The sequence below is a fragment of the Phenylobacterium sp. GW821-FHT12F10 genome (genome assembly GCF_058806695.1).
In genome coordinates, this window is record NZ_JBXAPY010000001.1 from 1243145 (window position 1) to 1299880 (window position 56736).

Consider the following 56736-nt stretch of genomic DNA (forward strand, 5'->3'; position numbering starts at 1 on the left):
ACAGCAGCCGGGCGGCCGAGCGGCGGCGGATCGCCTCCGGCCCGGCCGCGGCCCCGGCCCACTGGCGCAGGGCGGGCTCCAGGGCGGTGAGCGCCGCCGGGCGGCCCTCGCGCCAGTCCTCCCAGGGAAAGAACCGGCTCCAGTCGGCCCAGGCGGTGTCGGGGGCGTGGGTCTCGACGGCCTGGGGGGTGAGGGCCAGATACCCCACCGAGATCACCCGGGCGGCGCCCGCGCCGGCGCCCATGTCGGCCAGGGGCGCGTCCCGGCCCTTGTCGCCGAAGGTGTAGAGCTGCTCCACATAGCCCAGCTCGAACCGCGTCTGGGCGGTCACGAAGGCGCGCAGGGCCAGCTCGAAGGTGCGATGGCCGTCCGGGTCGAAGGGGCCGAAGGGCAGGCCCGCCTGCTGGCCCTGCGGCCGCACGGTCAGGACCACGGCCTGGCCGTCGCGGATGGCGACCACCACGGCCGACAGCCCGATGACGACGGCGCGGGCCATCTAGTGGCGGGCCGGGAAGTCGAAGGGCCGGGCGCGGCCGTAGTCGTACTCGCCCATGGCCGCCACGGCGTCGGCCATCCTGCCCCCGCGGCCCATGATGTCGTCGGCCAGCGCGACGATCCGGCGGTTGGGGGAGGCGTGGCGGGCCGCCCGGCGCATCACGAGGGCCATCTGCCGCTCGTCGGCCTGCGGGTTGCGCGCGCAGGCCAGGACGAAGGCGCTGGCGGTGGAGCGGCTGATCCCGGCCCAGCAGTGGATCAGCATGGGGGCCTCGCCGCTCCACTGGCTCCCGAAGGCCAGAAGATCATGCACCAGCTGCTCGTCGGGGGGGACCATGCCGTCCATCGGTTCGGCGATGTCGTTGACCCCCAGCCGCAGGTGGTTGGCCGGCGCGATCGCCGCCGGGGTCGCGATCATGCTGGCGGGATCCAGCAGGGTGATCATGTGCGACGGCCGCCGCGCCGCGATGACGGCGGGAACCTCGGCCAGCCCGCAGATGATGAAGGTCACGCTCACTCCGTATCGAAGGCCTGGGGCGTGACGGAGAATCCCGCCGCCTCGGACAGCACATGGTAACGTTGGATGTAACGTATCTGCGCCTGTCCCGCCGACAACGGTTCGATGTGGAGGTCGTAGCCCGCCGGCGGCGGATCGAAGAACTCGATCGATTCCGCCACCCCGAAGCCCGCCAACTGGGTGGCCTCGAAATAGGCGCAGGCCCGGTCGGCCTGCTTGATCAGCTTCTTGATCGCCAGCGGAACCTTGGCCGGCAGCCCGAACCGCGTATGGATCGCAATTTCTAGTCGTTCTTCGAACAACTTGTAGTCGTATCCCAGCGCCGCCTTGAACGGGCTGATCATGTCGCCGATCACATATTCCGAGGCGTCGTGCAGCAGGGCCGCCAGCCGCCACCGCGGCTCCAGGTCCGGCTGGATGTGGGCGCAGATCTCCTCCACCACCACCGAGTGCTGGGCCACGGAGAAGGCGTGCTCCCCCACCGTCTGGCCGTTCCAGCGGGCCACCCGGGCCAGGCCGTGGGCGATGTCCTCGATCTCGATGTCCATCGGGGACGGGTCGAGCAGGTCCAGCCGGCGCCCCGACAGCATGCGCTGCCAGGCGCGGGGCTCCTTGGCGGTCTTACGCAGCCCTTTCCTCAACGACGCGTTCCTCTCACACTCAAGGTCGTGACCTGAACCAGGACTTGAGAAAGATCAATGAGCAGGTCCATCGTCCTCACCACTGTGATCATGCCAAGGGGAAACACATGAGTTGGGCTAGAATCATGACGCCGCTGTCCGGCGGCGAGGGCGACAAGGCCGCCGTGAAGGCCGCCGCCCTGCTGGCCGAGCCCTTCGGCGCCGAACTCGCCTGTGTCTATACCCCGGCCGACGTGGCCGACGTCATGCCCTGGATGGGCGAGGGCTTCCTGGGCGGCGTGCAGTCCACGGCCCTGGAGTCCCTGAAGGAAGCCGCCGCCGCCGGCGAGACCAAGGCCCGCGCCGCCGTGGAGGCCTGCGCCTATCCCAAGGCCAGCTTCATCGCCCTGCAGACCCCGGTCTGGGCCGGCCTATCGGCCGAGAGCCGGCTGTCGGACGTGGTGGTCTTCACCAACGACCCGCCGCGCGGCCGTGGCCCGCTGGCCGAGGCCTTCCAGCAGATGGTGGCCGACGAGCAGCGCCCGGTGCTGATCGCCCGCGAGGGCTTCAAGACCGGCGGCGTGGTGGCCGTGGCCTGGGACGGCGGCAAGGAAGCCTCCCGCGCCGCCCGCCTGGCCATGCCCCTGCTGGAGAAGGCCTCCCGCGTGGTCATCCTGGCCGCCCCCAAGGCCAGCTCCCGCAGCTTCGACCCCGCCCGCCTGCAGGCCTATTACGCCGCCCGGGGCATCGCCTCGGATGTCGACATCCTGCCGGACTCCGGCGACGCCGCCCCCCTGCTGCTCTACGCCACCAAGAAGGCCGACGCCGACATCCTGGTGGCCGGCGCCTTCGGGCACCCGCGGTTGCAGGAGTTCATCTTCGGCGGTACGACGCGATCGCTACTGGCGGCTGATCAGCCGTCGCTGTTCCTTTCCCACTAAGTAAAGAGGTCTCGCGCCATGAGTTTGTCGCGCATCGTGATGCGGCTCGCCCGCAATCCGGGCACTGAATTCGCCGGGGGCGACGATCACCGCGGCTATACGCTGACCGCGCCCCTCACCGCCGACGGCCACATCGACGAGGCGGCCTATTCCAAGGCCAAGGCCGAGTGCGTGGTTCGCCGCTTCGCCCCCGACGAGGAGGCCACCGACGGCCGTCTGGCCCGCAAGGGCGCCCGCTGGTACTTCGACTATGAGGCCGGCGACACCGCAGACGACGAACCGGTCCACCGCCTGGGCGACCACCGATTCGCGGTGGGCGAATACGTCACCGTCGCCGACGAGGACGGCCGTCCCCTGACCTACAAGGTGGTCGAGGTCCAAGCCGTCTAGGGCCACTCACGCCCCGGCGAACCGGATTCCGGTTCGCCGGCGGCGGGCCGTCAGACCCCGCCGTTCTTGCGGACCAGTTTCTTGACGTCCTCGTACATGTCGTTGTGCTGGTTCGACCGGGACTTCGACTTCACCACGGCCACCGTCAGCGGTCCCGTGCGCGGGCCGCCGGCCTCGTAGCCGAGGTAGCGATAGCCCCCCGACAGATCGTCCCCGGCATAGATGAAGGTGGCCCGCACGCCGCGCTTCTCCCGCGACAGGGCCTCGCCGCGCAGGCGGACCTCCCGGTACATGGTGATCGTGGCGCTGGAATTGTCGCCGTCGGCGTCGATATGGATCGGCCCCACGCTGACGTCGGCCTTGTCGCCCTCGGCCACCACGTGCAGGCCGGGCAGGTCGACGCGGGTGTGATCGTCGCCGTTCTCACCGTCCTCGACCTTGGCCTGGAAGCGCGGGCTGTCCGCCTTGTCCCCGACCGCGACATCGACGTCGGAATCCACCTTCGGGTCGATCCGGGCGTCCGCCCGGGCCTCGGCCTCGATGCGGGCGGCCTCGGCGGCCGCGCCCGGGGCGGCGGCCTTCTCGGCGGAGGAGGCGCCGGTGGGCGTTCCACCCAGGGTCTTCAGTTCGGTCTCAAGGGCGGTCAGGGTGGCGCGCGCGGTCCCCTTCACCGGCATGCGGGTCAAGGTGACCTCGGCGCCGTCGGTCTCGCGATAGACGCAGCTCTGGCCGTCGGCCGCGGCGCTGATGCGGGTCAGGCCCCCCTGGGTGGCGGGGCAGTCCAGCTTGGCGTTGAGGGTGGCCGGCCTCTGGCAGGCCGCGGTGGTGAGCGCGAGGGCCGAGGCGGCCAGCAGCGTCAGGGTCTTCATAAGAATTGGGCTCCGATCCCGTTCGCGCAGAACGGTGACCGGAGCCCTTGATTTGGTCGAGTGAATTCGTCGTAAGCGTTACTGGCCCGGACGCGAGCCCGCGCCTTCGCGGCGGGCCAGGAAGGCCAGGCGCTCGAAGAGGTGGACGTCCTGCTCGTTCTTCAGCAGGGCGCCGTGCAGCGGCGGGATCAGCTTGGTGGGATCCTTTTCCGCCAGCGAGGCGGCGTCGATGTCCTCCACCATCAGCAGCTTCAGCCAGTCGAGGAGCTCGGAGGTCGACGGCTTCTTCTTCAGGCCCGGGACCTTGCGCATGTCGTAGAAGATGCGCAGCGCCTCGGCGACCAGCTTCTGCTTGATGCCGGGATAGTGGACCTCGACGATCTCGTTCATCGTCTCGGCTTCCGGGAAGCGGATGTAGTGGAAGAAGCAGCGGCGCAGGAAGGCGTCCGGCAGCTCCTTCTCGTTGTTGGAGGTGATGATCACGATCGGCCGGACCTCGGCCTTGATCGTCTCATTGGTCTCGTAGACGTAGAATTCCATCCGATCGAGCTCCTGCAGGAGGTCGTTGGGGAACTCGATGTCGGCCTTGTCGATCTCGTCGATCAGCAGGACGGGGCGCTTGTCGGCGGTGAACGCCTCCCAGAGCTTGCCCTTCTTGATGTAGTTCTTCACGTCCTTGACGCGCTCGTCGCCGAGCTGGCTGTCGCGCAGGCGGGTGACGGCGTCGTACTCGTACAGGCCCTGGTGGGCCTTGGTGGTGGACTTGATGTGCCAGGTGATCATCTCGGCGCCGAGCGCCTTGGCGATCTCGAAGGCCAGCACGGTCTTGCCGGTGCCGGGCTCGCCCTTGATCAGCAGCGGGCGCTCCAGCGCGATGGCGGCGTTGACGGCCACCTTGAGGTCTTCGGTCGCGACGTAATTGTCGGTGCCTTCAAAACGCTGACGCTCGCTCATAATTGGGCTCCCAGGGGCGGGCGTAGAAGGACGCTCGCGCTCGAACAAATGTTTCAACCTGGGGCCAACCTAAAGGCCCAGCCGCGACATTCAAGCGGCTTGAACGTCGCGGCGGGCGCTAAGTGCGGGGTCGGCTAATCGTTGCGCGGGGTGACCGCGAGGGGGTCGGACGCCGGAAAGGTCTCCTTGAGCCCCTCGTCGAGGCGCGCTTCCAGGGCGGGTTCCGCCGCGTCGGCCTGGCCGCGCACGGGGTAGGGGCCCTCCACGTCGTCCGGGCCGGGGGTGTCGTCGTTGTCGGCCATCAGGCCGTCCTCGTCGTCGTCCTCGGGCTCGGCGGTCACGTCGAGGAGGTCGGGCAACTCCTCGAAGGTGCGCATCTCGCCCACCTCCTCGCGGTCGTCGAGATTGGTCTCGTCCTGGGTCTCGGCCTGGTCCTGGGGGTCGGCGCCGTCGTCGAACTCGGAAATGCCGGGCATGGGGAGCTCCTCGCGGGGAGGGCCCGGGGAGGGCGCTCCACCCCCAGACAAACCCTTGGCCGGCGGCTCTGTTCCGCCCCGCTCACCAGGGAATCGGCGTCCCGTCCCAGGCGAAGAGCCCACCATTGTCGTCGGGCCTCAGGCCGTCCAGGACCGCCAGCAGGGCCTGGGCCGAACGGTCCGGCGAGAAGAGAGCCTCCGGGGCCACGCCGCCTTGGAACGGCGCGCTGAGGTCGGTGTCGACCGTGCCCGGGTGCAGGGCGACGCACAGGCCGAGCGGGCGGGTGCGCCGGTGCTCGATCGCCAGGGTGCGGATCAGCATGTTGAGGGCCGCCTTGGAGGCCCGGTATCCGTACCAGCCCCCCAGCCGGTTGTCGCCGATGCTGCCCACGCGCGCCGACAGCGCGGCGAAGACGCTGGGCCGGTCGCGGGGCGTCAGGGGCAGGAAGTGCTTGGCGGCCAGGGCCGGCCCCGCGGCGTTGATGGCGAACAGGGCGGTGAGGGCCGCGAGGTCCAGGGACCGCATCGTCTTCTCCGGCGCCAGGCCCGCGCCGTGGAGCTGGCCGGTGGCCACCAGGATGCGGCTGGGGGCGCCGAGGTCGGCCGCCTGCGCCGCCGCCCGAACCAAACTGTCCTCGTCCAGGATGTCGACCTCCCGCCAGGTCCGTCGGCCATCCTCCTCCCAGTCCGGCGGCCGGCGGCGCGACAGGGCCAGGACGCGGTCATGGGCCGGATCGGCGTTCAGGCGCTCGGCCAGGGCGCGCCCGACGCCCCCCGAGGCGCCGATGACGATGGCCAGGTTGGCGGCGGCGGTGGACCGGCCGCCCGCGGTCACGACGCGGCGAACTCAGCCAACGCCTGGGCCACCTCGGCCATGACCGGCTCCCATGCGCGGAACGCCGGCGGCTGGAAGACCCGCATCTGCGGATACCAGGGATAGCGGTTGGTCCCCACCCGGGGCCAGGCGCCCGGGGTTGAGACCATCCAGCACGGGGCGCCGCAGGCCGCGGCGATGTTGGAGGTGGCGTTGGCGAAGCCCACCACGAGGTCCAGGGCGCAGGACAGGGCCGCCAGGTCGTCCAGGTCCTGCTTCAGGTCGATGCCCGGCGGCGTCCAGATGTCGACTCCGAAGTCGCGGCGGGCCTGTTCGATCTCCTCGCTGCAGTCGCCGTACTGCAGGTTGACGAAACAGACCCCCGGCGTGGCCAGGATCGGGGCCCACTGCTCGAAGGGCGAGAAATAGCGATGGCGCCCGGCGCTGGCGATGGCGCTCTTCCACAGCAGGCCGACCTTCTTGCCAGCCGGCGCGGTCTTGAGCACCTCGCGCCAGTGGGTCACCCGGACGGGATCGGCGATCATGTAGCGGTCGCGGACCGGGAAATCGTCCACCGAGCGGCGGAACTGACGCAGGGCCGAGCCGATCGGGGTCCACAGGTCGATCTCGTCCATCCGCCCGGAGAGGAACTGGACGGCCCGCACCGTGCGGCCCTCGACGCTGTAGGTGTTGTGGCGGCCCACCTCGGCCTGGGGGAAGGAGCGCTGGAACAGGCTCACCAGGCGCGGCTCGACGGCCAGGGTCAGCCTGCCCTCCGGCCCCAGGGCCTCGATGATGTCGGGCAGTTGGTTGGCGAACAGAATCTCGTCCCCCAGCCCCTGTTCCCCGATCACCAGCAGGGACTTGCCGGCCAGGTCCATCCCCGGCTCCCAGCGGGGTCGCTCCACCAGGAACTGGGTGCAGTCGGCGAACTGCGGATGCAGCCGGGCCTCGTAGTCGTCCCAGCCCTCGCCGATGCGGCCGAGATTGATCAGGATCGTGGACCGGGCCAGCCGCATCATCTGGCGTTCGGACTCCAGCACGGTCTGGGAGAGCGCGGTGTCGCAGTCCTCCAGGGCCGCGGCGATCTCGCCGATGGCCATGCGCATGTTGCCGCGGTTGTAGCGGGCCTTGGCGAAGCCCGCGTCCTGGCGCAGCGCTTCGTCGAAGAAGATCTGCGCGTTCACCGGGTCGCCCTGCTCGGCCATCACCGTGCCGAGCGTGTTCCAGACCATCGGATGGCGCGGATCCTTGGTGAGGGCGGGCTTGAGCACCTCGATGGCCTCGTCGAAGCGGCTCTGGCTGCGCAGGGCGCAGGCCAGGTTGTTGGCCCCCTCCGGATGGTCGGGGAACCGCGCCAGGAAGTGTCGGAACAGGCGCTCGGCGACCTCGGGTTGGCCGAGTCGGAAGGCCAGGCGGCCCAGGTTGTTGCCCAGCTCGGCATGATCGGGGAGGAGGGCGATGGCCGCCTCGTAGCAGGTGATCGAGCCTTTGAAGTCGCCGGCCAGCTCGCGGGCGATGGCCAGCATGTACCAGCCGAAGCCGCTGCGTTCGTCCTGCTCCAGGGCCTTGATCGCCCATTCGGCCCCGGCCTGGTGGTCATCCTTGCGCAGGGCGTTGACGGCGTTCTGTAGCAGGGGCTGGATCGCCAGGGCCTTCAGTTCGCCCACCGCGGCGTTCAGCCGGTTGAGCGTGGCCCGGTCGCCGCTGGCGCCCATGGCGTCGGTGGACAGGCGCGCCTGGGTCGGGGCGGTCCCCCGCTCGAGCGCCGCTGTCGAGGTGGCGCTTTGCTTGACCGGACGCGGCATGAGCCGGGGCTCCCTGGGGTGACGTGGGCGAAGGGCGACAGATAGATGCGATCATGGTTAATCTGTTGCTAAGCGCCACTTGTCGCGCGGCGTCGGGGCGCACCTGTCGCAGGGCGTCGCAAGGCGTCGTTAACCTACGTCCGGTTATGCCTCGCAGGTCCGGAGCCGGCGTTTTCGCGTTTCGGGCGATCCTGGTTCAGGAAGTCGCGCCGCTTTGGCGCAAGTTGTTCGGGGGAATAGCGCCTTGCCGCTGAAATTGTCGCTGAAACCCGGCGAGAAATTCGTGCTCAACGGCGCCGTCGTCCAGAACGGCGACCGCCGTGGTGTTCTGATTCTCCAGAACAAGGCTTCTGTCCTTCGCGAGAAGGACATCATGCAGCAGGAAGAGGTCAACACGCCCGCACGCCGGATCTACTTCCCGGTGATGATGATGTACCTCGATGAGACCGGCGCCGCCCGCTACTACGACGAATTCGTTCATCGCCTGACCGAGTTCATGGGTGTGATTCGGAATCCCGCGGTGCTCTCGGAGTGCGTCGCGATCTCCAAACACTGCATGGAGAAGGAATACTACAAGGCGCTGATGCTCTGCCGGAAGCTCATCGAGTACGAAGATCAGAGGTTGGGGACGAATGTCGCTTCGAGCGTACCAGCAGACCGCGGCTAGGGCCGAGACCGCCCGGGAGACGGAGTATCGTCTCTTCGGCCAGGTCACCCGCGCCCTCATGGAAGCGGCCAAGCTCGATCCGTCGGATCTGGGCGGCCGCGCCGATGCGCTGGATTGGAACCGCCGCATGTGGTCGGCCTTCGCCACCGATTGCGGCGCGTCGGAGAACGGCCTGCCGGAATCCCTGCGCGCCCAGATCATCTCCCTGGCCATCTGGGTCGGCAAGCACACCAGCCTGGTGATACGCGGCCAGGACGACATCCAGGACCTGATCGAGATCAACCGCATGATCATGCAGGGCCTCAGCGGCGGGGCGGCCGAGGCCGCCTGATTCCCCGCCCGCGGAATCGCCACAACCAGCCGTAGTGCGGCCCGCAACCAGGGTTTTCGCCGCGTGTCCCGGCGGCCGGAACGGCGATCTAAGGTAAACAGGTTTGCTGCGCTCTATGGTCGCGGCGCCGGCGCCGCGCGGCGCGATCCGGCGTCCGAGGCCAGGGTCCGCATGGGCCGGGCCGGCGCGCCGTCCCGGGGCTTCGGGAGCCGCCGGGAGCCCGTCGGCCGCCGCCTTCCGGCGTTCGGCGCCCCGAAGCCCCGCGCGCGCGCGCGGAGTCAGCTGAGGCCGCAAACCCCAGCCCTGTAACAGATCGCCGAATGTGGCGCCCGCGTGGCGGCAAGGTGTCAGACCCTCTATCGAACTCCCGGGCGCCGCGGCGGCAGGGGGAGGAGGCGGGGGCCGTGTCGAGAATAATCAGACCAGGGGCCCGGCGAGGACCTGCACGGGGGGGTTCAAACCTGTCCGTACACTTCCAGACCCAATGGATAACGGGTCCGGAGGCCAAGAATCATCGTAACAAACTGGTAAGTGATTCTGTTGTGGGTGGGGTCGGGGGACGCGTCCAGGTAGTGCGCCGCTCTCTATAATGTCTACGCGTTCGACCGACTGACCGCTGCTCAAAATATATCGACTAGGAAGCTCACATGGCGATTTCCAGCCTCTCGGCGGCTCAGATAAGCGCCCTCTCGGTCACCGTGATCCAGGGGCTCTCCCAGACAGAGATCCAGTCGCTCAGCGCCACCCAGGTCGGGGCCATCAACACCACGGGCATCGCCGCCCTCAGCACCACACAGGTCGGAGCGCTCTCCGCCTCCCAGGTGAAGGGGCTCTCGGCGACCCAGATCCCGTTCTTCGACACCTCGGTGGTCTTCGACACCGCCCAGCTCACCGTCCTTAGCGCCCCGCAGGTCAAGGCGCTCACCACCACCCAGCTCGCCGCCCTCGACACCTCCCACATCTCGGTCCTCAGCGCCTCGCAGATCGGGGCCCTGTCGGCCACCAACCTCTCCAGCCTCGACGGCACCCAGGTGGGGGCGCTGTCCTCCACCCAGATCAAGGGTGTCACCACCACCCAGATCCAGGGCCTCAGCTCCACCGACATGGCCGAGCTGTCGGCCAACCAGCTGGGGGCCATGCTCGCCGCCCAGGTCGGCGCGATCTCGGCCACCAATCTCTCCAGCCTCGACGGCACCCAGGTCGCGGCCCTGTCCACCACCCAGGTGAAGGCGCTCAGCACCGCTCAGCTGCAGGGCCTCAACACCACCGACATCGGTGAGTTCTCCACCACCCAGATCGGCGCCCTCAGCGCCAGCCAGATCGGCGCCCTGTCGGCGACGAACGTGGCGGCCCTCGACACCACCCAACTCAGCGCCCTCTCGGCCTCGCAGATCGGCGCCCTGACCGCCACGGGCCTGTCGGCCCTCGACTCCACCCAGGTGGGCTCGCTCTCCACCACCCAGGTCAGCGGCCTGACCACGACCCAGCTGAAGAGCCTGTCGACCACCGACTTCGGCGACCTCAGCTCGACCCAGATCGGCTCCCTGTCGGCCGCCCAGCTCGGCGCGCTCTCGGCCACCAACATCTCCAGCCTGGACGGCACCCAGGTCGCGGCGCTCACCACGACCCAGGTCAGCGGGCTCACCACCACCCAGCTCAAGGGCCTGAGCTCCACCGACATGGGTGAGTTCTCCACCACCCAGATCGGCGCGCTCTCCGTCAGCCAGCTCAGCTCGCTGACCGCCACCAATGTCTCGGCCCTCGACGGCACCCAGGTCGCCGCCCTGTCGACCACCCAGGTCAAGGGCCTGGCCACCACCCAGCTGGCCGGCCTGACCGCCACCGATATCAGCGAATTCACCCCCACCCAGGTGGGCGCGCTCAGCGCCAGCCAGATCGGCGCCCTGTCGGCGACGAACATCGCGGCCCTGGACGGCACCCAGGTGGCCAGCCTCTCCATCACCCAGGTCCGGGCGCTGTCGACCACCCAGGTCCGGCAGCTCGACACCACCGACGTCGGCGAGCTCTCGGCGACCCAGGTCGGGGCGATGTCCGCCGCCCAGATCGGCGCCCTGTCGGCCACCAGCCTGGCCAGCCTCGACGGCACCCAGATCGGCTCTCTGTCGGCCTCCCAGATCGGCGCCCTGTCGGCCACCAGCCTCTCGGGCCTGGACGGCACCCAGATCGCCGGCCTGACCACCACCCAGGTGGGCGGTCTCACCACCACCCAGCTCAAGAGCCTGTCGACCACCGACTTCGGCGAACTGACCTCGACCCAGATCGGCGCCCTCAGCGCCGCCCAGCTGGGCGCGCTCTCGGCAACCAACATCTCCAGCCTGGACGGGACCCAGGTCGCGGCCCTGTCGACGACCCAGGTCAAGGGCCTGGCCACGACCCAGCTCAGCGCGCTGGGCGCCGCCGATGTGCAGGAGTTCACCGCGACCCAGATCGCGGCCCTGGCCACCACCCAGATCGCCGCCCTGACCCCGACCGGCGTCTCGGCCCTGGACGGCACCCAGGTGGCCGCGCTCTCCACCACCCAGGTCAAGGCGCTCACCACCACCCAGCTGCGGGGCCTGGAGACCACCGACATCGGTGAGCTTTCGGCGACCCAGGTCGGCGCGCTTTCGACCAGCCAGATCGCGGCCCTGTCGGCCACCAACCTCGGCGCCTTGGACGTGACCCAGGTGGGCGCCCTGTCGGCGGCCCAGATCGGCGCCCTGTCCAACACAAGCCTCTCGGCCCTGGACGGCACCCAGGTCGCGGCCCTCAACGCCACCCAGGTCGGCGGCCTCACCACCACCCAGCTCAAGAGCCTGTCGACCACCGACTTCGGCGAACTGACCTCGACCCAGATCGGCGCCCTGTCGGCCGCCCAGATCGGGGCGCTCTCGGTCACCAACCTCTCCAGCCTGGACGGCACCCAGGTGGCGGCCCTGTCGACCACCCAGGTCAAGGGCCTGGCGACGACCCAGCTCAGCGCGCTCGGCGCCGCCGACGTTCAGGAGTTCACCACCACCCAGCTCAGCGCCCTGGCCAACACCCAGATCGCGGCCCTGTCGCCCACCGGCTTCTCGGCCCTGGACGGCACCCAGGTGGCCGCGCTCTCCACCACCCAGGTGAAGTCGCTCACCAGCGGGCAACTGGCGGCGCTGAACGCCACCGACATCGGCGAGCTCTCGGCGACCCAGGTCGGAGCCCTGGCCGCCAGCCAGATCGCCTCCCTGACCCCCACGGGCCTCTCGGCCCTGGACGGCACCCAGGTGGCCGCGCTCTCCACCACCCAGGTCAAGGCGCTCACCGTCACCCAGCTCCGGGCCCTGGACACCACCGATGTCGGCGAGCTCTCGGCGACCCAGGTCGGCGCCCTCTCGGCGGTGCAGATCGGGGCCCTGACCTCCACCAGCCTCGGCAGCCTCGACACGACCCAGATCGGCGCCCTCTCGGCCGCCCAGATCGGGGCCCTGTCGGCCACCAGCCTGTCGGGTCTCGACGGCACCCAGATCGCCGGTCTCACCACGACCCAGGTCGGCGGCCTCACCACCACCCAGCTGAAGAGCCTGTCGACCACCGACTTCGGCGAACTGACCTCCACCCAGATCGGCGCCCTGTCGGCCGCCCAGATCGGGGCCCTGTCGGCCACCAACGTCTCGTCCCTCGACGGCACCCAGGTCGCGGCCCTGTCGACGACCCAGGTCAAGGGCCTGGCCACCACCCAGCTCAGCGCCCTGAACGCCACCGATATCGGGGAGTTCACCACCACCCAGATCAGCGCCCTCGGCACGAGCCAGATCGCCGCCCTGACCGCGACCAACGTCTCGGCCCTCGACGGGACCCAGGTCGCGGCGCTCTCCACGACCCAGGTCAAGGCGCTCACCAGCGGGCAGCTGGCTGGGCTGTCCACCACCGACATCGGCGAGTTCGACGCCACCCAGGTCGGGTCCCTGACCCCGAGCCAGATCGGCGCCCTGACGGCGACCAACATCTCGGCCCTCAGCAGCACCCAGGTGGCGGCCCTGTCGGTCACCCAGGTGAAGGCGCTCTCCACCACCCAGCTCCGGGCCCTCGACACCACCGACGTCGGCGAGCTGTCCTCGACCCAGGTCGGCGCGATGTCCGCCGCCCAGATCGGGGCGCTCTCGGCCACCAGCCTGGCCAGCCTCGACGTCACCCAGATCGGCGCCCTCTCGGCGGCCCAGATCGGGGCTCTGTCCAACACCAGCCTCTCGGGCCTGGACGGCACCCAGATCGCCGCCCTGAACACGACCCAGGTGGGCGGCCTCACGGCCACCCAGCTGAGGAGCCTGTCCACCACCGACTTCGGCGAGCTGACCTCGACCCAGATCGGCGCCCTCTCGGCGTCGCAACTGGGCGCGCTCTCGGCCACCAACCTCTCCAGCCTGGACGGCACCCAGGTCGCGGCCCTGTCGACCACCCAGGTCAAGGGCCTGGCCACCACCCAGCTCAGCGCGCTGGGCGCCGCCGACGTGCAGGAGTTCACCGCGACCCAGATCGCGGCCCTGGCCACCACCCAGATCGCCGCCCTGACCCCCACGGGCGTCTCGGCCCTGGACGGCACCCAGGTGGCCGCGCTCTCCACCACCCAGGTGAAGGCGCTCACCGTGACCCAGCTGCGGGGCCTGGAAACCACCGACATCGGTGAGTTCAGCGGGACCCAGATCGGCGCCCTGTCCGCCAGCCAGATCGGGGCCCTGTCGGCCACCAACCTGGCGGCCATCGACACCACTCAGATCAGCGCCCTGTCGGCGAGCCAGATCGGCGCCCTGTCCAACACCGCGCTTTCGGCCCTCGACGGCACCCAGATCGGCAGCCTGACCACCACCCAGGTGGGCGGCCTCACGACCACCCAGCTGAAGAGCCTGTCCAGCACCGACTTCGGCGAGCTGACCTCGACCCAGATCGGCGCCCTGTCGGCCGCCCAGATCGGCGCGCTCTCGGCCACCAACATCGCCAGCCTGGACGGCACCCAGGTCGCGGCGCTCACCACGACCCAGGTCAAGGGCCTGGCCACCACCCAGCTCAGCGCGCTCGGCGCCGCCGACGTGCAGGAGTTCACCGCGACCCAGATCGGCGTCCTGGCCAACACCCAGATCGCGGCCCTGTCGCCCACCGGCTTCTCGGCCCTGGACGCCACCCAGGTGGCGGCGCTCTCCACCACCCAGGTGAAGGCCCTGACCGCCACTCAGCTCAAAGGGCTGGAGACCACCGATGTCGCCGAGCTCTCGGCGACCCAGATCGGCGCCCTGAGCCCCAGCCAGATCGGCGCGCTCACGGCCACCAACATCGCGGCCCTCGACGGGACGCAGGTGGCGGCCCTGTCGGTCACCCAGGTGAAGGCGCTCTCCACCACCCAGCTGCGATCGCTGGACACCACCGATGTCGACGAACTTTCGGCGACCCAGGTCGGGGCGATGTCCGCCGCCCAGATCGGGGCGCTCTCGGCCACCAGCCTGGCCAGCCTCGACGTCACCCAGATCGGCGCCCTCTCGGCCGCCCAGATCGGGGCCCTGTCCAACACCAGTCTCTCGGGCCTGGACGGCACCCAGATCGCCGCCCTCACCACGACCCAGGTGGGCGGTCTCACCACCACCCAGCTGAAGAGCCTGTCCACCACCGACTTCGGCGAGCTGACCTCGACCCAGATCGGCGCCCTCAGCGCCGCCCAGCTGGGCGCGCTGTCGGCCACCAATGTCGCCAGCCTCGACGGCACGCAGGTCGCGGCGCTCAGCACGACCCAGGTCAAGGGCCTGGCCACGACCCAGCTCAGCGCGCTTGGCGCCGCCGACGTGCAGGAGTTCACCGCCACCCAGATCGGGGCGCTCACCACTGTCCAACTGGCCGCCCTGACCCCCACGGGCGTCTCGGCCCTGGACGGCACCCAGGTGGCCGCGCTCTCCACCACCCAGGTGAAGGCGCTCACCGTGACCCAGCTGCGGGGCCTGGAGACCACCGACATCGGCGAGCTCTCCTCGACCCAGGTCGGCGCGCTCACCAACACCCAGTTGGCGGCCCTGACCCCCACCACCCTCGGGGCCCTGGACACCACCCAGGTCGGCGCCCTCTCGGCGGCCCAGATCGGCTCCCTCTCCGGGACCGCCCTCTCGGCCCTGGACGGCACCCAGATCGCCGCGCTCAGCACCACCCAGGTGACCGGCCTGACCGCCACCCAGCTGCGCGGACTGTCCACCACCGACTTCGCGGAACTGACCACGACCCAGGTGGCGTCCTTCTCGCCGGCCCAGCTCGGGGCGATCACCGCCACCAACCTGGCCAGCCTTGACGGCACCCAGGTGGCCGGTCTCACCACGACCCAGGTCAAGGGCCTGGCCACGACCCAGCTCAGCGCGCTCGGCGCCGCCGACGTGCAGGAGTTCACCGCGACCCAGATCGGCGCCATGGCGACGACCCAGATCGCCGCCCTGTCGGCCACCGGCTTCTCCGCCCTCGACGGCACTCAGGTGGCGGCGCTCTCCACGACCCAGGTCAAGGCCCTGACCGCCACCCAGCTTGGCGGCCTGCAGAGCACCGATGTCGCCGAACTCTCGGCGACCCAGGTCTCGGCCCTCACCGCGACCCAGCTCTCGCAGATCTCGGCGACCAACATCTCGGCCCTCGACGGGACCCAGGTGGCGGCGCTCTCCGCCACCCAGGTGAAGGGCCTCTCCGCCACCCAGCTCCGGGGTCTGGACACCACCGACATCGGCGAGCTCTCGGCGACCCAGGTCGGCGCGCTCACCGCCGGCCAGATCGCGGCCCTGTCCACCACCAGCCTGTCGACCCTGGACACCACCCAGATCGGCGCCCTGGCCACGACCCAGATCGCGGCCCTGACGCCCACCGGCCTCTCGGCCCTGGATGGCACCCAGGTGGCGGCCCTCACCACCACCCAGGTCGGCGGCCTGACCACCACCCAGCTGGCCTCGCTCTCCCCGGCGGACTTCAGTGAACTGACCTCGACCCAGATCGGCTCGCTGTCGGCGTCCCAGCTCGGGGCCCTGTCGGCCACCAACGTCTCGTCCCTCGACGGCACCCAGGTGGCGGCCCTCTCCACCACCCAGGTGAAGGGCCTGACCGCGACCCAGCTGAAGAGCCTCTTCACCACCGACATCGCCGAGTTCACCTCGACCCAGGTCGCGGCCTTCTCCACCTCCCAGATCGCGGCCCTGACGCCCACCGGCCTCTCGGCGCTCGACGGGACCCAGGTGGCGGCGCTGTCCACGACCCAGGTCAAGGCCTTCACCACCACCCAGCTCGCCGGCCTTAACACCACCGATGTGGGCGAGCTGAGCCCGACCCAGGTCAGCGCCCTGAGCGCCAGCCAGTTCGCCGCCCTGACCGCCACCAGCGTCGGCGCCCTCGACACCACGCAGATCGGGGCGCTCAGCGCCTCGCAGATCGGCAGCCTGTCGACCACCAGCCTCTCGACCCTGGACGGCACCCAGATCGGCGCGCTCTCCACCACCCAGGTGGGCGGCCTGACCACGACCCAGCTCAAGACCCTCAGCACCACCGATTTCGGCGAGTTCAGCTCGACCCAGATCAACGCCCTCTCGGCGTCGCAGCTGGGGGCCCTGACGGCGACCAACATCGCCTCGCTGGACTCCACCCAGGTGCAGGCGCTCTCCACCACCCAGGTGAAGGGCCTGACCACGACCCAGCTGTCGGGCCTCTCGGCCACGGATGTCGGGGAGTTCAGCGCCACCCAGATCGGCAGCCTCACGGTCGCCCAGATCCCCGGCCTGACCGCCACCGGCGTCTCGGCCCTGGACGGCACCCAGGTCGCGGCCCTCTCCACCACCCAGGTGAAGGCCTTCACGACGACCCAGCTCCGGGGCCTGGACACCACCGACCTCGGCGAACTCGCCACCACCCAGTTCGCGGCCCTGTCCTCGACCCAGGTGGGCGCGCTCTCCGCCACGGTGATCGCTGAACTGACAACGACCCAGGCCGCGGCCCTGGCCACGACCCAGATCACCGGTCTGACCACCACCCAGCTCGACGGGCTGACGGAGACCAATATCGCCGCCATGAGCTCCACCCTGCTGAACGCGATGACCACAACCCAGGTCACCAGCCTGCAGGGCGCCCAGGTCGACGCCTACATCGCCGGCACCTGACGCCGACGGACGACCAGGCTGCGCCGGGACCCTGGGCCCCGGCGCAGTTGGTCGCACCGGGAGCCCCGGTCTGGAATCCGCGGCCCGGAGGCGCCACAACACGGTGACTCGATCGCACGACGGCCGACTCGCCGGCCGGCCGGGGTCGGGACGGCTGGAAGGACATGCTCGAGACCGCGATGCCCCAGGACCTCTTCCTCTCCGCGCTCCAGAAAACGACCTCGGGGACCCTGGCGCTTGGCGAGCTGATCAACACCGCCAACGCGCTCAGCGGGGCGGGGAGGGCCGATCAGGCCACCCAGCTCTACAAGATCTGGGCGGGCTTCAATCCGGAGCATCCGCAGCTCTACGTCGCCCATTTCAACCGCGGCTGCCTGCACACCCAGGGGGGGGACCTGCCCCCCGCCATCGAGGCCCTGCAGGCGGCCATCGCCGTCAGCCCCGACTTCATGCCGGCCTATATCAACCTGGGCGGGGTGCTGGAGCGCAGCGGGGAGATCGACCAGGCCATCGCGCTGTGGCGCGCCGGCCTTGATCACGTCAGCGCCGTCAGCGGCGAGCGGGTCGGCTACAAGCTGGCCACCCTGAAGCAACTGGCCCGGGTCCTGGCCGACAACCGCCGGATCGAGGCGGCCGAGGTGGCCATGCGGGAGGCCCTGGCCCTCGACCCGACCCAGCGCGACGTCATCGAACAGTATCTCGCCATGCGCCTGGCCCAGTGCAAATGGCCGGTGATCGAATCCCTGCCCGGCGTGGACCGGCAGGGCCTGCTGACCTCCATCCACCCCCTGTCCATGGCCGCCTATACCGACGACCCCATGCTGCAACTGGCCTCGGCCAGCCGCTATGTGGAGATCGGGGTGGAGACGCCCCCCGACAGCGAGATCGAAGGCCGCCGCCGCGCCCCCATCGACCTGCGGGGCCGCCGCCTGAAGGTCGGCTACATCTCCTCGGACCTGCGCGACCACGCCGTCGGCTACCTGATGGCCGAGCTGTTCGAGCTGCACGACAAATCCAAGGTGGAGGTCTTCGCCTACTACTGCGGCACGCCCTCCGCCGACCCCCTGAACCTGCGCACGCGCCAGGCTGTGGAGCACTGGGTCGACATCCGGTCGATGAGCGACACCGAGGCCGCCCGCCGGATCGAAGAGGACGGGATCGACATCCTCGTGGACGTCAACGGCCACACGCGGGAGTCGCGCACCGCGGTCTTCGCCCGTCGGCCGGCCCCGATCCAGGTCAACTGGCTGGGCTATCCCGGCACCATGGGCAGCCCCTATCACCACTACATCATCGCCGACGGCTGGATCATCCCGCCGGGCTCGGAGATCTACTACTCCGAGAAGGTGGTGCGCCTGCCGTGCTACCAGCCCAACGACCGCAAGCGGGTGGTCTCGCCGGAGCGCCCGACCCGCCAGTCCGCCGGCCTGCCCGAGGACGCCTTCGTCTTCTGCTGCTTCAACGGCGCCCAGAAGATCAGCCGCGCCACCTTCGAGCGTTGGCTGACCATCCTGGGGCGTGTCGAGGGCAGCGTGCTCTGGCTGCTGGAGAGCTCGCCCGAGACGCACGAGCGCCTGCTGGCCTTCGCCGAACAACACGGGATCGCCCGCGAGCGCCTGATCTTCGCGCCGAAGCTGCACAATTCCCTGCACCTGGCGCGCTACCCCCTGGCGGACCTCTTCCTCGACACCGCCGCCTATGGCGCCCACACCACCGCCTCGGACGCCCTGTGGATGGGGGTGCCCATGGTCACCCTCTCGGGCCGCAGCTTCGCCGCCCGGGTCTGCGGCAGTCTGGTGCGGGCCTCGGGCCTGACCGACCTGGTCTGCTCCAATCCCGAGGACTACGTGGCGCGCGCCGTGGCCCTGGGCCACGACCGCGCCCAGATCGCCGCCTACAAGGCCCAGCTCGAGGCCAACCGCGACACCTGCGACCTCTTCAACATGGAGAAGCTGGTGGGCAGCCTGGAGGACCTCTACGCCAACATGGTGGTGGACTATCAGCAGGGCGCCCTGCCGCGCCCGGACCTGTCCAATCTCGATGTCTATATGCGGGTCGGCGTCGACCACGACCACGAGGGCCAGGAGATGCTGGCGGTCGAGGACTATGCCGGCCACTACAAGGCCAAGCTGGCCCGCCGCCATCTGGCCCGCCCCATCCCCGCCGACGCCCGGATGTGGACGCCGCAGGACATCGCCTGGGCCGAGGGGGAGAGCCTCGAGACGCCCCCCGCCGATGTCCGGCCGCGCCGCGCCGCCGCCGATTGACTCGTCCGCGCCGACGGCGCGGATCTGGTCCTGAACTGGAAGTCGGATGATCAAGACCATTCTCGAAGGCCTTCGCGCCGAGGGTTACGCGCCGGCCACCCTGTTGGACATCGGGGCCCACGAGGGGCGGTTCGCCACCGGTTTCCTGGCGGTCTTCCCCGACTGCGTCCCGACCCTGATCGAGCCCAATCCCCACTGCGCCGAAACCCTGGCCCGGCTGCCCTTCGAGCGGCACATGGTGGCGGCCTCGCGGGAGGCCGGAGTCGGCGAGCTGTTCGTCACGGCCGGATGGCTGCAGACCACAGGCGCCTCGCTCTACCGTGAGGACACCGACTATTTCCGTGAGGAGTTCGTGGTTCGGGAGTCCGTGCCCAAGGTCCGCCTGGACGACCTGCTGGCGGGACGCCGCTTCGACTTCGTCAAGATCGACACCCAGGGCTCGGAGTTGGACGTCCTGCAGGGCGGCCAGACCGTGCTGTCCCAGGCCGACTACATCCTGGTGGAGGTCTCGCTTGTGGAGTTCAACCTCGGCGGCGCGCGCGCCGAGGCGGTGTTCGGCCAACTGGCCGCCATGGGCTTCCGCTGCGCCGAGGTGGTCGACTTCCACCGCCTGCAGGGGGTCCGCAACGGCGAACTGCTGCAGATGGACTTCCTGTTCGAGCGCCGGGCCAAGCGCCAGACCGCCACCACCCAGCGGCTGTTGGACCTCGGCCAGCGCCTGGCGGCCGAAGGACGGCCCGACGACGCCCTGACGGTGCTGGAGAACCTGGCGGCCCTGCGGCCCCGCGACGAGGCGGTCCTGCGCCCCCTGCTGGAGGCCTATGGCGCGCGCGGCCGCAGCCTGGAGGCCTTGGCGGTGCTGCGCACCCTTCGCGCCCTCAGCGACGACACGGACCGCCTGCTGCCCGAGATCCAGGCCTATTCCCTGCCGGCGGTGGACAGGTTCAACGCCCACGTGGCGGCCGGCGAGATCGCCGAGGCGGAGCGCTACGCCGCCGCCATGGCCGCCCTCGTGCCCCAGAACGAGCCGATGCTGAGCGCGGCCATGACCTGCAACCAGGTCCTGGGCCGCTGGACGGAAGTCAACCGCTACGCCCGGGCCCTGGCGGCGATCAATCCAAAGCATCCCGCCGCCCTCGACGCCCTGGCCCAGGTGGGACAGGCGCCGGCGCCCCCCGCCGACCCGGCCCTGGCGGAGATCGCCGACAAGGTGGCGCTGGCCCTCGACCCCGCCCCGGACACCCATCCCCTGCTGCGGCTGCGCGACATCCACGATGTCGTCAGCCTGATCCTTTGCCGCCCGCTGACCGCGCAGAGCCAGGCGCAGATCCAGACCTTGCTGGCCGCCGCGGCCGGCCTGCGGATCGAGGTCGAGCCCGGCTCGGAGTGGGAGGGCTGGGCGATCCACTACGGGCTGCTGCTGGACGCTGTCGACCTGGCGGCGGTGAACGCCCCGACGCCGGCGCCCGATCCCGAACCCGAGCTGACCTTCGTCTCGGCCACCGGCGCGCCGATGGACTGGGACGGGGTGCGGGCGACGGCCGACCGGCTGGGGGTGGAGGCGGTGTTCTTCGCCGCCGCCGACGAGACCTATGTGGACCTCTACGCCCGCTGGTATGCGCTCTCGGTGCTGAAATACGCCGACGTCCCCAGCCTGATCGTCATCCATGTGATCGGCGGCGCCGGCCGCCTGGCGGAGATCGCCGCGGCCGTGGGCGTGGGGGACGAGCGCCTGATCTTCGCCGGCGACGCCTTCGACGCCGACGCCGTGACCACCAAGGTCTATGACGCCCCGCCCAAGGGCTTCATCGCCCGGCCCGTGGCCCACTTCCAGTGCGTGCGGTTCCTGCGCCTGGGGGGCCTGCTGGCGCGGCTGGAGCGACCGATCTTCGTCTCCGACATCGACCTGATCCTGCAGCGCGGCGTCGCCGACCTGCTGGCCCGCGGTGCGCGCGCCGACGTGATGTTCAACGAGAACGAACTGAGCCTCAACGCCGGCTCGCGCCTGACCGCCAACCTGCTGTGGGTGAACCCCACCCCCAACGCCCATCGCCTGCTGGCCTTCCTCGCCCGCTATCTGGAAACCCAGCTGGCCAAGCCCGAGGTCACGCGTTGGATCGACCAGGTGGGGCTGATCTTCGCCCGTCATCACCTGCAGATCCGCGGCGAGGCGCCCCAGATCGCCTATTTCGACACCGAGACCGACATCAACAACGTGATGTACCCGTCCTATCAGGCCCACCCCTTCCGCTTCCTGTCCCTGTTCCACGGCTTCGACACCTCCAGCCTGGAGGGCGACCCGCGGGTGCTGGGGGAGGGGGCCGCGGCCCAGTGACGCCGGCCCACGGGGCGCGAGACTCAGTCTAGGTTCGGCGGCTCAACGGGTCGGCGGTCATAGCGTCCGACCCGGCAGGATCGGACGAACATGAAGCGCATATTGGTCACCGGCGGCGCCGGCTTTGTCGGCTCGCATCTCTGCGAGCGTCTGCTGGACGCGGGGCACGAGGTCTTGTGCGTCGACAACTACTACACCGGCTCGCGGCGCAACGTGGCCCATCTGCTGCCCAACCCGAACTTCGAGCTGCTGCGTCACGACGTGACCTTTCCGCTCTTCGCCGAGGTGGACGAGATCTACAACCTGGCCTGCCCGGCCTCGCCGATCCACTACCAGTTCGACCCCGTCCAGACGACCAAGACCAGCGTGCACGGGGCCATCAACATGCTGGGCCTGGCCAAGCGCCGGCGGGCCAAGATCTTCCAGGCCTCCACCAGCGAGGTCTATGGTGACCCCACCATCCATCCCCAGGTGGAGGAGTACTGGGGCAATGTGAACCCCATCGGCATCCGGTCCTGCTACGACGAGGGCAAGCGCTGCGCCGAGACCCTGTTCTTCGACTACCACCGGCAGCACAAGCTGCAGATCAAGGTGGCGCGGATCTTCAACACCTACGGCCCGCGCATGCACCCCAATGACGGTCGTGTGGTCTCCAACTTCATCATGCAGGCCCTGAGGGGCGAGCCGATCACCCTCTACGGCGAGGGGCTGCAGACGAGGTCCTTCTGCTATGTCGACGACCTGGTGGAGGGCTTCATCCGCCTGATGAACACCGGCGACGAGGTCACCGGCCCCATCAATCTGGGCAATCCGGGTGAGTTCACCATCAAGGCCCTGGCCGAGATGGTGGTGGCCCAGACCGGGTCGAAGTCGAAGGTCACCTACCAGCCCCTCCCGTCCGACGATCCCAAGCAGCGCCAGCCCGACATCTCCAAGGCCCGCGCCCTGCTGGACGGCTGGCAGCCCACCATCGCCCTGGAACAGGGCCTGACCCGAACGATCGCCTATTTCGACGGCCTGCTGAAAAGCGGCGCGGCCTAGGGCCTCTGGGGGACCGCGCGAATGGACATCAACGAACAGGCCGCGGTCAACGCCGACATCTATCGCTTCGCCCAGGGCTACCTGCAGAAGCGCGGCTGGTTCGAGAGCCTGGGGGGCATTCCGCGCAACAACGAGGGCGTGGTCCCCTGGATCACCTATCCGGCCTTCATCCAGCTCAAGCGGATCATCCGGCCCGACTTCAAGGTGTTCGAGTACGGCTGCGGCGGCTCCTCCCTCTGGTGGGCCAACAATGTCGCCGAGGTCACCAGCGTCGAGCACGACAAGGAATGGGGGCTGCACGTCTCCAACGCCGCCCAGCCCAACCTCAAGGTCATCGTCCGGGAGATGGACGCGGCGGTCGATGACGAGCGGCGGGCGGCCGTGGCGCCGTTCTTCGCCGAGCCGCCGGAACTGCCCCTGTCCCACAGCACGCCGCACAACATCATGCATGGCCTGCTGTCGGAGGAGTTTGTGGCCTACGCCACCGAGATCATGGCGTTTCCCCCCGAGCACTTCGACGTCATCGTGGTGGACGGCATGGCCCGCACGCTCAGCACCTGGCTGGCCATCCGCCACCTGAAGCCGGGCGGGTTCATCCTGTTCGATAACACCGACCGCTGGCAGTACAACGGCGCCTACCGCCTGCTGAGCGCCGCCGGTTTCCGCCGGATCGACTATTACGGCCCGGGCCCGGTGAACAAGATCGAATGGTGCACCTCGATCTTCGTCCGCGATCTCAACGTCTTCGACGCCAGCATCGACAGCCCGCCGGGCGACTGCGACCTGGGCTGGTGAGCCGGGCTGGCCGCGGCGCGGTGGCGCTCGGTCCGGGTTCTGCTTGCCTCGCCCGGCAGAATCGGCACGGCCAGACCCGCCCGCAGCTTTGATCCCGGCAAGTCGTGCCGAGGCGGCAATTGAGTCCGGGCATGCTTAACGCGGCGGCCCGGCCGCCCTTAGAAAACTCAATTAGAACAATAAGATAAAAAGTGAACGCGGCGTCGAAACTGGCCCGCGCCTTGCGAGGGTGGGGATAAGGCGAAGAACGCCCCGCAGGCAAAAGCCGCAAACTCTCTCCCGACCAGAATGGAAGGATCCCAAATGCCGTACAATTCGGTGAACACCAACGTGGGCGCGATGGTCGCGCTCCAAAACCTCAATGCGACCAACTCCGACCTGGCGATGGCTCAAAACCGCATCAACACTGGCAAGAAGGTGGCGAACGCCAAGGACAACGGCGCTGTCTGGGCGATCGCCCAGAACCAGCGTGCGGCGTCCGGCTCGTTGAACGCCGTCCGGGATTCACTGCAACGCAGTCAGTCCACGGTCGACGTCGCTATTGCTGGCGGTGAGACGGTTTCGGATCTTCTGCTGCAGATGAAGGAGAAGGCGCTGGCTGCGTCCGACTCGAGCTTGGATTCTGCCTCTCGCACGGCCCTGAACGAAGACTTCATGGCCCTGCGCGACCAGATCACCAAGGCGACGAAGAACGCATCGTTCAACGGCGTGAATATGTTGGACGGAAGTCAGGTCGGGGGTCCGGTGACGATCGCCGCCCTGGCCGATGAGTCTGGTCAATCCAAGCTCACGGTCATGGCGCAAGATATGTCGCTCGGCACGCCCGGCAGCGCGGTTTCAGTTCTGCCTACCGACTCGATCGGGACGCAGACGGCCGCCGCCGCCATGATCACGACGATCGGGGCATCCATCGCGAATGTCTCGACCGCCCTGTCGAAGCTGGGGACGGGCTCCAAGTCGCTCGCCAACCATCTGACCTTCATCAACAAGCTACAGGACTCGATCGACGCCGGGGTGGGTAACCTCGTCGACGCCGATCTGGCCAAGGAGAGCGCAAGGCTCACCTCGCTGCAGACGAAGCAGCAACTCGGTGTCCAAGCGCTGTCGATCGCCAACCAGATGCCGCAACAGATCATGTCCCTGTTCCGCAGCTAAGTTGGTCGCAGCGCCGGGCGGGCGCTCCCCCGAAAGGGGTGGCCCCGCCCGGCGAGCTCTTTGAACTGCTGGGCGCCGTTTGCCGTGTGAGGTCGGCAATTTCTGCCCAAGCGCCGTCAAGCTAGGCAAATCTTGCCGGGCGCGAACGTCCCTAACAAGGGTTTAATCTCACCATTTCAACATCTTATGGCGGGCCGATAGCCCGTGGGCGCACACCCTGGGGTGGCCCGGAACTTGCTCTTAACCACACGGGCAAAATGCCTGCGGTCAGCAAAATGCCGACCGGTGACCTGAGAACAAGGACACCTCTGATGCCGAATAGCGTCAATACCAACGTCGGGGCCATGGTCGCCCTGCAGAACCTGAACGCCACCAACGCCGACCTGATGACGGTTCAAAACCGCATCAACACCGGCAAGAAGATCGCTTCCGCCAAGGACAACGGCGCCATCTGGGCCATCGCCCAGAACCAGCGTGCGACCTCCGGCTCCCTGAACGCGGTCAAGGACTCCCTGCAACGCTCGCAATCGACCGTCGATGTCGCCATCGCCGGCGGTGAAGCCGTTTCCGATCTGCTCCTGCAGATGAAGGAAAAGACCCTCGCCGCTTCCGACTCCAGCCTCGACACCGCCTCGCGGACCGCCCTGAACGAAGACTTCATGGCCCTGCGCGACCAGATCGCCAAGTCGGTCTCCAACGCCACGTTCAACGGGGTGAACATGATCAGCTCGGGCGGCACCACCATCGCGGCTCTCGCCAATGACGACGGCTCCTCCAAGATCACGGTCCAGGCTCAGGACCTGTCGCTCGGCGGCACGATCATGGGCGGCGCCGGCGGCCTGACCTCGACCTCCTCCATCGGCACCCAGACCAGCGCCGGCAACATGATCGCCACCGTCGCCTCGGCCATCGGCAACGTCTCCACGGCGCTGTCCAAGCTGGGTACGGGCTCCAAGTCTCTGCAAGCCCACCTGACCTTCATCGGCAAGCTGCAGGACTCGATCGACGCCGGGGTGGGCAACCTCGTCGACGCCGACCTGGCCAAGGAAAGCGCGCGGCTCACCTCACTGCAGACCAAGCAGCAGCTGGGTGTCCAGGCGCTGTCGATCGCCAACAGTTCTTCTTCGGGTCTGCTCAGCCTCTTCCGAGGCTAGGCAGGCGCGCGAGGCGGAAACGCCTCGTCACCGGCCGGACCTGGCGGGGAGGGCGATTTCCTCCCCGCCGATTTCGGTCAAACAGGGACGTTCTCGGGCCTGGCCCGTCAACGAATGGAGAAATGGAAACCAAGGCAACAAAGTTGGCGGTCGTCGCCGACCCGAACATCAACCAGCAGGCGCCTCCTCCGCCCGCCCTCGAGACCGGACCGCTCTCGGTTCGCATCGCCGAAGGCTCGCAGGATCAGGCCGATCTCCGGCTGGTGATCGAGGAGCAGGCTGGGTCCTACGTCTACAAGACGGTGGACCGGCGCACGGGCGACATCGTGGCGCAGTATCCGCGGGAAGAGCTCCTGAAGATGCGCGACGAGGACGATTACACCGCCGGCACGGTTATCCGCGCCAAGATCTGACGAGCCCGTAAGGCTCGCAATCTGTTGATTTCACTGCCCCGGGAAACCGGCTGGCAGTCGCTCGCATATGGCCGTTAACCTTCTGGACACCATGATTCCATAGCTTCCAGCGCAGGAAGACCGGTCTCAACGACTCGCAGGCGAGGCGTTTGAAGGGGCCGGGCGCGCCAAGGAGGCCGAGTAGTGTCAATCAGCGTTCATACGAACAAGTCGGCGCTTGTCGCGCTGCAGAACCTGAACAAGACCAACGATGAGCTGAGCGAAGTCCAGAACCGTATCAATACGGGCCTGTCCATCGCGAACGCCAAGGACAACGCCTCCGTCTGGTCCATCGCCCAGGGCCAGCGCGCCGACATCGGCGCCCTCTCCGCGGTGAAGATGAGCCTCGACCGGGCCCAGTCGATCGCCGAAGTCTCCATGGCCGCCGGTGAATCCATCTCCGACCTGCTGGTGCAGCTCAAGGAGAAGGTGGTTTCCGCCCAGGACCCCTCCCTCGACATCAACTCCCGCACCGCCCTGGACGCCGACTTCAAGTCGATCCTGCGGCAGATCGCCCAGGTCGGCCAGAACGCCTCCTTCGACGGCGCCGACATCCTGGACGGCACCACCACCTCGATCCGCTTCCTCGCCAACGCCGACGCCAACGCCTACATCACCCTCTCGGGCCAGGACATGAGCCTGGGCGGCCTGATCATCACCCTGGCCTCGACGGCGTCGATCACCACGGTGACCAACGCCCAGCAGGCCCTGACCGACCTCGACACTTCGATCGCCAACGTCAACCAGGCCCTCGGCGGCCTCGGCGCCCAGGCCAAACAGATCGAGAACCACAACAAGTTCGTCTCCAAGCTGACCGACGTGCTGCAGGCCGGGATCGGCAACCTGGTGGACGCCGACGTCGCCAAGGAGAGCGCCCACCTGCAGGCCCTCCAGGTGCAGCAGCAGCTCGGCGCCCAGGCCCTGTCGATCGCCAACCAGGCGCCCCAGATCATCCTGTCGCTGTTCAAGTAATTGAACCCCGCGCCACAGTCCGGGCGTCCTGAGGCTCGAGCCGTTCCGGCTCGGGCCTTTCGCGTCTTAACGCTGCGGCTTAACGTCCCGTCATCCCTCGCCGTGGCAAGGTCGGCTGGCGGAACCCTGTCCGCGGACGGCGGATCATGACGATCACCTTCGACACCAGCATCCTGGTCAACTACTACGCGGCGCGCTCCGGCGCGGCGTCGGGTACGACCACGACCGCGTCAGGGACCAGCACCGCCAAGAAGTACGCCCCCAGCGCGCCTTGGCTGCCCGGGGCGAAGACCGCCTCCAACACCCCGGCCCTGATGACCACGGCGGTCAAGAACGCCATGCTGGGCCGCAAGCTGATCGACGAGAACGCCGCCCAGCTCGACCTGGCCGGCGCCAGCTCCGACTACAAGAAGCTGTTCGCGCTCTATCAGGGCCTCGACACCCTGGCCGGCGTCGTGGACCAGATCGGCGGCAAGGGTCTGACCAGCGTCGACAAGGACCGGATCAAGTCGGTGTTCGGCAAGGGACTGGCCGAGGTCACCGCCTATACCGACCAGTTGGAGATGGACCAGATCCGCCTGACCCGGGCCCAGGTGACCGACAAGGCCAAGTCCAAGGTGGGCGTGACCAAGGCCAAGACCGACTACACCACGCCGCCGCTGGTCTCCGGCGACGTCGCCGCCCCGGTGGACGCCTTCCAGGGCGACGTGAAGTTCAACATCTCGATCAAGCGCGTCGGGGTGACGCACGACATCACCATCGACCTGGCGGACATGGGCGGCACGCCGCGGAACATGTCCAACGTGATGGCCTACATCAACACCCAGCTCAGCGATTCCGGGGTCGGCACGCGGGTGTCCTCCCTGCGCATCCCCGGCGGCGACCGCACCGTCCAGGTGGGCGGCAAGCCGGTGAAGGTGGGGGTCAATCCCGACCAGTGGGCGATGAAGTTCAACGTCGATTCCGGCGACACCCTGACCTTCTCGGCGCCGAAGACCGAACCGGCCATCTACCTGGCCCAGAGCGTCGGCAACCCCGACCCGGACGGCAAGGCCTCGACCAAGGACGGGGTGGTGCTGAGCCAGCTGCTCAAGGTGCAGACCGACACCATCGACGTGACGCCGCCGCCCCAGGCGCTCGGCGACGCCAACTATATCGACGGCCGGGTCTGGGCCAAGGACATGGAAAAGACGGTCGGGACCGTCCACGCCACCCAGATAGCCCCCGACGGCTCGGTCTATGTGCTCGCCGACGTGACCGGCAAGACCAGCGGCCAGGAGATCAAGGGCGATCAGGACGTCGCCCTGCTGAAGTACGACTCCGCCGGCAAGTTGCTGTTCACCCGCACCCTGGGCGCCTCGGCCAACGCCAGCGGCCTGGCCCTGGCGGTCTCCGCCGACGGCAAGGTCGCCGTCGCCGGCAAGGTCACCGGGGGCCTGAGCGGCGCCACGGAGGGGGCGCTGAATTCCGGGGCGACCGGCAGCTTCGCCACCAGTTCCGACAGCTTCGTCACGGTCTTGAACACCGAGGGCGAGGAGCTCTGGACCGAGCGCCGCGGCGCGCGCCAGAACGACGAGGCCAGCCAGATCGCCTTCGGCGCCGACGGGTCGGTCTATGTCGCCGGCCGCGCCCAGTCGAGCCTGCCGGGAACCACCGCCCTGGGCGGCTGGGACAGCTATATCGAGGGCTTCAAGGCCGACGCCGCCGGCAAGGTGTCCACCCTGTTCACCCAGACCGTGGGCTCGGCCGGGTCGGACCGCCCGGGCGGCCTGGTGGTGGACGGCTCGACCCTGTACCTGGCCAACAACGAGGACGGCCACGCCGTCCTTCACCGCTTCGACCTCTCCGGCGGAACCCCCGCCGAAACCGCCGCCCGCGACCTGGGCGACCTGGCCGGCGGCGAGATCGCGGGCCTGGCCCTGGACGGCGGCCAACTGGTCATAGCCGGCTCGACGCGCAACGATTCCATGGCCGCCGGCGCCGTCACCCGCGGCTACAGCGGCGGGACCGACGGCTTCGCCGCCCGCGTCGCGGCCGATCTCGGCCCCAACGCCGCCGACCGGATGGCCTATTACGGCGGCGCCGGCGACGACCGGGTCTCCGGCCTGGCCATGTCCGAGGGCCGCATCTATCTCACCGGCCAGGCCGGGACCGACCTGCCGGGCCAGGATCCGGTGGCCAAGAAGGACGGCTTCCTGGCCGAGCTGGACGTCAACAGCGGCGCGGTGGGCTTCTCCCGGCGCTTCAGCGGCAAGGACGGCTACGCCACCCCCACCGCCATCGCCATCGACTCCTCCGGGGCCAGCGCCCTGGATCGCCTGGGCCTGCCCAAGGGCACGCTGGACCTGACCGATTCCCCGCAGCTCACCGCGGTCAGTTCGGTGCGGGCCGGCGATCAGTTCCAGGTGCGCACCGGCGAGGCCGGGGCCTTCAAGACCATCACCATGGACGCCAACGACACCCTGGAGACCCTGGTCACCAAGCTGAAGCGCGGCCTGAACTACCAGGCCAAGGTCGAGATCGTGACCTCGGGCGGGATCCGGTCGATCCAGGTCAAGCCGCTCAACGAACGCACCATCCTGGAGTTCTCGGCCGGCAAGACCGGCAAGGACGCCCTGGACCTGCTGGGGATTCCCGAGGGCGTGGTGCGCGCCACCGTCACCGGCAAGGACGGCAAGACCACCCCGGCGGACGGGAAGGGGGCCTTCTATGGCCTGGGGCTGGAGAAGGATCTCAACCTCGACGACGCCGACGGCGTCTCCCACGCCAAGGCCGCCCTGGCCGCGGCCTTGGGGGTGATCCGCAGCGCCTACAAGGACCTCAAGGAGGCGGCCACGCCGCTGAGCCAGCGGGCCTCGGAGAAGGCCAAGGCCAGCGGTCCCGTCCCGGCCTACCTCACCAGCCAGATCGCCAACTACCAGGCTGCCCTCAACCGCTTGAACGGCGGGAGCTGACGGCGCTTCCGATCACGAACGCTTGAAACCGTCACACGCGCGGTCTAGCGAGGGGGCATGGATATCTTCAACGACCGGCGGATTGTTCTCGCCCTGATCGGCGGGGCGCTCGCCCTCCTGGCTGGCCTCGGCATCGCCATCGGCATGGTCTCCAAGACCCGCAGCGACAAGACCTCCGCCCCGCCGGCCTCCCAGGGCGGCCTGGTGGTGGAGACGACCTCCACCGATGACGGCGGCATCGACCCCGCCCGCCCGCTGCGGTGCTTCGTCGCCGGCCAGTATGTCGGCGAGGTCACCTTGGCCGAGTGCGCCAAGAAGAACGGCGTGGCCACCGGCGCCCTGGATGTCGGCGTCGATTCCAGCGGCAATCTGGCCGCCGCCGACCAGGCCGGCACCGTCCTGACCCCTCTGCCGCCGGTCCAGACCGAGCCCGTCGTCGCCCAGGCCCCCGCCATGCCCGCGCCGCCGACCGCCAGCGCCCCGGCCACCCCCGCCGCCGGCGGCCCCGTCGGCGCCTGCTGGCGCTATTCCGGCGCCGCCTGGTCCAAGCTGCCCTCGGAGATGCCGCTCGGCGCCTGCGTCCAGGCCCTGTTCGCCGGCCACTGCGAACGGCCCGGCGGCGCCACCTATGGCCGCTGGATGACCCAGACCCTGCGTCTGGTCCCCGGCAAGGTCGAGGTCTCCGGCGACAACCGTAGCTTCCGCACCCTGGTGGACCAGGGCCCCGGCTGCGCCATCCCGTCGATCGGCTGAGGACAAAGGCCACTCGCGCGCCGCAATCGGGCTGTGTAGTCTGACGCCATGGTTCGCAATCTCCTCCTGCTCGGCGCCGCCCTGATCGCCCTCGGCGCCTGCGCCAAACGCACCGTCCCGCCCGGGGACGTGGGCGTCTGCTACGTGGTCCAGTTCCAGAAGGACGGGACGCTGAAGTACAACAAGCTGGTGAGCGGGCTTTCGGACCTCGAGCATTGCGCCGCCTCCTTGGAGGCCATGCGCATCAAGTTCCTGCGCATGGGCGGTAGCCAGTACGAGATCACCGGCGCCTATCAGGGCAACTTCATCTTCCTGCAGAAGGAGGGGGTGCTGACCGCGCCCTCCCTGGAGGCCCACCGCTATGTGGCCCTGGTCCGCACCGGCGACGGGCGTCTCGCCGTCCCCGGGGCCATGCCGCGGCAGTAGCGCGCGACCCTACGCCACGGGCAATCGCCTGTGGACGGCGGTCGCCGAACGCGAACGTAACGAGAACATTAAGATTGATCGTCCGGGCCGGCTCGTCTAGCGTGCCGCCCATGGACCGACGGTCCGCATCTACGGAAAAGACAGGAACAGCGACATGGCGGGCAGCGTCAACAAGGTCATTCTGGTCGGCAATCTGGGCGCCGACCCCGAAATTCGCAGCCTCGGCTCGGGCGATCGCGTCGCCAATCTGCGCATCGCCACGTCGGAGACCTGGCGCGACAAGAGCTCGGGCGAGCGCAAGGAAAAGACCGAGTGGCACCGGGTGGTGATCTTCAACGAGAACCTCGTGAAGGTGGCCGAGAACTATCTGAAGAAGGGCTCGAAGGTCTATATCGAGGGCTCGATCCAGACCCGCAAATGGACCGACCAGTCGGGCGTTGAGAAGTTCTCCACCGAGATCGTCCTGCAGAAGTTCCGTGGTGAGCTGACCATGCTGGACGGCCGCGGCGACGCCGAGCGCGACGAAGGCGGCGGCTACGGCGCCTCCGACCGCGGCGGCTTCTCCTCCGGCCCCCGCGCCCAGAGTTCGGCTCCCCGCGAGGACTTCTCCGCCGACCTGGACGACGAGATCCCCTTCTAGGAGCTTAGGTCGCGGCCCGCCTCAGGGTTCGGTCGGCCGGGCGGGGTCGGGGTCCGCCAGGCTGCCGAGGTTCGCCAGTCGAATCTCGGCGGCCTCGGCGTCGTAGAGGAAGGGCAGGAAGGCGTAGCGGCGGCCCTTGGTCACCGGCGTCGCCTCGTGCAGCAGGGCGCAGGAGAACACCACCGCCCCGCCGGTCGGCGGCCGGTAGGTCTTGGTCCCGAATTCCGCGAAACTCAGGTCCCCGCCCTCGAACTCCTCGGCGTTGAGGTTGATCGAGCAGGCGAACCGCCGGTGGGCGGTGGCTGGAGTGGTGTCGTCGCGGTGCGGCTTGAAATAGCCCCCGTCCTCGGCGCTGTAGCAGGCCACCAGATAGCGCTCGATATGGGTGACCTTGAACTGGAACGCCTTGCGGATCTGCGGCAGCAGGCGGTGGGTCAGGGCCAGCCGGGTCTCGCGCGCCAGGTCGGGGTCGCTGATCATGGTGTCGCGGCGCTTCTTGTAGCCGTCGAGCATGCCCACCGTCTTGCCGCCGATCTCCCGCATCACCCCCGAGGGCGTGCCGCCGTCGGCCTCGTAATGGGCGATCAGCCGCCGGCAGAGGTCGGGCTCGAAGATCCGCGGGGCGATCAGCACCGGGGCGTGCAACGGCGTCCCGGCGTGGTCCTCCGGAGCCGGCAGCGTGCGCACCAGCTCGAACAGACGCTCGGGCCTGTCGATGTCCGCGATCGCCAGGACGCACTCGGCCGGGTCCAGCAGCACCCAGCGGGGCCGGGCCTGGCCCTCGTCGTCCAGGGCCTCGAACAGGCGGCTCACCGCCCCGTCGCGGTCCAGGAACCAGCGCAGCCCCACCTGGTCGCGGGCCAGGGCGATCGCGCCTTCGTCGCGCAGCACGCCATAGGCCGAGAGGCGGACATCGTCGAACAGGTCGCGGTACGCCACCAGCTGGGCCAGGGCCTGGCGGCGGCCCGCCTCGTCGGTGGGCAGGAAGCCCAGCAGGATGTAGCGGCCCCCGAACGCGGCCGAGGTGTAACGCGGATTGCTGGTCGTCGGGCAGACGAACCGCGGCGCGAGCGCGCCCATAACCATAGCCATCCCTGAGGTTTGATCCCCTGGCCGGCCGGTGGCAAGGCGTCTCGCGCCCGTCGCGACGGGGGCGACCCGCGCCCTATCGGGCTGGCGGCTCGAACAACTCGATCGGGTTGCCCGAAGGATCCTCGATGAGGATCTGCTTGCCGCCGTTGCCCTGCACGATCTCGTTGCGGAAGCGGCCCCCCGCCGCCTTCAGTCTCTCGACCTCCGCCTCCAGGTTCCCCACCGCCAGTTGAATGCGGTTCCAGCCGCCGGGTGCGGGGGCGTCGCCATTGGGCATGCTCTGGCCCGCGCCTCCGGCGCCGGGGCGGTTCAGCAGCATCCGCAGCGGCCCACGGCTGAGCATGGCGAAGCCCGGCCCCGCCTGCATGTCGACGGTGAACCCCAGCAGATCGCGATAGAAGGCGACCGCCGCGTCCATGTCGGCGACGAAGTAACGCACGCTCACGGTATCCATCGAAGTCTCCGTTCGGCTTGCGGCCCGGCGAGTCTTGCGCGCCCGACCTGGAAGGAAAAAGCGGGCCGTCGATTCCCGTCGGTCTTCGACGGCCCAGTCACACAGAAGCTCGGCGAATGAGCTGCTGGGAGAGGGGTGGCCCTACGGCTTGGCGAGGGCGTCGGCGGCTTTGGCGGCGGCCGTTCTGTTGCAGTCGGCGAGCTTGTCCTCGTCCAGGGCCTTGCGGCCGCTGAAGGCGACGATCACCCCCACCTTGGCGGCGACGGCCTTGCAGGCGCCGAAGGTCTCGGCGGTCGGCGCCAGGGCGATGCAGGTGTCGCCTTCGCAGTTGAACAGGGCGCCACCGGCGATGAACTTGGTCTTCGCCGCCACGGGCGCGGCGAGCTTGGCGGTGATCGGGTCGGCGGCCATGGCCTGGCCGGCGGGAAGGATGACGAGGGCGGCGCAGGCCGCCAGGATCTGGAGCTTCATGGAGCCCTCCGGCTTGTGGGAGACAACGGGTCGGCCCGGCGCGAACGCCCCGACCCTGGGATCGGCGATCATCGGACGCCGCCCTGGGCCAGGGCCTCGGCATAGGCCTGCTCGTGGTCGAACAGCAGGCTCCAGGCGACGAGGTGGTTGTCGCGCCGTTCGAGATTGGCGAAGGGGGCCTGGTGGAAGGTCTGCACCGTCATGCCGTTGCGTTCGGCCAGGGTGACGGTGACCAGGCTCTCCGCTCCGCCGGCGGGACCGGAGTCCCAGGCGAAGCTGAAGACGATCTTCCGGTCGCGTTCGATCTCGCGATAGACGCCGCCCTGCCACTGTTCGCCGAACTGGGCCGAGATGATGCAACCGCGCCAGGCGCCGCCCTCGCGGAACTCGTGGGTGAAATGGGAGCAGATGACCGCCTTCGGCCCCCACCAGCGGGCGCGGTGCACGGGGTCTTCCCAGAGGCGGAAGATCAGGCCGACGGGCGCCGCGAAGGCGCGGACGATGAACAGCTCGTCGTCGGGCAGGGCGGCGCCGTGCGCCGGGCGGCCGATCTCAGTGCTTGCGTCCATGGGGCTTTCCTTTGGTGAGTTCGGCCAGGTAGGCGTCCATCTTGTCGAAGCTGCCATCCCAGAAGCGGCGGTAGTGTTCCAGCCAGCTGGCGATGTCCTTCAAAGGCCCCGCCTCCAGCCGGGCGGGCCGCCACTGGGCCTCCCGGCCCCGCGAGATCAGGCCCGCCGCCTCCAGGACCTTCAGGTGCCGCGACACCGCCGGCAGGCTGATGTCGAAGGGCTCGGCGAGTTCCCCCACCGTGGCCTCGCCCTCGGCCAACCGCGCCAGTATCGCCCGGCGGGTGGGGTCGGCCAGGGCCGAGAGCGTCGCGCTCAGGGGGTCGGTCGCCAGCTGCATTTAACGACTCCGTTAAATAACCTATTCGTTAAATAGTGCCGACTTCGGGGGCCGTCAAGCCCGCGCGGGGAGGGACCTCGCGGCGGCCGGTCGGGCCGGGCCGCGAGGTTTGTCGGTCTAACCCTTCGGAATCGTCGCGCAGGCGATGCGCGGCCCCGCCCCGCCGATGGGCTGGGCCATGTGGTCGTCGGGATTGGCGTGGATCACAAGGGCCGAGCCGTCGGCGTCCATCAGGTCGGGCTTGGCCCCGCCGCCCCCCAGGGTGACATAGGTGGAGAACAGTTCGGCGGTTCCGCTCCCGTCGGCGGCCACATAGAGGTTGGGCAGGTCGCCGGCCTCGTTGCCGTCGGGGTTCAGCAGGCCGTGGACCACGCTGGCCTGGCCATGGACGTGGGCGCCGGCCGAGGTGAAGCCGGCCGCCGAGCAGTCGCCTTTCTCGTGGAAGTGCAGGCCGTGCCAGCCGGGCGTCAGGCCCTTGACCTCCAGCTTCAGAAGCACGCCGTTGGGAGCGGCGGTGAGGGTCGCGACGCCGGCGGAGCCGCCGGTGGAATTCTTCAAATCGATCCGAAGGTTGGCCGGCGGTGTGGCGGCGAGCGCCGCGGTCGCGGTCACGCTGGCGATCAGGCCAAGCAGGGCATATCTCATGGCGGCTCCTAAGGCGTTTCCCGGGCTCACGAAGGTTGGCCTCGGGGGTCCTGGGATGTTAACAACTGAACTCTGATTTCCAGTCCGATTCCAACGGCGAAAAATTCCCCTTGAGCGACGACAGCACCATCCCTCCGGACGACGGCCGGCGCGGGGGCATCGCCCCTATCGCCATCGAGGACGAACTCAAGAAGTCCTACCTCGACTACGCCATGAGCGTCATCGTCAGCCGCGCCCTTCCGGACGTGCGCGACGGCCTGAAACCGGTGCACCGCCGCATCCTGTTCTCGATGAGCGAGCAGGGCCATACCCCTGACCGCTCCTATGTGAAGTCGGCCCGCGTCGTCGGCGACGTGATGGGTAAGTATCACCCGCACGGCGACCTCGCGATCTATGACACCCTGGTGCGCCTGGCCCAGCCGTTCTCCATGAGCCAGTTGCTGATCGATGGTCAGGGCAACTTCGGCTCGGTGGACAACGACCCGCCGGCGGCCATGCGCTACACCGAGTGCCGCCTGACCAAGGCGGCCATGGCCATCCTGGCCGACCTCGACAAGGACACGGTCGACTTCAAGGACAACTACGACGGCTCCGAGCATGAGCCCGTGGTCCTGCCGTCGCGCATCCCCAACCTGCTGGTGAACGGCGCGGGCGGCATCGCCGTCGGCATGGCCACCAACATCCCGCCTCATAACCTGGGCGAGATCGTCGACGCCTGCCTGGCCTATGTCGACAATCCCGAGATCGGGACCGACGAACTGCTGGACATCGTTCCGGGCCCCGACTTCCCCACCGGCGGCGAGATCATCGGCCGCACCGGCGCGCGCACCGCCCTGATGACCGGGCGCGGCTCGGTGATCATGCGCGGCAAGGCCGCCATCGAAGAGGTCCGCAAGGACCGCGAAGCCATCATCATCACCGCCATCCCCTATCAGGTGAACAAGGCCTCCCTGGTGGAGCGCATCGCCGAACTGGTGCGGGAAAAGCGCGTCGAGGGCGTCGCCGACCTGCGCGACGAGAGCGACCGCCAGGGCATGCGCGTCGTCGTCGAGCTGAAGCGCGACGCCTCGGCCGACGTGGTGCTGAACCAGCTCTACCGCTTCACCCCGCTGCAAAGCAGCTTCGGGGTCAACATGCTGGCCCTGAACCGCGGGCGTCCGCAGCAGATGGGCCTGCGCGAGATGATTGTGGCCTTCATCGACTTCCGCGAGGAGGTCGTGGTCCGCCGCGAGAAGTTCGAACTCTCCAAGGCCCGCGACCGCGGCCACGTCTTGGTGGGCCTGGCCATCGCCGTGGCCAATATCGACGAGTTCATCCACATCATCCGCTCGTCCAAGGACCCGGCCGAGGCGCGCGAGCGCATCGTGGCCAAGGGCTGGCCGGCGGGCGACATGATGCCCCTGGTCGAGCTGATCGCCGACCCGCGCACGGTCCTGGAAGAGGGCGGCCTGATCCGCCTGACCGAGGAGCAGGCCCGCGCCATCCTGGCCCTGACCCTGTCGCGCCTCACCGGCCTTGGCCGTGACGAGATCTTCGGCGAGGCCGAGACCCTGGCCGGCGCCATCCAGGGCCACCTCAGCCTGCTGTCGTCGCGCGACAACATCATGGCGGTGGTCCGCGAGGAGCTGGTGGCGGTCCGCGCCGCCTTCGCCGTGCCGCGCCGCACCGAGATCGTCGACGGCGACGCCGACGTCGAGGACGAGGACCTGATCGCCCGCGAGGACATGGTCATCACCGTGACCCACGGCGGCTACGTGAAGCGCACCCCGCTGGTGACCTACCGGACCCAGCATCGCGGCGGCAAGGGCCGCTCGGGCATGTCCACCAAGGACGAGGATGCGGTCACCCGCGTCTTCTCGGCCAACACCCACACCCCGATGCTGTTCTTCTCCTCGGGCGGCAAGGTCTACCAGCTCAAGGTCTGGCGTCTGCCGGTGGGCACCCCCACCTCGCGCGGCAAGGCCTTCGTGAACCTCCTGCCCATCGAGCCGGGGGAGAGCATCACCTCGATCCTGCCCCTGCCCGAGGACGAGGCCACCTGGGATCAGTACGACGTCATGTTCGCCACCCGCTCCGGCGGCGTGCGGCGAAACAAGCTGTCGGACTTCGTCGGCATCAAGCGCAACGGCAAGATCGCCATGAAGCTGGACGAGGGCGACTCCATCATCGGCGTCGGCGTCTGCAACGCTCAGGCCAATGACGTCCTGCTCACCACCGCGCTCGGCCGCTGCATCCGCTTCGCCGTGGAGGAGGTCCGGGTCTTCGCCGGCCGCGAATCCACCGGCGTGCGCGGCATCCGCCTGGCCGAGGGCGACAGCGTCATCTCCATGGCCATCCTGCGCTCGGTGGACGCCACCCCGGCCGAACGCGCGGCCTATGTGAAGCACGCCAACGCCATGCGTCGCGCCGTCTCGGGCGAGGGCGAGGACATCGAGGACGCCGCGGCGCCCGAGGACGACGACGAGGCCGGCGAGGAAGCCGCCCTGTCGGGCGACCGTATCGCCGAACTGGGGGCGGCCGAGGAGTTCATCCTCACCGTCTCCACCGAGGGCTACGGCAAGCGCAGCTCGGCCTACGAGTTCCGTCGCACCGGCCGGGGCGGGCAGGGGCTGCTGGCCCAGGACCTCACCAAGAAGGGCAAGGGCGGACGTCTGGCCGCCTCCTTCCCGGTGGAGGAGTTCGACGAGATTCTGCTGGTCACCGACCAGGGGCAGCTCATCCGCACCCCGGTCGCCCAGGTCCGCGTCATCAGCCGCAACACCTCCGGCGTCACCATCTTCCGCACCGCCCAGGACGAGCACGTCGTCTCGGTGGAACGCCTGGCCGACCAGGGCGGCGGCGAGGATGAAGCGCCCGAGGCGATGGTCGAAGGCGCCCCCGACGAAACTTAGGGCTTGCCTTCAAGGGCTTGCCCGGCCAAAGCCGAACCTAAGAACAGTTGGGGGATACAGGCGAATGGTCACCCGCGTCGGGATCTATCCGGGCACCTTCGACCCGATCCACAACGGCCACACCGATATCATCGGGCGGGCCGTGAAGCTGGTGGACAAGCTGGTGATCGGCGTGGCGATCAACGCCGGCAAGGGGCCGCTGTTCACCCTCGACGAGCGGGTCGCCATTCTCCGCGACCTGGCCGCGGGCCTGCCCAAGGATATCGAGATCGTGGTCCAGCCCTATGAGGGCCTGCTGATCCACTTCGCCCGCGAGATGGGGGCGAGCGTCATCGTCCGGGGCCTGCGGGCCGTGGCCGACTTCGAATACGAATTCCAGATGACCGCCATGAACCAGCAGCTCGATCGCGACATCGAGACCGTGTTCCTGATGGCCGACCCCCGCCACCAGGCGGTGTCCTCAAAGCTGGTGAAGGAGATCGCCATCCTCGGCGGCGAGGTCGGCAAGTTCGTCAGCCCCGGGGTCAAGGACGCCCTGCTGGCCAAGGTCGCGGCCGCGAAGTAGTCCGATCTTCGACCTCACTCGCGACCCCCTTCAGATCCCCACGGGGCGCCCGAACTTGCCTGCGGGCGGGGGGTGGCGGTCTTCGCCGCGCGCCGCTAGGAGAGAGACCATGATCCGCACCCTCCTGATCTCCACCGCCGTCCTGGCGCTCGCCGGCTCCGCGCTCGCCGCGCCCAAGGCCAAGGCTCCGGCCGCGCCCGTCGTCCCCCCGGCGCCCGGCGCGCCCACCGCCGCCGACTGGCGCACCCCCGATCCCGAGAACGTCCTGGTGATCGACACCACCAAGGGCCGCATCCTGGTGGAGCTGTCCCCCGAGGTCGCTCCCAACCACGTGGTCCGGGTCAAGGAGCTGACCCGCACGGGCCTCTATGACGGCCGCCTGTTCTTCCGGGTGATCGACGCCTTCATGGCCCAGACCGGCGACCCCAAGGACACCGGCGAGGGCAATTCCGACAAGCCGGACCTGGACGCCGAGTTCACCTTCCGCCGGGGACCCCAGACGCCCTTCGTCCAGGTCGCCGACCAGACCGTGGCCGAGATCGGCTTCATCGGCGCCCTGCCGGTCATGACCCAGAGCTCGATGCTCATGCCCATGACCAAGGACGGCAAGATTTCGGGATGGGGCCTCTACTGCCCCGGCGTCGCCGGCATGGCCCGCGGCGAGAGCGAGGCCAGCGCCAACAGCCAGTTCTTCCTGATGCGCCAGGCCTATCCGTCCCTGGAGAAGCGCTACACCGCCTTCGGCCGGGTGATCTCGGGCCTGGACGTGGTTCGCGCCATCAAGGTGGGCGAACCCGTGGTCGATCCCGATAAGATGTTGAAGGTCCGCGTGATGGCGGATATTCCGGCCGCCGAACGCCCCAAGGTCCGGGTGATCGACCCCAACAGCGCCTGGTTCAAGGCCGAGGTCGCCAATGTGCGCGGCGCGATGGGCGCCGATTTCACGGCCTGCGCAATCAAGATTCCCTCAGAGGTGAAGTAATGGACGCCGAAAATACCCTGATCATGACGCTGGAAAGCGGCCCGGTGACGATCAAGCTTCGCCCGGACCTGGCGCCTGGCCACGTCGAGCGGATCAAGGAACTGGCCCGCGAGGGCTTCTATGACGGCGTGGTCTTCCACCGCGTGATCCCGGGCTTCATGGCCCAGGGCGGCGACCCCACCGGCACCGGCACCAGCGGCTCTGACAAGCCGAACCTGACCGCCGAGTTCTCCAAGGAACCCCACGTCCGCGGCGTCTGCTCCATGGCCCGCACCAACAACCCGAACTCGGCCAACAGCCAGTTCTTCATCTGCTTCGACGACGCCAAGTTCCTGGACGGCCAATACACCGTCTGGGGCGAAGTGACCGAGGGCATGGATCTGGTGGACGGCCTGCCCAAGGGTGAGCCGCCGCGCAATCCGGGCAAGATCGTCTCCATGAAGGTCGCGGCCGACGCGTGACCCCCGAGCTGGAAGCGGCCTACGCCGAACCGCATAGGCGCTACCATACGCGGACCCATATCGAGCAGTGCCTGGCGCTGCTCGACCAGGTTCCCGACCTGATGGACTCCGAGCGCCAGGTGCTGACCTACGCCATCTGGTGGCACGACGCGGTCTACGATCCCACGGCCTCGGACAACGAGGCCAAGAGCGCGGAGATGGCCAAGCGCGATCTCCGCGACCTCGATGTCTCCCTGCACGCCCGCGAGGAGGTGGCCCGGCTGATCCGCCTCACCGCCGGCCACGTGGTGGAGGAAGAGGACCGGCTGGGGGAGATCCTGGTCTCCATCGACCTGGCTATCCTGGCGGCCGCGCCGCTGGACTACGACGCCTATGCCCGCGCCGTACGCGAGGAGTACGCCCACGTTCCCGACGACGCCTGGCGCGCCGGTCGGGCCAAGGTGATGCAACACTTCCTCGACGCCCCGGTTATCTATCCCGACCCGGCCTTCCGCGCGCTTTTCGAGGACGTGGCGCGGGCCAATATCGCCCGGGAGATCGCCTCCCTGGCTTGAGGGAGCCGGCATGGCCGCCAAGCTGAAGGTCTTCGTCACCTCCGACGGCCTGGCCGACTATGTCGTCGCCGCCAGCTCACGCCCCAAGGCGCTCGCCGCCTGGGGCTCGCACCAGGACCTGTTCGCCAACGGCTCGGCCCACGAGACCGACGATCCCGAACTGATGAAGGCCGCGCTCGCCCAGCCGGGGGAGGTGCTGCGCCGGCCGGCCAGGAGCCACGTCCTGCCGGCGGCGCTCCCCAAGGTGGTCAAGCCGAAGGGCCCGTCCAAGGCGGCCTTGCGGAAGGTCGAGGAAGCCGAACAGGCGCTGGCGGCCGTCGAACCCGACCATCGGGCGGCGGTCGCGCAGATCGCCGCACAACGGGCCGCCCTTGACGCCCGCGAGGCCGAGGAATCCGAACGCTACGAGGCCGCGCGCCGCGACGCCGAGCAGGCCCTGGCCAAGGCCCGCCGGGCCCTCTAGGGGGCCCGCGCCAGGGTGACGATCACCGGATAGTGGTCCGAGCCCAGCCGCGGCCCACGCTTGACGCTCACCGTCCGCCAGGCCTTGCCGGCATAGACCTGATCGATGGGCAGGAAGGGGAAGGGGACCTTCACCCGCTCATGGGAAACCTCTCCGGCGGGCCAGGAGAACAGGGCCCGCGTCCGCCGCTCCAGGCCGAACATGGCGTCCTCGCGCCGGCGCGAGAAGGACCAGGGGGTGGAGTTGAAGTCCCCGGCCAGGATCATGGCGTCCTTGGGATACTGGTCGAGGATCCAGGCCAGGCGCTGACCCTGTTGCTGCTGCAGGGAGCCCTTGGTGGGCCAGGTGTAGTGGGTGCCGAGCACGGTGAAGTCGCCCGACGCGCTGCGATAGGCGCCCCGCGCGATCGGCGGCCGCGGCAGACCGTGGGGCGTATCGACGACCCCGCTGTCGATGGCCGGCAGCTTGCTGAAGATCATCACCTGGCACTTGCCGCAGACCACGTGATAGGCGCGCCGCTGCAGAATGGCGTCGCGGATGGCCGGGGAGGCCTCCTCGATCACCACCACATCGGGGTCCTGGTCGACGATCCACTTGGCGGTGTCGGAGAGGTCGGTGTTGCGGCCCCAGACATTGAACTGGATCAGCTTCAATTGATGGGCCGCGTCGGCCGGGGCGCGCGGGCTCATGGGCCGCACGTACTCGGGCAGGACAAGCGATCCGGCGGCGACGATCCCCACCCCGCCGAGGGTCAGGAAGATGGTCCGCAGCGGCCTCGGCGCCAGCAGGAAGGCGTAGGCCACCACCACCAGGGCGCCGGCCAGCCAGAACGGCGCGAAGTGCGTCAGGATGTCCGCGCGCGCCGAAATGCGCCCCCCCTGGGCGATCAGGGCGGCGACCGCGCAGGCCAGGCCCTGGGCGAACATCAGGCCGGCGACCAGCCCGGAAATCGCGACTCGGAGGAATCCCATGCCTCGCCTCTAGCATGGTCTGGCGCTTGACGCGTGACGGCGCGCATGGCCTTCACGCCCCCACATGCAACTCGCCGATTTCGACTTCCATCTGCCCGACGACCACATCGCCCTGCGGCCGGCCAGCCCGCGGGATTCCGCCCGCCTGCTCCTGGTGGCGCCGGGCCGGCCTCTCGCCGACCTGACCGTGGCCGACCTGCCCGACCAGCTCCGCGCCGGCGACGCCCTGGTGCTGAACGACACCCGCGTGATCCCCGCGCGTCTGAAGGGGACCCGCTATCGCGGCGAGAACCTGCAGGCCTGCGAGGCCACCCTGCACCGCCGCCTATCCCCCAGCCGCTGGACCGCCTTCATGAAGCCGGGCAAGCGCCTGGCGGTCGGCGACCGGGTGGCCTTCGGCGAGACCAATGACCGGGCTTGCCTGCTGGGGCATCTCGACGCCACCATCACGGAGAAGGGGGAGGGCGGCGAGCTGACCCTGTCCTTCGACCTGATGGGCCCCGATCTGGACGCCGCCATCGCCGAGCGCGGGGCCATGCCCCTGCCACCCTACATCGCCGCCAAGCGGGCGGAGGACGAGCAGGACCGCGCCGACTACCAGACCATCTACGCCAGGGACGACGGCTCGGTCGCCGCCCCCACGGCCGGCCTGCACTTCACGCCGGAGCTGATGGCGCGGCTGAAGGCCAAGGGAGTCGGCGTCGCCTTCGTCACCCTGCACGTGGGCGCGGGCACCTTCCTGCCGGTGAAGACCGACGACCTGGCCGATCACAGGATGCACGCCGAGTACGGTGAAGTGGCTCAGGAAACCGCCGACGCCCTCAACGCCGCCAAGGCGGCCGGCGGCCGCGTCGTCTGCGTCGGCACCACCTCCCTGCGCCTGCTGGAGAGCGCCACGGGAGAGGACGGGATCGTCCGTCCGTTCGCCGCGGAGACCTCCATCTTCATCACCCCCGGCTACCGGTTCCGGGTCGTCGACGGCCTGATGACCAACTTCCACCTGCCCAAGTCGACCCTGTTCATGCTGGTCTGCGCCTTCGCCGGCTACGAGACCATGCGCGCGGCCTACGCCCACGCCATCGCCACGGGCTACCGGTTCTATTCCTATGGCGACGCCAGCCTGCTCTGGAGGGCGAACCCTTGAGCGCCTTCCCCTTCGAGATCACCGCCACCGAGGGCAAGGCTCGCACCGGGGTGCTGAAGACCGCCCGCGGCGACATCCGCACGCCCGCCTTCATGCCGGTGGGCACGGCGGCCACCGTCAAGGCGCTGACCGTCGACCAGGTGGCGTCGACGGGCGCCGACATCATCCTGGGCAACACCTATCACCTGATGCTGCGCCCGGGCGCCGAGCGGGTCTCGCGCCTGGGCGGCCTGCACAACTTCATGCGCTGGGACAGGCCGATCCTCACCGACTCGGGGGGCTTCCAGGTGATGAGCCTGTCGAAGATCGCCAAGGTCACCGAGCAGTCGGTGGCCTTCCAGAGCCATATCGACGGCTCCAAGCATGTCCTGACCCCCGAGCGCTCCATCGAGATCCAGGCCGACCTGCTGGGTTCCGACATCGTGATGCAGTTGGATGAGTGCGTCGCCTGGCCGGCGGAGGAGAACCGGGCGCGGGAGGCCATGCTGCTGTCGGCCCGCTGGGGCCAGCGTTCCAAGGCCGCCTTCGGCGAGCGCGACCGCCAGGCCCTGTTCGGCATCCAGCAGGGCTCGACCTTCGAGCATCTACGCCGGGAGTCCGCCGAGCGCCTGATCGAGACCGGCTTCGACGGCTACGCCCTGGGCGGCCTGGCGGTGGGGGAGGGGCACGAGGCCATGTGCGAGGTGCTGGACTATGCGCCCGCGATGCTGCCCGCCGCCCGGCCGCGCTATCTGATGGGGGTGGGCAAGCCCATCGACCTGGTGGAGGCCGTGGCGCGCGGTGTGGACATGTTCGACTGCGTCCTGCCCACCCGCTCTGGCCGACACGGCCAGGCCTGGACCTGGGAAGGCGCCGTCAACCTGAAGAACGCCCGTTTCGCCGAGGACGACACACCCCTGGACGAGACCAGCGCCTGCCCGGCCTCCAGCCACTATTCCAAGGCCTATCTGCACCACCTAGTGAAGTCCGAGGAGATCCTCGGCCAGGTCCTGCTCTCCTGGCACAACATCGCCTTCTTCCAGGCCCTGACGGCGGCCATGCGCGACGCCATTGCCGAGGGACGGTTCGAGACGTTCCGGCGAGACTTCAAGAGCCGTTTGTCCAGCTAGCGGATCGGGAAGCGGGGCTTCAAGGTCTCGCTCATCGGCGGCTCACGCTCGACCCGGGTGTGGGAGGGCGTCGCGGGAGGCTTGCAGCCGCGGGATTCCCCCAGGCCCTTCAGGTAGGCTCGTCGCACAGCGCCGGCGTTGATCGCCGCTGTCACCAGGCCGTCGTGGCGCTCGGCGCCGGAGAGCTTTCGCACCCAGCCCCGGAAGGGGATCAGCCCCGAGGCCGCGCCGGCCACCGCCCCCAGCGCCGCGCCGCGCCCGCGCACCATCAGGTCGTCCTCGTCCTCCACCGGCTCGTCGAGGTCCGCGCCCAGGGCGCCGTTCAACGGCAGGATCATGCCGGTGATCCGCGCGCAGTTGGTGGGGACCGGCAGGGCGTAGGGATCGGCCATGGCGTCCAGCAGCACCTGGGGAATCTTGGTTCGCAGGACATTGACGTCCCGCAGCGGCGAGGCGACCGCGCCCTGCACGCTCTCGCGGCTGGCCGCCGAGCTGGTCTGGATCTCCGGCGAGCCGTCGGCGGGCGCGGTGGTGCAGGCCGCCAGCAGGGCCAGGAGGGAAAGCGGGAAGAGGGCTGCTCGCATCCGTAAATAGTAGAGCTTGGCGGTTCGCCGTGGAAGGCCCGCGCGAGCGCGGAGGGTCCAACATATGCTGCGATATGTTGGTAGGCCGGGTGGGGGTCGAACCCACGACCATTCGATTAAAAGTCGAATGCTCTACCACTGAGCTACCGGCCCTTGGCGCGGCGAGCAAAAGCGCGCCGGGCGAAGCGGCGCGGACCATAGGGTGCGTGTCACCGCGGAGCAAGACCGCGTGCGCGCCGCATGAACGGCGGATGACCAGCGCCATTCAAAACAGGTTCAGCGCGGGAGTCGCATCTTGGGAACAACGCCGACAGCCACCTGGCTCGACGCTCCCGAAAGGACCCGCTCATGAAACGCGCAATCGCCGCCGCCCTGGCTCTTTCCCTGCTGGGCGGCACGGCCGCCATGGCCCAGCCTGCGCAGTATCAGCGCGACTATCAGGACCAGTACCAGGGCCAGTATCAGCAAGGCTACGCCGACCCGCGCAGCGATCGCTACGATGAGCGTTACGACGATCGCCGCGACAACCGCTACGACGACCGTCGCGATGGCCGGCGCGACGGCTGGGACAATCGTGGCGGCCAACACCATCACCGCGCCCATGCCTGGCGCCGCGGCGAGCGCCTGCCGAGCCAGTACCGCAGCGCCAACTCCTACGTGAACGACTATGGCCGTTATGGCCTGCGTCAGCCGCCCCGCGGTTTCCGCTGGGTCCGCGCCGACAACGACTACGTCCTGGCCTCCCTGGCCAACGGCCTGATCGTCCAGGTGCTGAGCAACGGTTACGGCCGCTAGGCCCAAAGCCCACCCTAGCGTGTCGTCAGCCCCGTCCTCCCTATGAGGGCGGGGCTTTCTCGTGGGCGGTGGTCAGGCTTTCAGGTCCCGTCCTCAGAAATTCTACATTGGCTATAGATGCGCTAGGAATTAGCTCGTGTCTCCGCCGCGCGGCAGGCGATCCAGGTCTGCGGCGCGGCGTTATTGTGTGGAACCCGAGGCTCCGAGCGCGACATGACCGCCAAGGCCCTGACGACGGCGTCCGCCGCGACGCGCCGGCCCTTCCTCCGACGCCGGTCGGCGATCCCGGGATTCGCGCTCAGCCTGGGGGTCACGGTCACCCTCCTGTCGACCATCGTCCTGATCCCGATGCTGGCGGTGGCCCTGAAGGCCGCGCAGCAGAGTTTCCCGGACTTCCTGGACGCCGCCTTTTCGCAGCGGGCGCTCGCCGCCTACCGCCTGTCCTTCGGGGCGGCCTTCATCGCGGCGACGATCAACGGCGTGTTCGGCCTGGCCACCGCCTGGGCCCTGGTCCGCTATGAGTTCCCCGGCAAGGGGGTGGTCAACGCCCTGATCGACCTGCCCTTCGCCCTGCCCACCGCGGTGGCGGGCATCGCGCTCGCCGCCCTCTACGCCGAGAATGGCTGGGTGGGTTCGCTGGTGGCGCCCCTGGGCTGGAAGATCGCCTTCACGCCCCTCGGGGTGGTGGTGGCGCTCACCTTCATCGGCCTGCCCTTCGTGGTGCGCACCGTCGAGCCGGTCATGCGCGACCTTTCGGCCGACGTGGAGGAGGCCGCCGCCAGCCTGGGCGCCGGACGCCTGGACACGCTGTCGCGCGTCGTGCTTCCGGCCCTGGCGCCGGCCTGGCTCACCGGCTTCGCGCTCGCCTTCGCCCGGGGCATCGGGGAGTACGGCTCGGTGATCTTCATCGCCGGCAACATGCCCTACAAGTCGGAGATCGCGCCCCTGCTGATCATCATCGAGCTGGAGCAGTACGATTATGCCGGCGCGGCGACCATCGCGGTGGTGATGCTGGCGGCCTCCTTCCTGATGCTCTTCGTCATCAACGCCATCCAGGGCTGGGCCCGACGGCGGTCGGCGTGAGCCCGCGCCGCGCCAACGAGGACGCCCCCTGGGTCAAGGCGGCGATCCTGGCGGTGGTGGCCGTCTTCTTGGCCTTCATCCTGCTGCTGCCCATGGTCTCGGTCTTCTACGAGGCCCTGCGCAAGGGCTGGGCGCCGGCCCTGGAGGCCATCCGCAATCCCGACGCCGTGGCGGCCATCAAGCTGACCCTGATCACCGCGGGCGTCACCGTCCCCTTCAACGCCGCCTTCGGGGTCTGCGCCGCCTGGGCCGTGGCCAAGCACGAGTTTCCGGGCAAGAGCTTCCTGATCACCCTGATCGACCTGCCGTTCTCGGTCTCGCCGGTGGTGGCGGGCCTGATCTATGTGATGGTGTTGGGCGCCCAGGGCTGGTTCGGGGACTGGCTGATCGACCACGACATCAAGATCATCTTCGCCATCCCCGGCATCATCCTGGCCACGATCTTCGTCACCTTCCCCTTCGTGGCGCGCGAGCTGATCCCGCTGATGCAGGAGCAGGGAGTGGACGAGGAGGAGGCCTCCGTTTCCCTCGGGGCGTCGGGCCTGCGCACCTTCTGGAGCGTCACGGCCCCCAATATCCGCTGGGGCCTGCTCTACGGCGTCCTGCTCTGCAACGCCCGCGCCATGGGGGAGTTCGGGGCGGTGTCGGTGGTTTCGGGCCACATCCGGGGCCTGACCAACACCATGCCGTTGCATGTGGAGATACTCTACAACGAGTATGATTTCGTCGGCGCCTTCGCCGTCGCCGCCCTTCTCTGTTTCCTGGCCATCGTCACCCTGGCCCTGAAGACCCTGCTCGAGATGGTCCAGCCGCAGTCGCGGCCGGCCCGTCACTGACCAAGAGACCCCATGACCATTTCCATCCGCTCGGTGGAGAAGACCTTCGGCCGCTACCCGGCGCTCGACGGCGTGAGCCTGGAGATCGCCGACGGCGAGCTGCTGGCCCTGCTGGGCCCGTCGGGCTCGGGCAAGACCACCCTGCTGCGCGCCATCGCCGGCCTGGAGTTCCCGGAGAAGGGCCAGATCCTGTTCGACGGCGCCGACATGACCTATGCCAGCGCCGCGGCGCGCCAGGTGGGCTTCGTCTTCCAGCAGTACGCCCTGTTCCGCCACATGACGCTCGCCCGCAACATCAGCTTCGGCCTCGACGTCCGCAAGGGCGCGGCCAAGCCCCCCAAGGCGGAGATCGCCCGGCGGGTGGAGGAACTGCTGAACCTCGTCGAGCTGCCGGGCCTCGGCAAGCGCTACCCGGCCCAGCTCTCCGGCGGCCAGCGCCAGCGGGTGGCGCTCGCCCGCGCCCTGGCCGTCAGCCCCAGCGTCCTGTTGCTGGACGAACCCTTCGGCGCCCTGGACGCCACCGTGCGCAAGTCCCTGCGCAAGGAACTGCGCCGCATCCACGACGCCACCGGGGTCACCACCATCTTCGTCACCCACGACCAGGAGGAGGCCCTGGAGCTGGCCGACCGGGTCGCGATCCTGAACCACGGCGTGATCCAGCAGGTGGGCACGCCCCAACAGGTCCACGACGAGCCGGAAGGCGCCTTCGTCGCCGGGTTCGTCGGCGAGGCCAATCGGTTGGAGGGGACGGTCCGGGCCGGACGCTTCCAGGCCGGGGAGATCGCCGTCCCGGCGCCCACCGCGGCGGAGGGTGCGTCGATCGCCTATATCCGCCCGCACGACCTGATCCGCTCTGCGGCGGGCCAGGAGAGTTTCTACATCACCGCCGATCGGATAAATGTGCAGGGTCCGGTGGCCCGGATCGAGGGCCGGACCCCGGGCGGCCAGAGGATCGAGGCGGCCTTCGAACGCAACGCGTCGGAGGGCTTGGCGCCCGGCGCGCGCATCGGATTGACCGTCCAGCGGTCATACATCTTCAGCGCGTAACGGCGCCATCTCAACTTTAACGAGAGATTCACTATTTGGCGGCGTTATGCCGCACATGGATCATCTGCTCCGATTTCTCGTGACCCTACGCACCTCGCCACGGCGCGCGATGATGGTTGAGATCGGCTTCATCGCGGTGGGCGCCTTCCTGCTCGGAGTGACGCTCTTCCGCCTGTAGTCGCTATTGCTGTTGTTGCTGCTGCTGATCGTACTGCAGGGACCCGGGCGCGCCGCGGCGGCGTCCCGTGCGGCTGAAGGACGGCTGGGCGACCCGGATGAACTCGGGCTCGGTGAGCGCGGCGCGCGCCCGGCGCACCGACACCCCCACCGCGAGCTGGCTCTCGGCCTCGCCCTTGTAGACGCCGCGTGACGGCGGCACGTCGTTGTAGTCGCGACCCACGGCGGCGGCGATGTGGCGCTCCCCGGCCTCGACATTGTTGGTGGGATCCAGGCCCACCCAGCGCAGGGAGGGCAGGAAGACCTCCACCCAGGCGTGGGTGGCGTCGGGATCGGAGCGGTCGCCGCCCTTGCGGTCGGTGAACAGGTAGCCCGAGACATAGCGCGCCGGGATTCCCCAGGAGCGGCAGATCGCGATCATGATGTGGGCGAAGTCCTGGCAGACCCCGCGCTTGGCGTTCAGGGCCAGGTCGATGGGGCTCTCGGCGTCGGTGACGCCGGCCTCATAGCCGAAGGACTGGTAGATGATGGTGGAGAGCTCGCGCACCGCCGTCAGCGGGTCGCGCACCCGCAGCTGGTCGATGCCGGCCTCGGCGATGAAGGTCTTCAGGGCCTGGGTCTCCACCGCGAAGCCGTGGTGATGCAGGAAGTCGAAGTTCTCGCCGCGCACGAAGTCGCTCTTCAGCCGGTCCCACTCGCCGATGTCCAGGGCGGAGGGAAGGGTGGCCGGCGCCTGGGTCTCCACCGCCGAGCGGGCCAGGATGCTCAGCCGGTCGTGGGGTTGGGGCACGTCGAAGTGGTAGACGGCGTTGCCGAAGGCGTCGGCGTAGGAGAACAGCTGGGCCGGCGGGTCCAGCTCCAGGTCGAAGCTCACCAGCCGCTGGCGGGCGCCCTTCTGGGGCTGCATCCACAGCTCCATGACGCTTTCGCGCACATTGGCGGCGTAGTGGTACTGGGTGACGTGGCGCACTTCCAAAAGCATCAGGCTGGCAACCGCATCTCGAGGGAATAGGCGACGAAGGTGTCGTAGATCGCCGTGTGGATCGCCTGGCACTCGTCCAGCACGGTCGACAGCAGGGCGCCGGCGCCCACCAGCTCCATGTTCTCGACGTCGGCATATTGCAGGCGGGCCTTCAGGCGCCCTGCCAGGCGCTCGGGGCCGGCGTGACCGGCGTCCACATAGCGGCTGGCCGCCGACAGATGCTCCTCGATCCGGGCGGTGGAGAACCGGATCGAGCGCGGGAAATCCTCGTCGAACATCAGGAATTCCAGGATCAGCTCCGGGCGCACGTCGGCGGTGTAGCGCCGCAGATAGGGCTCCAGGGCGCAGCTCATGCGCAGCAGGCTGGTGAGGGCGAAGTGATCGGTGAGCGGCCGCCGGCGGTCGCCGAAACAGACCTCCAGCAGGCGGCCGATCAGCTGGGCCCGCTCCAGATAGACCCCCAGCAGCAGGAACCGCCAGCCCTCGCCGTGGCTCATGGTGGCGTCGGCGGCGCCCTTGAACAGATGCAGGTCGGCGATGATGTCGTGCAGGAAGGCCGAGGAGCCATCGGCGAACTGCTTGGCCGCCCCCGGGCCCGTGACCCGCAGATAGATCAGGTTCAGGCGTTCCCAGGTTTCGCTGGTGATCTGGTCGCGCACCTGGCGGGCGTTCTCCCGGGCGCGCGAGAGCGAGGTGGTGATGGAGCCGCCATCCTCTCGGTCCAGGGCCAGGGACAGGGCCGCGTCATAGGGGGCGCTGGCCTTGGCGGGATCGTTGTCGCCGACGGCGGCCAGGACGATGCGGGCCACCTGGCTGGCGGCCTCGGTGCGGTCGAGGGTGGCGTTGAGCATCACGTCCGACAGGCGGCACATGTGCTCGGCGCGCTCCACATAGCGCCCCATCCAGTAGAGGCTGTCGGCCACGCGGGCGAGCATCATGGCTGAACGTCCTGACTGTCGCTGGCCAGGATCCAGGTGTCCTTGGAACCCCCGCCCTGGCTGGAGTTCACCACCAGGGAGCCCTTCTTCAGGGCCACGCGGGTGAGCGCCCCCGGCGTCACGATGATCTTCTCCCCCGACAGGATGAAGGGCCGCAGGTCGACATGGCGCGGGTCGATCTGGCCGTCGATCAGGCAGGGCGCGGTGGAGAGCTGGATGGTGGGCTGGGCGATGTAGTTGGCCGGGTCGGCCCGCAGGGCGTCGGCGAAGTCGCTGCGCTCCTGGGCGCTGGCGTGGGGCCCGATCAGCATGCCGTAGCCGCCGGACGCACCGACAGCCTTGACCACCAGCTTGTCGAGATTGGCCAGGACATGGCTGAGCTGGGCGGGCTCGCGGCAGAGGAAGGTCTCGATATTGGGCAGGATGGCGTCCTCGCCGAGGTAGTATTTGATGATCTCCGGGACATAGGCGTAGACGGCCTTGTCGTCGGCGACCCCGGTGCCCGGCGCGTTGCAGATCACCACGTTCCCGGCCCGGTAGGCGTTGAACAGCCCCGCGACCCCCAGGCCTGAATCGCGGCGGAAGGTGAGGGGATCGATGAAGTCGTCGTCCACCCGGCGATAGATCACGTCGATGCGACGCAGGCCCGTGGTGGTGCGCATATAGACCATGTTGTCGTGCACCACGAGGTCGCGGCCCTCCACCAGGGGCGCCCCCATCAGCCGGGCCAGGTAGGCGTGCTCGTAATAGGCCGAGTTGTAGACCCCGGGCGTCAGCACCACGACCTGGGGGTTGGGCCGCCAGTCGGCCGCCATGCCCTTCAGCGTCGAGAGCAGCAGGTCCGGATAGCGGTCGATGGCCCGCACGTTGGAGGCCCGGAAGGTGCCCGGGAAGGTGCGCTTGGAGGCCTCCCGGTTGGCCAGCATGTAGGAGACCCCCGAGGGCACCCGCAGATTGTCCTCCAGCACGGCGAAGGCCCCGTCCGGCTGGCGGATCAGGTCCGAGCCGCAGACATTGGCGTAGGCCTGGTGGGGCACATAGAGGTTCTGCATCTCCCGCCGGTAGGAGGGCGCCATCAGCACCAGCTCGCGCGGCACCACCCCGTCCATCAGGATCTGCTGCTCGCCATAGATGTCGGCCAGGAACATGTTCAGCGCCCGCAGGCGCTGGGTCAGGCCCTTCTCAATGGTCGCCCATTCCTCGGCCGGGATGATGCGCGGCAGCAGGTCGGTGGGAATGATCCGTTCGGTGGAGCTCTCGGCCCCGTAGACGGTGAAGGTGATGCCCTGCAGCAGGAAGAACCGCTCCAGGGTCCTCTGCCGCTCGGACATGTCCTCCTGGGCCAGGGTGGCGATGCGTTGATCGAGGGCTGCGTAGTGCTCGCGCACCTCGCCGGAGGCCGTGATCATCTCGTCATAGGGCGCCGCCGCCCCGGATGGCGGCTCTACGGCGTTGGTGTCACCCGATCTTCGCGCCGTCGCCACGCCCCACTCCACCTTGAGATAATCCTTCCGCCTCGACCTGGTTCCGAACCCTAGGGAGCGCCCCGGCGAAAGGGGCGGCTTTTCGGAATCGTCAGGCGTCGCGGAGGGGACTGCCCAGTATTTGGGCAGGCTTCCGCTCGGTTTGAAAGCACCTTCCGCGCGACGGGCGGGGTGACAATCTTAGCCGACCCGCTGTAGACCCCAGGACGGGGGCGGCAGGGGAATCTTGACGTTGGGACGACTGGTCTTCGCCGTCGCCGCCTCGGCGGCGCTTTGCGCCCAGGGGGCGGCGGGTTCCGCGCGCGCCGCGGCGCCGAAGGCCGCCGTCGAGGGCGCGCTGAGCGACAGCCTGCGCGCCGCCATCGACGTCGCGGTGGGCGAGACCGACAAGCCCATCGAGAACCGCTTCGAAGCCCGCCGCCGCGCCCGCGAGGCCGCCGAGGACGCCGTCGCCGTCCTGCGCTCCGAGGGCTACTACGCCAATACGGTCGAGGCCGACGTCACCGAGGCCGAGCCCGCCCAGCCCATCGTGAAGGTGACGCCCGGCCCGCGCTTCCGGATCCAGGACCCCAAGGTCGAGTGGATCGCCCCCGAGCCCGATCCCGGCGTGCAACTGGCCGGGGAGGCGGTGATGGGCCTCGCCAACGGCCAGGCCGGCCGCGCCGCCGACGTGCTGGGCGCCGAGGGCCGCATCCTGGCCGCGGTGCAGAAGCGCGGCTATGCCGACGTCGCGCCGGGCGAGCGCCAGGTGATTGTCGATCACGCCGACCAGTCGGTCCGCCCCACCTTCCGCATCGTCTCCGGCGAACTGGTGCGCCTGGACGGCGTCGAGCTGGTGACGCCCGGCCGCACCAACACCGCCTGGCTGAAGAACCTGGCCCCGTGGACGGTGGGCGACGCCTACGATCCCGACGACGTCGGCGAGCTGGAGCGCCGGCTACTGGACACCGGGGTCTATGACAGCGTCACCGTCGCCCTGGCCGGCAAGGAGAAGGCCACCGCGGAGGGCCTGCGTCCGGTGATCGTCAGCATCGCCGACCGCAAGCGCCGGACCATCGAGCTGGGCGCCAGCTATTCCACCAGCGAGGGCGCCGGCGCCGACGCCCGCTGGACCCGCTACAACGTGCTGGGCCGCGCCGACACCCTGTCCTACTACGGCCGCGCCTCCACCGTGGACAGTCGCCTGGGCGCCGAGCTGACCCTGCCGCACTGGCGCCGCGCCCAGCAGACGCTCAAGGGCCAGGCCGGCCTCTACCGCGTCCGCACCGACGCCTATGACGAGACGGGCGTGGGGGTCCGCGCCGACGTGGAGCGGCGCTACGGCAAGACCTCCTATATCACCGTGGGCGCCTCCCTCGACTACAGCCAGACCGACGAGCGCCAGGCCGGAACCCTGTCCTCCCTGGGCCGCAAGCTGGTGACCGCCTCGGCGCTGGGGGCCATGGCCCTCGACCGCTCCGACGACCCCCTGGACCCCAAGCGCGGCTGGCGCGTGGAGGCGCGGCTGGAGCCGACCCTCATCGTCGGCGCCGACACCCTGCCGTACCTCAAGGCCCAGACCCAGGGATCCATCTACTTCCCCTTCGACGAGAAGGGCCGCACGGTCCTGGCCGGCCGGCTGAAGGCGGGCTCCATCGTCGGCGGCCTGATCCCGGAGGTTCCGGCCTCCCGGCGCTTCTATTCCGGCGGCGGCGGCTCGGTGCGCGGCTACGCCTACCAGGCCATCGGTCCGCGCCTGGCCGACAACACCCCGCAGGGCGGGCTGGCCCTGCTGGAGGCCTCGGTGGAGCTGCGCCAGAAGATCGGCAAGCGCTGGGGCGTGGTGGCCTTCGTGGACGCCGGCTCCGTCGGCTCCGACCAGATCCCCAGCGGCAAGGACCTCAGCCTGGGGGCGGGCCTGGGGGTGCGCTACGACCTGGGCTTCGGTCCCATCCGCGCCGACATCGCCATCCCCCTGGAGAAGCGCAAGGGCGATGCGCCGTTCCAGATCTATCTCAGCATCGGACAGAGCTTTTGACCGGCCCCTCCGACACCCCGGAGACCGTCGCCGAGGTCGCCCACGAGGTGGCCGAGGAGGTGGTGAAGGTCGCCAAGAGCCGCGGCCTGCCCAAGGCCATCGTCGCCATCTGCGTCATCGTCGCCATCGCCCTGGGCGGCGTCCTGCTCACCACCCGCTACGGGGTCCTGCTGCCCCAGGGGCGGTTGCTCATCGAGGCCCGCGCCAACGGGCTGAAGCTCGGGCGCTTCGGCAAGCTGCGGATCGAAGGCCTGGCCGGCGACATCTGGCGCGACTTCACCATCGCCCGGCTCACGGTCTCCGACGAGAAGGGGATCTGGCTGGAGGCCAGGAAGCTCGAGATCTCATGGCACTATGCTGAACTCCTCACGCGGAACTTCCACGCCGAGAAGATCACCGCCCAGCAGCTCACCGTCCTGCGCCGCCCGACCCTGGCGCCCAAGGAGAAGTCCAGGGGCCTGCCGGTCTCCTTCGACATCGACCTGATCCAGACCCGGCTGGAGATGAAGCCCGGCTTCTCCTCGGTGCGCGGCGTGTTCGACGTCACCGGCGACCTCGATGTCCGCCGGGGCGGCGGCGGCCAGCAGGGGATGATCTCCGTCCGCTCCGTCCTGCACCCCGGCGACCACCTGGCGGCGCAGTTCGACGTCAACAAGAAGCGGCCCCTGCTGCTGGTGGCCAACGCCCACGAGGCCCAGGGCGGGGCCCTGGCCGGCGCCGTCGGCCTGCCCGCCGACCAGCCCTTCGATCTCCAGGTCAGCGCCACCGGCAAGACCTCGGAGGGCCGTCTGATCGCCTTCGCCAGCTCCGGCGTCACCAAGCCCATCGACATCAAGGGCGCCTGGACCCCCAGGAGCGGCCAGGCCAGCGGCAAGGTCCTGCTGACCGCCTCGACCCTGACCCGCAAACTGGCCGCGCGCCTGGGGCCCGAGGCGGTGTTCGTCCTCACCGGGACCCGGGCCGAGCCGGGGCTCTACGACCTGACGGCGCGCGCGACCTCGGCCAACCTCGCCGTCGCCGCCAAGGGCAAGGGCAATCTCGGCGAGCGCCGCCTGGGGCCCAAGGGCCTGGCGCTCACCCTGGACACCCCCAACCTGTCGCAGATCAGCGGCGGCCCGCAGATGGGCCCGTCCCGCGCCGTCGGCGTGCTGACGGGAACCCTGGACGACCTGCGCTTCGCCGGCGATGTGGCCATCACGCGCTTCAAGCTGGGATCCTATGGCCTGGACCGGGTCAGTGGTCCCATGCAGCTCACCCGCAAGGCCAGGGTCTGGGGCGTCAAGGGTACGGCCACCGGCGCGGGCGGGCAGGGGACCGGACTGCTGGCCGCGGTGCTCGGCGCCAAGCCGGTGGCGACCTTCGACGGCCAGCGCCTGGCCGACGGGCGCCTGGCCCTGCGCGATCTCCAGGCGACGGGGGCCGGGCTCAAGGTCCAGGCCAGCGGCGGCCGCGGCCTGATCGGCGGCCTGAACTTCAAGGGCCGCGCCGAGGTCTCCAACCTGGCCGCGGCGCGCCCTGGCGCGAGCGGCTCGGCCGTCGCCACCTGGAGCGCGACCCAGGCGGGCCCCGGCAAGCCCTGGACCCTGTCGGCCGACGCCAAGGGCGCGAAGTTCGCCTCGGGCTACGCCGAGCTCGACCGCCTGCTAGGCGGGGCCCCCAGCCTGTCGGCCAAGGGCAATATCGAGGGGCGCAAGCTGTCCCTGGCCAGCGCCGACCTCAAGGGCGCTGCGGTGAAGGCCTCAGGCGCCGGGGTGCGCGAGGCCGACGGCGCCCTGAAGTTCAAGCTGGACTGGACCGCCGACGGTCCCTTCCGCGCCGGCCCGGTGGAGATCACCGGCAAGGCCAAGGGCTCGGGGGCCATCACCGGGACCCTGGCCGAGCCCCGCGCCGATCTGCTGGCCGATTTCGACGCCGTGGACGTGCCGCGCCTGCCGCTCAAGGCCGCCCACATGACGCTCACCTTCATGCGCCGCCCCGACGGCTCCAGCGGCCTGGTCACCCTGGCGGCGGCCAGCGAATTCGGCCCCGCGGTGGGCAAGGCGGCCTTCCGCTTCCCGCAGGGCGGGGTGGATCTCAGCGACCTGGCGGTGGACGCCGGCGGGCTGAAGGCGTCGGGGGCGC

At 69.3% G+C, this 56736-nt stretch carries 51 protein-coding genes and 1 tRNA gene (2 of these 52 only partly in view); 32 read left to right on the forward strand and 20 right to left on the reverse strand.

The annotated features are described in order from the left end of the window. The 3 genes in view from AC1RN5_RS06255 to AC1RN5_RS06265 are tightly spaced (at most 2 nt apart) and all read right to left on the reverse strand, a layout consistent with a single transcriptional unit that may run on beyond the window. Window positions 1–496, reverse strand: partial view of an NUDIX hydrolase gene (locus AC1RN5_RS06255; protein ID WP_493040395.1) — the 5' portion only. It extends 467 nt beyond the left edge of the window; only the first 496 of its 963 coding nucleotides appear in the window; its start codon is at window positions 494–496; its stop codon lies beyond the left edge, outside the window. Then, window positions 497–1006: a tyrosine phosphatase family protein gene (locus AC1RN5_RS06260; protein WP_493040396.1), complete on the reverse strand. Its 510-nt coding sequence runs from the start codon at window positions 1004–1006 to the stop codon at window positions 497–499. Window positions 1007–1008: 2 nt separating this feature from the next. Continuing rightward, window positions 1009–1653 (reverse strand): YfbR-like 5'-deoxynucleotidase, encoded by a 645-nt coding sequence (locus AC1RN5_RS06265; RefSeq protein WP_421931927.1) that lies wholly within the window; start codon window positions 1651–1653, stop codon window positions 1009–1011. A 107-nt stretch (window positions 1654–1760) separates the two neighbouring features. On the opposite strand from AC1RN5_RS06265, the gene AC1RN5_RS06270 reads away from it, so the two are divergent. Together AC1RN5_RS06270 and AC1RN5_RS06275 are read left to right on the forward strand one after the other, a co-directional pair. Further along, window positions 1761–2573, forward strand: coding sequence for a universal stress protein (locus AC1RN5_RS06270; RefSeq protein ID WP_493040397.1), 813 nt, complete (start codon window positions 1761–1763; stop codon window positions 2571–2573). Between the two features lie 18 nt (window positions 2574–2591). After that, a complete protein-coding gene (locus AC1RN5_RS06275; RefSeq protein ID WP_493040398.1) occupies window positions 2592–2963 on the forward strand; it encodes a hypothetical protein in 372 nt (123 codons plus the stop codon). A 50-nt stretch (window positions 2964–3013) separates the two neighbouring features. On the opposite strand, the gene AC1RN5_RS06280 is transcribed toward AC1RN5_RS06275, so the two are convergent. From AC1RN5_RS06280 to AC1RN5_RS06300, 5 genes are all read right to left on the reverse strand, one after another. Beyond that, on the reverse strand, window positions 3014–3832 hold the full coding sequence (locus AC1RN5_RS06280) for a hypothetical protein (RefSeq protein ID WP_493040399.1): 819 nt from the start codon (window positions 3830–3832) through the stop codon (window positions 3014–3016). Window positions 3833–3910: 78 nt separating this feature from the next. Beyond that, the gene (locus tag AC1RN5_RS06285) at window positions 3911–4786 is read right to left on the reverse strand and encodes an AAA family ATPase (RefSeq protein ID WP_304698282.1); all 876 of its coding nucleotides are present in this window, start codon (window positions 4784–4786) and stop codon (window positions 3911–3913) included. A gap of 134 nt (window positions 4787–4920) precedes the next feature. Beyond that, window positions 4921–5262: a hypothetical protein gene (locus AC1RN5_RS06290; protein ID WP_493040400.1), complete on the reverse strand. Its 342-nt coding sequence runs from the start codon at window positions 5260–5262 to the stop codon at window positions 4921–4923. Window positions 5263–5344: 82 nt separating this feature from the next. Continuing rightward, on the reverse strand, window positions 5345–6097 hold the full coding sequence (locus AC1RN5_RS06295) for an SDR family NAD(P)-dependent oxidoreductase (protein ID WP_493040401.1): 753 nt from the start codon (window positions 6095–6097) through the stop codon (window positions 5345–5347). Then, window positions 6094–7884, reverse strand: coding sequence for a tetratricopeptide repeat protein (locus AC1RN5_RS06300; protein ID WP_493040402.1), 1791 nt, complete (start codon window positions 7882–7884; stop codon window positions 6094–6096). Before AC1RN5_RS06300 ends, AC1RN5_RS06295 begins: the two co-directional genes overlap by 4 nt. Window positions 7885–8128: 244 nt before the next feature. Here AC1RN5_RS06300 and flbT point away from each other — a divergent pair, with 244 nt between their 5' ends. The 15 genes from flbT to ssb all read left to right on the forward strand — a co-directional run bounded on the left by flbT (window position 8129) and on the right by ssb (window position 31964). Then, window positions 8129–8551, forward strand: coding sequence for a flagellar biosynthesis repressor FlbT (gene flbT / locus AC1RN5_RS06305; RefSeq protein ID WP_304776721.1), 423 nt, complete (start codon window positions 8129–8131; stop codon window positions 8549–8551). Next, complete coding sequence (gene flaF, locus AC1RN5_RS06310) at window positions 8517–8882, forward strand: flagellar biosynthesis regulator FlaF (protein WP_421931920.1); 366 nt, start codon at window positions 8517–8519, stop codon at window positions 8880–8882. The genes flbT and flaF overlap by 35 nt, the downstream gene beginning before the upstream one ends. A gap of 647 nt (window positions 8883–9529) precedes the next feature. Further along, window positions 9530–17020 carry an ice nucleation protein gene (locus AC1RN5_RS06315; RefSeq protein ID WP_493040403.1) on the forward strand — a complete coding sequence of 2497 codons (7491 nt, stop codon included), beginning with the start codon at window positions 9530–9532 and terminating at the stop codon, window positions 17018–17020. A 164-nt stretch (window positions 17021–17184) separates the two neighbouring features. Then, window positions 17185–19287: an O-linked N-acetylglucosamine transferase, SPINDLY family protein gene (locus AC1RN5_RS06320; RefSeq protein ID WP_493040404.1), complete on the forward strand. Its 2103-nt coding sequence runs from the start codon at window positions 17185–17187 to the stop codon at window positions 19285–19287. A 46-nt stretch (window positions 19288–19333) separates the two neighbouring features. Next, a complete protein-coding gene (locus AC1RN5_RS06325; RefSeq protein WP_493040405.1) occupies window positions 19334–21622 on the forward strand; it encodes an FkbM family methyltransferase in 2289 nt (762 codons plus the stop codon). Window positions 21623–21712: 90 nt separating this feature from the next. Then, the gene (locus AC1RN5_RS06330; protein ID WP_493040406.1) at window positions 21713–22663 is read left to right on the forward strand and encodes a UDP-glucuronic acid decarboxylase family protein; all 951 of its coding nucleotides are present in this window, start codon (window positions 21713–21715) and stop codon (window positions 22661–22663) included. A gap of 21 nt (window positions 22664–22684) precedes the next feature. Next, on the forward strand, window positions 22685–23458 hold the full coding sequence (locus AC1RN5_RS06335) for an O-methyltransferase (RefSeq protein WP_493040407.1): 774 nt from the start codon (window positions 22685–22687) through the stop codon (window positions 23456–23458). Between the two features lie 303 nt (window positions 23459–23761). Beyond that, window positions 23762–24613 carry a flagellin N-terminal helical domain-containing protein gene (locus AC1RN5_RS06340; RefSeq protein ID WP_493040408.1) on the forward strand — a complete coding sequence of 284 codons (852 nt, stop codon included), beginning with the start codon at window positions 23762–23764 and terminating at the stop codon, window positions 24611–24613. Window positions 24614–24924: 311 nt separating this feature from the next. After that, complete coding sequence (locus tag AC1RN5_RS06345; RefSeq protein ID WP_493040409.1) at window positions 24925–25767, forward strand: flagellin; 843 nt, start codon at window positions 24925–24927, stop codon at window positions 25765–25767. 122 nt (window positions 25768–25889) lie between these two features. Continuing rightward, the gene (locus AC1RN5_RS06350; RefSeq protein ID WP_493040410.1) at window positions 25890–26180 is read left to right on the forward strand and encodes a hypothetical protein; all 291 of its coding nucleotides are present in this window, start codon (window positions 25890–25892) and stop codon (window positions 26178–26180) included. 183 nt (window positions 26181–26363) lie between these two features. After that, the gene (locus AC1RN5_RS06355; RefSeq protein ID WP_421931912.1) at window positions 26364–27191 is read left to right on the forward strand and encodes a flagellin; all 828 of its coding nucleotides are present in this window, start codon (window positions 26364–26366) and stop codon (window positions 27189–27191) included. A gap of 146 nt (window positions 27192–27337) precedes the next feature. After that, entirely contained in the window at window positions 27338–30145 is a 2808-nt protein-coding gene (locus AC1RN5_RS06360) for an NHL repeat-containing protein (RefSeq protein ID WP_493040411.1), read from the forward strand. Window positions 30146–30202: 57 nt separating this feature from the next. Then, entirely contained in the window at window positions 30203–30898 is a 696-nt protein-coding gene (locus tag AC1RN5_RS06365; protein WP_493040412.1) for a hypothetical protein, read from the forward strand. Window positions 30899–30946: 48 nt separating this feature from the next. Further along, window positions 30947–31324, forward strand: coding sequence for a hypothetical protein (locus tag AC1RN5_RS06370; protein ID WP_493040413.1), 378 nt, complete (start codon window positions 30947–30949; stop codon window positions 31322–31324). A 154-nt stretch (window positions 31325–31478) separates the two neighbouring features. Next, the gene (ssb, locus tag AC1RN5_RS06375) at window positions 31479–31964 is read left to right on the forward strand and encodes a single-stranded DNA-binding protein (protein ID WP_304699637.1); all 486 of its coding nucleotides are present in this window, start codon (window positions 31479–31481) and stop codon (window positions 31962–31964) included. Window positions 31965–31985: 21 nt separating this feature from the next. Here ssb and AC1RN5_RS06380 read toward each other — a convergent pair whose 3' ends face one another. The 6 genes from AC1RN5_RS06380 to AC1RN5_RS06405 all read right to left on the reverse strand — a co-directional run bounded on the left by AC1RN5_RS06380 (window position 31986) and on the right by AC1RN5_RS06405 (window position 35532). After that, window positions 31986–33056 (reverse strand): 2OG-Fe(II) oxygenase family protein, encoded by a 1071-nt coding sequence (locus tag AC1RN5_RS06380; RefSeq protein WP_493040414.1) that lies wholly within the window; start codon window positions 33054–33056, stop codon window positions 31986–31988. Between the two features lie 73 nt (window positions 33057–33129). Next, window positions 33130–33510 carry a VOC family protein gene (locus tag AC1RN5_RS06385; RefSeq protein WP_493040415.1) on the reverse strand — a complete coding sequence of 127 codons (381 nt, stop codon included), beginning with the start codon at window positions 33508–33510 and terminating at the stop codon, window positions 33130–33132. A 141-nt stretch (window positions 33511–33651) separates the two neighbouring features. Next, window positions 33652–33981: a DUF8200 family protein gene (locus AC1RN5_RS06390; protein ID WP_493040416.1), complete on the reverse strand. Its 330-nt coding sequence runs from the start codon at window positions 33979–33981 to the stop codon at window positions 33652–33654. Window positions 33982–34049: 68 nt separating this feature from the next. Then, on the reverse strand, window positions 34050–34550 hold the full coding sequence (locus tag AC1RN5_RS06395) for an SRPBCC family protein (RefSeq protein ID WP_493040417.1): 501 nt from the start codon (window positions 34548–34550) through the stop codon (window positions 34050–34052). After that, a complete protein-coding gene (locus AC1RN5_RS06400; protein ID WP_493040418.1) occupies window positions 34534–34887 on the reverse strand; it encodes an ArsR/SmtB family transcription factor in 354 nt (117 codons plus the stop codon). The genes AC1RN5_RS06395 and AC1RN5_RS06400 overlap by 17 nt, the downstream gene beginning before the upstream one ends. 117 nt (window positions 34888–35004) lie before the next feature. Further along, window positions 35005–35532, reverse strand: coding sequence for a superoxide dismutase family protein (locus AC1RN5_RS06405; protein ID WP_493040419.1), 528 nt, complete (start codon window positions 35530–35532; stop codon window positions 35005–35007). 110 nt (window positions 35533–35642) lie between these two features. Between AC1RN5_RS06405 and gyrA the strand changes: the two genes are divergently transcribed. The 6 genes from gyrA to AC1RN5_RS06435 all read left to right on the forward strand — a co-directional run bounded on the left by gyrA (window position 35643) and on the right by AC1RN5_RS06435 (window position 41448). Beyond that, complete coding sequence (gene gyrA, locus AC1RN5_RS06410) at window positions 35643–38423, forward strand: DNA gyrase subunit A (protein WP_493040420.1); 2781 nt, start codon at window positions 35643–35645, stop codon at window positions 38421–38423. 64 nt (window positions 38424–38487) lie between these two features. Beyond that, on the forward strand, window positions 38488–38988 hold the full coding sequence (gene coaD, locus AC1RN5_RS06415) for a pantetheine-phosphate adenylyltransferase (protein WP_421931900.1): 501 nt from the start codon (window positions 38488–38490) through the stop codon (window positions 38986–38988). Between the two features lie 109 nt (window positions 38989–39097). Beyond that, window positions 39098–39970, forward strand: a complete 873-nt coding sequence (locus AC1RN5_RS06420; RefSeq protein WP_493040421.1) for a peptidylprolyl isomerase — start codon at window positions 39098–39100, stop codon at window positions 39968–39970. Next, entirely contained in the window at window positions 39970–40431 is a 462-nt protein-coding gene (locus AC1RN5_RS06425; RefSeq protein ID WP_493040422.1) for a peptidylprolyl isomerase, read from the forward strand. The genes AC1RN5_RS06420 and AC1RN5_RS06425 overlap by 1 nt, the downstream gene beginning before the upstream one ends. Further along, window positions 40428–40985 carry an HD domain-containing protein gene (locus AC1RN5_RS06430; protein WP_493040423.1) on the forward strand — a complete coding sequence of 186 codons (558 nt, stop codon included), beginning with the start codon at window positions 40428–40430 and terminating at the stop codon, window positions 40983–40985. Before AC1RN5_RS06425 ends, AC1RN5_RS06430 begins: the two co-directional genes overlap by 4 nt. A gap of 10 nt (window positions 40986–40995) precedes the next feature. Beyond that, a complete protein-coding gene (locus tag AC1RN5_RS06435; RefSeq protein ID WP_493040424.1) occupies window positions 40996–41448 on the forward strand; it encodes a hypothetical protein in 453 nt (150 codons plus the stop codon). Here the strand turns inward: AC1RN5_RS06435 and AC1RN5_RS06440 are convergent. Further along, a complete protein-coding gene (locus AC1RN5_RS06440; RefSeq protein ID WP_493040425.1) occupies window positions 41445–42419 on the reverse strand; it encodes an endonuclease/exonuclease/phosphatase family protein in 975 nt (324 codons plus the stop codon). The two genes, AC1RN5_RS06435 and AC1RN5_RS06440, sit on opposite strands and share 4 nt — an antisense overlap. A gap of 64 nt (window positions 42420–42483) precedes the next feature. Between AC1RN5_RS06440 and queA the strand changes: the two genes are divergently transcribed. Together queA and tgt are read left to right on the forward strand one after the other, a co-directional pair. After that, window positions 42484–43563 carry a tRNA preQ1(34) S-adenosylmethionine ribosyltransferase-isomerase QueA gene (gene queA / locus AC1RN5_RS06445; protein WP_493040426.1) on the forward strand — a complete coding sequence of 360 codons (1080 nt, stop codon included), beginning with the start codon at window positions 42484–42486 and terminating at the stop codon, window positions 43561–43563. After that, a complete protein-coding gene (tgt, locus tag AC1RN5_RS06450) occupies window positions 43560–44672 on the forward strand; it encodes a tRNA guanosine(34) transglycosylase Tgt (protein WP_493040427.1) in 1113 nt (370 codons plus the stop codon). Before queA ends, tgt begins: the two co-directional genes overlap by 4 nt. Here the strand turns inward: tgt and AC1RN5_RS06455 are convergent. Beyond that, complete coding sequence (locus AC1RN5_RS06455; RefSeq protein ID WP_493040428.1) at window positions 44669–45256, reverse strand: hypothetical protein; 588 nt, start codon at window positions 45254–45256, stop codon at window positions 44669–44671. The genes tgt and AC1RN5_RS06455 overlap by 4 nt on opposite strands. A 78-nt stretch (window positions 45257–45334) precedes the next feature. Further along, a tRNA-Lys gene (locus tag AC1RN5_RS06460) sits at window positions 45335–45409 on the reverse strand. A 195-nt stretch (window positions 45410–45604) separates the two neighbouring features. Between AC1RN5_RS06460 and AC1RN5_RS06465 the strand changes: the two genes are divergently transcribed. The 5 genes from AC1RN5_RS06465 (at window position 45605) to AC1RN5_RS06485 (ending at window position 49195) form a co-directional block, all read left to right on the forward strand. After that, entirely contained in the window at window positions 45605–46051 is a 447-nt protein-coding gene (locus AC1RN5_RS06465) for an RcnB family protein (RefSeq protein ID WP_493040429.1), read from the forward strand. A 213-nt stretch (window positions 46052–46264) separates the two neighbouring features. After that, window positions 46265–47134, forward strand: a complete 870-nt coding sequence (gene cysT / locus AC1RN5_RS06470; protein ID WP_493040430.1) for a sulfate ABC transporter permease subunit CysT — start codon at window positions 46265–46267, stop codon at window positions 47132–47134. Continuing rightward, window positions 47131–47970 carry a sulfate ABC transporter permease subunit CysW gene (cysW, locus tag AC1RN5_RS06475; protein ID WP_493040431.1) on the forward strand — a complete coding sequence of 280 codons (840 nt, stop codon included), beginning with the start codon at window positions 47131–47133 and terminating at the stop codon, window positions 47968–47970. Before cysT ends, cysW begins: the two co-directional genes overlap by 4 nt. A gap of 12 nt (window positions 47971–47982) precedes the next feature. Then, the gene (locus tag AC1RN5_RS06480) at window positions 47983–49017 is read left to right on the forward strand and encodes a sulfate/molybdate ABC transporter ATP-binding protein (RefSeq protein ID WP_493040432.1); all 1035 of its coding nucleotides are present in this window, start codon (window positions 47983–47985) and stop codon (window positions 49015–49017) included. A 55-nt stretch (window positions 49018–49072) separates the two neighbouring features. After that, window positions 49073–49195 carry a hypothetical protein gene (locus tag AC1RN5_RS06485; protein ID WP_493040433.1) on the forward strand — a complete coding sequence of 41 codons (123 nt, stop codon included), beginning with the start codon at window positions 49073–49075 and terminating at the stop codon, window positions 49193–49195. 3 nt (window positions 49196–49198) lie between these two features. Here AC1RN5_RS06485 and AC1RN5_RS06490 read toward each other — a convergent pair whose 3' ends face one another. From AC1RN5_RS06490 to AC1RN5_RS06500, 3 genes are read right to left on the reverse strand one after another with little or no spacing between them, the layout of a single operon-like run. Further along, a complete protein-coding gene (locus AC1RN5_RS06490; RefSeq protein WP_493040434.1) occupies window positions 49199–50176 on the reverse strand; it encodes a transglutaminase family protein in 978 nt (325 codons plus the stop codon). Further along, window positions 50176–51114, reverse strand: coding sequence for an alpha-E domain-containing protein (locus AC1RN5_RS06495; protein ID WP_493040435.1), 939 nt, complete (start codon window positions 51112–51114; stop codon window positions 50176–50178). Before AC1RN5_RS06495 ends, AC1RN5_RS06490 begins: the two co-directional genes overlap by 1 nt. Further along, on the reverse strand, window positions 51111–52523 hold the full coding sequence (locus AC1RN5_RS06500) for a circularly permuted type 2 ATP-grasp protein (RefSeq protein WP_493041472.1): 1413 nt from the start codon (window positions 52521–52523) through the stop codon (window positions 51111–51113). Before AC1RN5_RS06500 ends, AC1RN5_RS06495 begins: the two co-directional genes overlap by 4 nt. A 307-nt stretch (window positions 52524–52830) precedes the next feature. Here AC1RN5_RS06500 and AC1RN5_RS06505 point away from each other — a divergent pair, with 307 nt between their 5' ends. Further along, window positions 52831–54615 carry an autotransporter assembly complex protein TamA gene (locus tag AC1RN5_RS06505; RefSeq protein ID WP_493040436.1) on the forward strand — a complete coding sequence of 595 codons (1785 nt, stop codon included), beginning with the start codon at window positions 52831–52833 and terminating at the stop codon, window positions 54613–54615. Then, window positions 54612–56736 carry the 5' portion of a translocation/assembly module TamB domain-containing protein gene (locus tag AC1RN5_RS06510; RefSeq protein WP_493040437.1) on the forward strand. It continues 2072 nt past the right edge of the window, so 2125 of the gene's 4197 nt are visible here — the first part of the coding sequence; it begins with the start codon at window positions 54612–54614; its stop codon lies off the right edge, out of view. The genes AC1RN5_RS06505 and AC1RN5_RS06510 overlap by 4 nt, the downstream gene beginning before the upstream one ends.

What these genes read in the sequence shown, in the direction of transcription:
- AC1RN5_RS06270 (WP_493040397.1), top strand. Translation starts at nt 1,761, where the DNA reads ATGAGTTGGGCTAGAATCATGACGCCGCTGTCCGGCGGCGAGGGCGAC.
- AC1RN5_RS06275 (WP_493040398.1), top strand. Translation starts at nt 2,592, where the DNA reads ATGAGTTTGTCGCGCATCGTGATGCGGCTCGCCCGCAATCCGGGCACT.
- AC1RN5_RS06280 (WP_493040399.1), bottom strand. Translation starts at nt 3,832, where the DNA reads ATGAAGACCCTGACGCTGCTGGCCGCCTCGGCCCTCGCGCTCACCACC.
- AC1RN5_RS06285 (WP_304698282.1), bottom strand. Translation starts at nt 4,786, where the DNA reads ATGAGCGAGCGTCAGCGTTTTGAAGGCACCGACAATTACGTCGCGACC.
- AC1RN5_RS06290 (WP_493040400.1), bottom strand. Translation starts at nt 5,262, where the DNA reads ATGCCCGGCATTTCCGAGTTCGACGACGGCGCCGACCCCCAGGACCAG.
- AC1RN5_RS06300 (WP_493040402.1), bottom strand. Translation starts at nt 7,884, where the DNA reads ATGCCGCGTCCGGTCAAGCAAAGCGCCACCTCGACAGCGGCGCTCGAG.
- flaF (WP_421931920.1), top strand. Translation starts at nt 8,517, where the DNA reads ATGTCGCTTCGAGCGTACCAGCAGACCGCGGCTAGGGCCGAGACCGCC.
- AC1RN5_RS06315 (WP_493040403.1), top strand. Translation starts at nt 9,530, where the DNA reads ATGGCGATTTCCAGCCTCTCGGCGGCTCAGATAAGCGCCCTCTCGGTC.
- AC1RN5_RS06320 (WP_493040404.1), top strand. Translation starts at nt 17,185, where the DNA reads ATGCTCGAGACCGCGATGCCCCAGGACCTCTTCCTCTCCGCGCTCCAG.
- AC1RN5_RS06325 (WP_493040405.1), top strand. Translation starts at nt 19,334, where the DNA reads ATGATCAAGACCATTCTCGAAGGCCTTCGCGCCGAGGGTTACGCGCCG.
- AC1RN5_RS06330 (WP_493040406.1), top strand. Translation starts at nt 21,713, where the DNA reads ATGAAGCGCATATTGGTCACCGGCGGCGCCGGCTTTGTCGGCTCGCAT.
- AC1RN5_RS06335 (WP_493040407.1), top strand. Translation starts at nt 22,685, where the DNA reads ATGGACATCAACGAACAGGCCGCGGTCAACGCCGACATCTATCGCTTC.
- AC1RN5_RS06340 (WP_493040408.1), top strand. Translation starts at nt 23,762, where the DNA reads ATGCCGTACAATTCGGTGAACACCAACGTGGGCGCGATGGTCGCGCTC.
- AC1RN5_RS06345 (WP_493040409.1), top strand. Translation starts at nt 24,925, where the DNA reads ATGCCGAATAGCGTCAATACCAACGTCGGGGCCATGGTCGCCCTGCAG.
- AC1RN5_RS06350 (WP_493040410.1), top strand. Translation starts at nt 25,890, where the DNA reads ATGGAAACCAAGGCAACAAAGTTGGCGGTCGTCGCCGACCCGAACATC.
- AC1RN5_RS06360 (WP_493040411.1), top strand. Translation starts at nt 27,338, where the DNA reads ATGACGATCACCTTCGACACCAGCATCCTGGTCAACTACTACGCGGCG.
- AC1RN5_RS06365 (WP_493040412.1), top strand. Translation starts at nt 30,203, where the DNA reads ATGGATATCTTCAACGACCGGCGGATTGTTCTCGCCCTGATCGGCGGG.
- AC1RN5_RS06370 (WP_493040413.1), top strand. Translation starts at nt 30,947, where the DNA reads ATGGTTCGCAATCTCCTCCTGCTCGGCGCCGCCCTGATCGCCCTCGGC.
- ssb (WP_304699637.1), top strand. Translation starts at nt 31,479, where the DNA reads ATGGCGGGCAGCGTCAACAAGGTCATTCTGGTCGGCAATCTGGGCGCC.
- AC1RN5_RS06380 (WP_493040414.1), bottom strand. Translation starts at nt 33,056, where the DNA reads ATGGCTATGGTTATGGGCGCGCTCGCGCCGCGGTTCGTCTGCCCGACG.
- AC1RN5_RS06385 (WP_493040415.1), bottom strand. Translation starts at nt 33,510, where the DNA reads ATGGATACCGTGAGCGTGCGTTACTTCGTCGCCGACATGGACGCGGCG.
- AC1RN5_RS06390 (WP_493040416.1), bottom strand. Translation starts at nt 33,981, where the DNA reads ATGAAGCTCCAGATCCTGGCGGCCTGCGCCGCCCTCGTCATCCTTCCC.
- AC1RN5_RS06395 (WP_493040417.1), bottom strand. Translation starts at nt 34,550, where the DNA reads ATGGACGCAAGCACTGAGATCGGCCGCCCGGCGCACGGCGCCGCCCTG.
- AC1RN5_RS06400 (WP_493040418.1), bottom strand. Translation starts at nt 34,887, where the DNA reads ATGCAGCTGGCGACCGACCCCCTGAGCGCGACGCTCTCGGCCCTGGCC.
- AC1RN5_RS06405 (WP_493040419.1), bottom strand. Translation starts at nt 35,532, where the DNA reads ATGAGATATGCCCTGCTTGGCCTGATCGCCAGCGTGACCGCGACCGCG.
- coaD (WP_421931900.1), top strand. Translation starts at nt 38,488, where the DNA reads ATGGTCACCCGCGTCGGGATCTATCCGGGCACCTTCGACCCGATCCAC.
- AC1RN5_RS06420 (WP_493040421.1), top strand. Translation starts at nt 39,098, where the DNA reads ATGATCCGCACCCTCCTGATCTCCACCGCCGTCCTGGCGCTCGCCGGC.
- AC1RN5_RS06425 (WP_493040422.1), top strand. Translation starts at nt 39,970, where the DNA reads ATGGACGCCGAAAATACCCTGATCATGACGCTGGAAAGCGGCCCGGTG.
- AC1RN5_RS06435 (WP_493040424.1), top strand. Translation starts at nt 40,996, where the DNA reads ATGGCCGCCAAGCTGAAGGTCTTCGTCACCTCCGACGGCCTGGCCGAC.
- AC1RN5_RS06440 (WP_493040425.1), bottom strand. Translation starts at nt 42,419, where the DNA reads ATGGGATTCCTCCGAGTCGCGATTTCCGGGCTGGTCGCCGGCCTGATG.
- queA (WP_493040426.1), top strand. Translation starts at nt 42,484, where the DNA reads ATGCAACTCGCCGATTTCGACTTCCATCTGCCCGACGACCACATCGCC.
- AC1RN5_RS06455 (WP_493040428.1), bottom strand. Translation starts at nt 45,256, where the DNA reads ATGCGAGCAGCCCTCTTCCCGCTTTCCCTCCTGGCCCTGCTGGCGGCC.
- AC1RN5_RS06465 (WP_493040429.1), top strand. Translation starts at nt 45,605, where the DNA reads ATGAAACGCGCAATCGCCGCCGCCCTGGCTCTTTCCCTGCTGGGCGGC.
- cysT (WP_493040430.1), top strand. Translation starts at nt 46,265, where the DNA reads ATGACCGCCAAGGCCCTGACGACGGCGTCCGCCGCGACGCGCCGGCCC.
- AC1RN5_RS06480 (WP_493040432.1), top strand. Translation starts at nt 47,983, where the DNA reads ATGACCATTTCCATCCGCTCGGTGGAGAAGACCTTCGGCCGCTACCCG.
- AC1RN5_RS06485 (WP_493040433.1), top strand. Translation starts at nt 49,073, where the DNA reads ATGGATCATCTGCTCCGATTTCTCGTGACCCTACGCACCTCGCCACGG.
- AC1RN5_RS06490 (WP_493040434.1), bottom strand. Translation starts at nt 50,176, where the DNA reads ATGCTTTTGGAAGTGCGCCACGTCACCCAGTACCACTACGCCGCCAAT.
- AC1RN5_RS06495 (WP_493040435.1), bottom strand. Translation starts at nt 51,114, where the DNA reads ATGATGCTCGCCCGCGTGGCCGACAGCCTCTACTGGATGGGGCGCTAT.
- AC1RN5_RS06500 (WP_493041472.1), bottom strand. Translation starts at nt 52,523, where the DNA reads ATGATCACGGCCTCCGGCGAGGTGCGCGAGCACTACGCAGCCCTCGAT.